The following is a 57,671-nucleotide window of genomic DNA, read 5'->3' as shown; positions in this document are numbered from 1 at the left end:
TCAATTGATTCAGCCGGCAATTGACTTAGCAGAACAGGGATTTGCGATTACTGAGCGGGAGGCCAATCTTTTGAATTCTTTGCGGGATGAATTTCTGAAACACAACATCAGCAAAACAGCTTTCGTAAAGAATGAGAAATGGAAAGCCGGTGATCTTCTGGTTCAAAAGGAACTCGCGGAAACGCTGAAACGCATCCAAAAAGACGGTATGAAAGGTTTCTACGAAGGTAAAACCGCTGAACTGATCGTTGCCGAAATGAAACGGGGGAACGGAATTATTTCTTTAAAAGACCTAAAAAACTACAAAGTCGCTGAAAGAAAACCGATGAAGTTTGATTATAAAGGCCATGAAATTGTAACAATGCCTCTACCTTCTTCCGGAGGGATTATTCTGGCTCAAATGTTGAAAATGAGCAGCTTTGAGAATATTGAAAAATACCAGCACAATTCCGCAAAAGCCGTCCAAATCATGATTGAGGCGGAAAGACGCGCTTTTGCAGACCGTGCAGAATACATGGGCGATCCGGCATTCATCAATGATAAAACGGCTATGCTGATTTCTGATGACTACCTGAAAAACCGCTGGAAATCCTACAGTCCAACTCAGGCCACAAGAAGCGGCGATGTAGGAAAAATCATCAATCCTGCAAAAGAAAGTACAGAAACGACCCACATTTCTGTGGTTGACAAGGCCGGCAATGCTGCGGCAGTTACCACCACTCTCAACGGGCTGTACGGCAGCAAGGTTGTTGTTTCCGGCGCTGGATTCTTCCTTAATAATGAAATGGACGATTTCTCCATAAAGCCAGGGGTGCCGAATATGTTTGGCGCAGTAGGCGGCGAAGCGAATAAAATTGAGCCGGGAAAAAGGATGCTTTCGTCGATGACACCAACGATCGTTCTGAAAAAAGGAAAACCCTATATCATTGTGGGAACTCCCGGTGGAACGACGATTCCGACTTCGGTTTACCAGTCCATCGTGAACACGATAGATTTTAAATTATCACCAAATATGGCAGTTAACGCGCCTAAATTCCATCACCAATGGCTTCCCGAAAGTGTTTCGGTAGAAAAGAACTTCCCCGAAACCACGATTTCTGATCTTGAAAAAATGAATTACAAAATCGAAAGAATTTCCCAAATCGGCAGAACGGAAATGATCGTGATTGATGAAAAGGGAAATATTATCGGCGTGGCGGACGGCAGAGGTGATGATTCTGTAGCTGTGGAAGCTCCTTAAAAAGGATTAAAACAAGATCCTTAAACTTTTCGGCAACACTTTTATAGAGACCGGAGATTTTATTTTATTGAATTCACCGTCGAGATGCCAGTTTTTGGTATTCACTTCAAATTCAATTTCAGAGACCGGAAGATAAGTCACATAGTCGTCGTCCTTCAGTTTTTTGGTGAACATTCTGAAGGCGAATAAAGGTGAATAGGACAGCGGAAATTTCTTTACTAAAACCACATCCACCAAACCGTCGCTTTTGCTCGCGTTGGGTGCAATGTAAGCGTTATTGCCAAACTGACGGGTGTTTGCAATATTCAGCATCAGATATTTGCCGTTGTACTGATGGTATTTTTCATCCGAAAACTTTACTTTAATCGGCTTATAATTAAAAAAAGTCTGAATGGATACTTTAATGTAATTTTTAAAACCGCGGGAAGTTTTCTCGAATTCCTTCACCACTTTTCCGTCGAAACCGGTCCCCGAGACATTAATAGAAAGCCTGCCGTTTACGGTAAAAGTATCGATTTGCCGCGAGTTTTTAGTTTTGATTTTTTCCAGAAGTTCATCCAGGTTCTTGTGAAAATTGGTCTCATTTGAAAAACCGTTACCAGAGCCCGCGGGAAAAATTGCGAGAATTTTTTCGGTATGGATGATATTTTTTGCTACCGTTGAAATGGTACCGTCACCACCAATGGCTACAAAAATTTCGGTATTCTCGAAATTGTCTTTAATGAATTCATCGGTACCTTCAATGGATTCCGAAATATAGAAATTCGGATTTTCAACCTTCTTTTTGAGTTCATTCAAAAAAGGATGGTAATTTTTCCTGGCTGAAAACGGATTGATGATGAAGGCCACCTGCAGCATGTCTGCAAAAATAAAAAATGCCTCCGTTTCTGGAAGCATTTTAATATTAATTTAAATTATTATGCATCAATTCTTGCGTATTTTGCATTTTTCTCGATAAAATCCCTTCTTGGCGGCACCTCATCACCCATCAGCATCGAAAATACATTATCTGCATCTGCAAGGCTATCAATGGTTACCTGTTTCAGGGTTCTGTTATCCGGATTAAGGGTAGTTTCCCAGAGCTGTTCCGCATTCATCTCGCCGAGACCTTTGTAACGCTGCACCTCTACTCCTTTCCCGTCAGGAGACATTTCGAGTGTTTTTTCTTCTCTTTCTTTCTCATTCCAGGCATATACTTTCTTGTTGCCTTTTTTCAACAAATAAAGCGGCGGCGAAGCGATATACACATAACCATGCTCAATCAGTTCTTTCATATAACGGAAGAAGAACGTCAGAATCAAAGTCGCAATGTGCGAACCGTCGATATCGGCATCGGTCATAATCACCACTTTATGATATCTTAATTTGCTTAAATTCAGGGCCTTGCTGTCTTCTTCAGTTCCTACAGAAACACCCAGTGCCGTGTAGATATTTTTGATCTCCTCGTTATCGTAAACCTTGTGAAGCATTGATTTTTCTACGTTCAAAATCTTACCTCTTAAGGGAAGAATGGCCTGGAAATGACGGTCGCGTCCCTGTTTTGCAGTTCCACCCGCGGAATCCCCCTCTACCAGAAAAATCTCAGAAATTTCCGGGTCTTTAGACGAGCAGTCTGCCAGTTTTCCCGGAAGTCCGGAACCGCCCATCGGCGATTTGCGCTGTACCATTTCTCTCGCCTTTTTCGCAGCCTGTCTCGCTTTTGCGGCAAGAACCACTTTCTGTACAATCTGCTTTGCTTCGTTGGGATTTTCCTCAAGGAAATTGGTAAGCATTTCACCAACGATTTTATCCACCGCACCGGAAACTTCGGAATTTCCTAATTTAGTCTTCGTCTGACCTTCGAACTGAGGTTCCATTACTTTTACCGAAATCACAGCGGTCAAACCTTCACGGAAATCATCACCGGTAACCTCCACTTTTTCTTTAGCCGGAAGCCCGAGCTCATCGGCGAATTTTTTCAGAGTTCTTGTCAAAGCCCTTCTGAATCCTGCGAGGTGCGTTCCACCTTCGTGGGTGTTGATATTGTTGACGTAGGAATGTAAATTCTCGTTGAAAGACGTGTTGTAGCGCATGGCTACCTCAACGGGAATATTGTCGCGCTCGCCTTCCATGAAAATCACATTTTCCATAATAGATTCGCGGTTTCCGTCAATATATTCTACAAATTCCTTTAAACCACCTTCCGAATAGAAGGATTCAGATTTGAAAGTTCCGTCTTCCTGGCGCTCTCTTTCATCGGTTAAAGTAATCGTTATACCTTTATTCAGATAAGAAAGTTCGCGAAGCCTGCTCGCCAAAGTATCGTAATTGTAAACGAGCTCCGTGAAGATGGTGTCGTCCGGCTGGAAGAACTGTTTTGTCCCTCTTTGGTCGCTTTTTCCAACTTCTTTTACATCGGTTTGCGCTTTACCTCTGGAATAGGTTTGCTGGTAAACATTACCGTCTCTGTAAACCGTAGTCACCATTTCGGTTGAAAGCGCATTGACACATGAAACTCCCACACCGTGAAGCCCGCCTGATACTTTATAAGAATCTTTATCGAACTTACCACCGGCACCGATTTTTGTCATTACAACTTCAAGGGCGGATTTTTGCTCTTTTTCGTGGTAATCTACCGGGATACCGCGACCGTTGTCGGTCACCTCTATGGCGTTGCTTTCTTTGATGGTTACGGTAATGGTATCGCAATACCCGGCCAATGCTTCGTCAATGGAATTGTCCACCACCTCATAAACCAAATGGTGCAAACCTCTTAGACCCACATCTCCAATGTACATTGACGGACGCATCCTTACATGCTCCATTCCTTCCAGTGCCTGGATACTACTTGCTGTATACTGTTTGTTGCTCATAAACCTGTTGCTTTCGGCGGTTGCCATTTGCTTATCGCCTTAAATTAAAATACTACAAAAATACGAAATTTTAATGGGGTATGAAAGTTAAAAAGTATTAGATTTTGGTGTTAATTTTTTTTTAAACTGATGCTCTGGTAACGGTAGAATTTAAAAAAACTGTAAATTCGCCGTAGACCAATCCGACAAAATTATGGAAAAATTAAAAATTCAGATCAGCGACGAAGAAATTTCAGACTTAAAACAAAGACTTGCCAAAACGCGCTTTGCAAATCTGCCGGAAAGCGATTTTAAAGCAGGAACCGACGAAAGTTACCTGAAAGAAATTTGCAGCTACTGGCAAAATTCCTACGACTGGCGCAAACATGAAACGGAAATCAATCAATTTCCCAACTATATTACACCGATCAGCGGCGAAGCGGTTCATTTTATTTTAATAGAAGGTAAGGGTGATAATAACATTCCGCTGCTGCTGATTCACGGCTGGCCCGACAGCTTTTTAAGGTTTAAAAAAATGATTCCGCTTCTTACGGAAGCCGACGGAAACGGAATGTCCTTCACGCTGGTAATTCCTTCAGTTCCAGGTTTTGGTTTTTCCACAAACCGCAATGAAAACAGCCCTCTGAAAATTGCTAAAATTTTCAATGAGCTGATGCACAATATTTTAAATTATAAAAAGTACTTGGTACACGGCGGCGACTGGGGCACTTCCATCGGTGAGAAAATCGCCCAGTATCACGGAGAAAATCTTGTTGGGCTGCATTTAACCGATGTTCCGTTCAGCCACTCGATGGAGGAGCCTGAGGACGCATCCGAAGCCGAAAAGAAATTTATTAAAAAAGTTGAAAAATGGCAGCAGACCGCAGGTGCCTATGCGATGATCCAGAGTACAAAACCAAATTCCCTTGCTCCGGCAATGAATGATTCGCCGGCAGGTCTTGCCGCATGGCTTTTAGAAAAATTTAAAGTTTGGTCGGATGATTTTGAAAACAGCTTCAGTAAAGACGATTTACTTACAAATGCTTCAATATACTGGTTTACAAATACTTTTGGCTCAGCATCAAGAATTTACCTGAACGCAATGAAAGACATGATGAACGACAAATATAACCCGCTGGAAAAAATAAATCCGGTGAACCATTCTGATGAGAAAGTTACGGTACCCACAGGATTTTCAATTTTCCCGAAAGATATTTCCCACCCGCCGCGCGAATTTGCGGAACGGTTTTTTAATGTTACTTATTGGAACGAACCCAGCAAAGGCGGCCACTTTGCAGCGATGGAAGTTCCGGAAATTCTGGAAAAAGAAATACGCAGTTTTGTGAACGGCCTGTGAATTGGTTATGTCTGACTTTAATTTTATGCGGGGCATTTCCCTCCTTTGGAGGGGTGCCGAAGGTGTGATGGTTTATAAAGAAATTTTTGCACAATAAAATCTTCCAAATCTCGCATGACAACAGAAAGATCAATTTTTATATCGAAATCTGTAATCGGGAAGACCCTTAAACCCAAATTCTCCAAAAATTCCTGCCTTGCGAGATCATAATCTTCTTTCAGATTATGACTTGTTCCGTCGATTTCAATAACTAATCCTAAGGTTTTTACATAAAATTCAACAATGTAATTACCGATGATTCTGTCGGTCAAAATCAATACTATGAAACTGGCGGTTTCTGACTTGCTTCCAAAAAAGAACTTCCGAAAGAATTCCTGCCTTTCTTTTTCCCGGAAGGAGTTTTTTAAGTTCGGGATTATAGGGTAGATTTTCAACAAAATTCCTTTTGGATAGAAATTCCCTTGATATGGGTTTGAATTCTTTGTTCCATTTTGTTGCAGATAGATATTATTGTAAACCACCCGTCAATCGCTATAGGCGATTGCCACCCCTCCAGAGGAGGGGAATTTTCTCTTTTAAATCTTCACCATCACCAGATCCTCGCCTACTTTTTCCACTTTCACAACATTACTTTTGGTTAAATTTTTCGTGGCTTTATCCCATTTCTTGCCGGAAAGCTGGCTTTTTTCTTTTACCTCTGAAAGTTGCATCGGCTGTTCCTGAGCATTCAGAATTTCGATGATTACTTTTTCATCTTCGCCCAAATCTATTTGAGACGTGGTTTTCTCAGGTTTCATTTGCGGGAAGAACAACACTTCCTGGATGGAGGCACTGTTGGTTAAAAACATAATCAGGCGGTCCATTCCGATACCCAATCCGGACGTTGGCGGCATTCCGTATTCCAAAGCACGAAGGAAATCGTTGTCGATAAACATGGCCTCGTCGTCTCCTCTTTCGGAAAGCGCAAGCTGCGCTTCGAAACGTTCTCTCTGGTCTATCGGATCGTTCAACTCGGAATATGCGTTTGCGATTTCTTTACCACAAACCATTAGCTCGAATCGTTCGGTCAGGCCTTCTTTGCTGCGGTGCTTTTTGGTAAGCGGCGACATTTCTATCGGATAATCTGTGATGAAAGTCGGCTGAATGAAATTTCCTTCGCATTTTTCACCGAAAATTTCATCAATGAGTTTTCCTTTGCCCATGGTTTCATCCACTTCAATACCAATTGATTTCGCAAAATCGTACAGTTCCTGCTCTGTTTTTCCGGTGATATCGAAACCTGTATATTTCTGTATGGCCTCCGTCATGGAAATCCGCGGGTAAGGTGCTTTCCAGTTGATTTTATGTTCACCGAATGTTGATTCTGCGGCTCCGTTTACCGAAACAGCCACGAATTCGAGCAGTTTCTCGGTGAAATCCATCATCCAATTGTAATCTTTGTAGGCAACGTAAATTTCCATCGCCGTAAATTCCGGATTGTGGGTTCTGTCCATCCCTTCATTTCTGAAGTTTTTGGAAAATTCATAAACACCATCAAAACCCCCTACGATCAGTCTTTTCAAATACAGTTCATTCGCAATTCGTAAGTATAACGGGATGTCGAGCGCATTGTGATGCGTGATGAACGGCCTTGCAGCAGCACCTCCAGGAATAGACTGCAGAATTGGGGTTTCCACTTCAAAATAACCGGCATCATTGAAAAACGTGCGCATTGCGTTGAACATTTTTGTTCTTTTCACAAAAACTTCTTTCACCTGCGGATTTACCGTTAAATCTACGTAACGCTGTCTGTATCTAAGTTCCGGATCGTTGAATGCATCGTGAACAACGCCGTTTTCATCGGTTTTTGCCTGCGGAAGAGGTCTTAAAGATTTGGTTAATAGCGTAAAATTCTTCACCATTACCGTCATTTCGCCAACCTGAGTTTTGAACAGTTCGCCTTCAATTCCGATGATATCACCAATATCCAAAAGGTGTTTGTAAACCTCGTTGTACAGTTCTTTATCCTCACCCGGGCAAATCTCATCACGGTTGAAATAGACCTGAATTTTGCCTTCAGAGTCCTGCAGCTCTGCAAAACTCGCCTTCCCCTGAATCCTTCTAGACATGAGTCTGCCCGCGATTTTCACGGATTTTCCTTCTTCAAAATTTTCCCTGATGGTTTTAGTGGTATTAGTTACCTTATATTCAGCTGCCGGGAACGCGTCGATTCCTATTGCCGTAAGTTTCTGTAGCTTTTCGCGGCGGATGATTTCCTGTTCGGATAAAGACATTTTATTTAAATTTTTAGACTTGCAAAAATAGTGATTTTTAAAGAAAGGCCAGAAAAGAATAACCTATTGCCTTTCTTTAACCGCAAAAAGTTATTTTAAACAAAAAGTGAAAAGTTCTGTCTCTTAAAGAACATAAAAGTTTTAAAAAATCGCAAAATATGTTTTGCCCTGTGATAATTGGAGATTGCAGCATTATTCTTTTTTCCGACTCAGTCATCACTTTAAAATCATTCTGAATTTTAAAAAGGAGGAATAAAAAACTTTTAATTTTTATTTTTAAAATCCAAAATCATTTTTATATTTGTCCCAATGAAAGCAATCACAAACAATACTTGGTGGTGGCCGCTCAAACTCTCGTCGGGTCTGGCGCACTAACCGTGTATCCTGTTTGCAATAGCATAAGTAAGACTTTGACGATAGCGTTGAAGTCTTTTTTTTATTTAAAATGATATGAAAACTCAAAAAAATATTTCCGTAAAAACCACGGTAAAAGTGGTGATGAGCGACCTCTTCACCCCGGTGGGCATCTACCTCAGACTCCGCGACAAATTCCGCGACACGGTTCTGCTTGAGAGTGCCGGAAACCAAAACAGCGAAAACAATTTCTCCTACATTGCCGTGAATGCCATTGCCGGAATTGAAATCAGCAACCAGAATGAAGCTGAAATAAAATTCCCGCTCGAAAATCCTGAAAAAATTAAGCTAAAAGAGGTGAAACTGACGGATTTACTTTACAGTTTTTCTAAAAATTTCAGCTGTGAAGTTCCAAACCATCCGCTGGGAAAAACTGCGCAGGGGCTTTTCGGTTACACAGCTTATGATGCGGTGCCGTTTTTTGAGAATATCGAATTTAAAGAAAAGACTGACCGAAACCAGATTCCACTGCTGCGCTATAGGCTCTACCAGTACGTGATTGCAATCAACCATTTCAATGATGAGATGTTTCTGATTGAAAACCAAATTCCGGGGCTAAAATCTGACTCCCTCGAACTTCAGAATATTATTTATCAAAAAAATGCGCCCGTTTTTCCCTTCAAAACCATTGAAGAAGAAACTTCAAATCTAAGCGATGCAGAATATAAAAATTTGGTGGAAAAAGCCAAGTACCACTGTTATCGCGGCGATGTGTTCCAGCTGGTTTTGAGCAGGCGTTTCGAACAGAAATTCCGTGGTGACGATTTCAATGTCTACCGTGCACTCAGAAATATCAATCCGTCGCCATACCTTTTTTATTTTGATTACGGCGATTATAAACTGATGGGTTCCAGCCCGGAAAGCCAGCTCATCATCAACAGTTCAAAAGCGGTGATCCACCCAATCGCAGGGACTTTTGCCAGAACCGGCGATACGGAAACCGATCTTGCATCGGCCGAAAATCTAAAAAAAGATGCCAAAGAAAACGCCGAACATACCATGCTTGTAGATCTCGCGCGCAACGACTTAAGCATCTACGGAAAAAATACCACGGTTACGAAACTGAAGGAAATCCATTTCTTTTCTCACGTCATCCATTTGGTCAGTGAAGTGACGGCCGATCTAGCCGAAGAACAGAATCCGTTTGAGGTGATTGCCGCTACATTCCCACAGGGAACCTTAAGCGGTGCGCCAAAATACCGTGCGATGCAGCTGATCGACGAATACGAGAAAAGCCCACGCAGCTACTACGGCGGCTGCATCGGTTTTGTAGGCTTCGATGGGAGCTGCAACCAGGCCATTATGATCCGTACATTTCTCAGCAAAAACAATACGCTTTTTTATCAGGCAGGTGCCGGTATTGTAGCAAAATCTTCTCCGGAAAATGAACTTCAGGAGGTCAATAACAAACTCAACGCCTTAAAATCAGCCATCAGGAAAGCTGAAAAAATTTAATAAAAACAACAATGAAAATACTGGTATTTGATAATTACGACAGTTTCACCTACAACCTCGTTCAGATGATTGAGCAGATTGTCGGGCATAAAGTCGATGTTTACAGGAATGATGAAATTCCGCTTGAAAAAATCGCGGAATACGACAAAATCATCCTGTCTCCCGGTCCGGGAATACCTTCCGAAGCCGGAATTTTACTGGACGTGATAAAAACTTATGCGCCCACGAAATCCATTTTCGGCGTATGCCTTGGTCAGCAGGCAATTGCAGAAGCTTTTGGCGGAAAACTTATCAACTTAAAAGAAATTTACCACGGCGTGGCCACCGAAGCAAAAAAAACAAAAACGGACGTGAAACTGCTGAGTGGTTTGCCTGAGACCATCGAAGTGGGCCGATATCACAGCTGGGCTGTGGATCCTGAGTTCTTCCCCGACGAACTTGAAATCACCTCCGTTGACAGAGAAAATATGATCATGTCGCTGCAGCACAAAAAATTCGATGTGCACGGTGTGCAGTACCATCCTGAAAGCATCCTGACACCGGAAGGAAAAAAAATAATGGAAAACTTCTTACGCCCCTAAAAATGAAGGAAATATTACAATACCTTTTTAATCACCAGACCCTTTCGAAGGCGGAAGCAAAATCGATCATGATTGAAATTGCCAACAGCAAGTTCAACGAAAATGAAGTCACTTCTTTCGTCACGGTATTTCTGATGCGGAGCATCACGCTTGATGAACTCGAGGGTTTCAGCAGCGCGCTTCTGCAGTTGGCTCAGCCCGTAAATCTGGGTACGGATGACCTTGTTGATATCGTAGGAACCGGCGGCGACGGCAAGGATACATTCAATATTTCAACGTTGGCGAGCCTGGTGGTGGCAGGTGCCGGACAAAAAGTTGCGAAACAGGGAAATTACGGTGCTTCCAGCGTAAGCGGCGCTTCCAATGTTCTGGAAAATCTGGGTTATAAATTCAAAAACAACGAAGAAGACCTTAAAAATGATCTGAAAAAGGCTAATTTCTGCTTTCTCCACGCACCGGTTTTTCACACGGCATTGCGCTCTGTGGCGCCTTTGCGAAAAAATCTCGGTTTGAAAACGTTTTTCAATCTCCTCGGACCGTTGATAAATCCCGCCAGGCCGAAATACAGCATGATTGGCGTGGCAAATCCCGAAATCGGGCGTATTTATCAGTATCTTCTTCAAAACCGGAACGCCAATTTTATGATCGTAAACTCATTGGACGGCTACGACGAAATCAGCCTCACTTCCGATACCAAAATTATCGATAAACACGGTGAAAAAATCTATTCAGCAGAAGACCTTCATTTCAAAAACATAGATGCTGAAGAAATTTTCGGGGGAAAGACTCAGCAGGCTGCATCAGACATTTTTGTAAAAATCCTCGAAGGAAAAGGCAGTGAAGCGCAGAACAGCGTCGTACTTGCCAATGCCGCTCTTGCCCTGCAAAACACCGGAAAACACGGCCGTTATACAGATTGTCTGGAAATGGCAAAAGACAGCTTGTTCGGAAAAAAAGCATTAAAAACCCTGCAATCTTTAATTGATTAAAATGAACATCCTCGATAAAATTATTGCAACCAAAAAACAGGAAATTGCAGCCTCGCAAAAGCTGAAAAGCCTTTCTGAACTGAAAGATTCAGAATTTTTTGGGCGAAAAACTTTTTCTTTAAAACAAAATTTAAAAACCAAAAGCGGTATCATCGCTGAGTTTAAAAGAAAATCACCGTCGAAAGGCATCATTAATGCTCATTCTGAAATTAAAGATGTTGTTAGAAGTTACGAAAACAACGGTGCCAGCGCGATCTCGATTTTGACGGACCAAGAATATTTTGGCGGAAGTTCGACAGATATTTTTGCTGTGAGAAATTCTGTTGAAATTCCAATCTTACGAAAGGATTTCATGGTGGATGAATTTCAGTTTTACGAAGCGAAAGCTATGGGAGCAGACGTAGTTTTACTTATCGCGGCTTGCCTCTCGCCGGCTCAGGTTCATGAGTTTACGGAACTTTCACATGAGCTTGGCCTGGAAGTTTTATTGGAAATTCATACCGAAAAAGAACTTAGACATTTCAATCCAATTATAGATTTGGTGGGCATCAACAACCGGAATCTGAAAAATTTTGAAGTTGATTTGCAGCATTCGGTGGATTTAAAAAATTTGCTTCCGGAAAACGTTCTGTCCGTCGCAGAAAGCGGCATTTATTCAAAAGAAAATTTTACATTTTTAAAGGAAAAAGGCTTTGACGGTTTCCTGATGGGCGAATATTTTATGAAAAATGAAAATCCCGGCGATGCGTTTGCCGAATTTGTTAAATCACTTTAAAATGAACCATGCCTCACCAAAAATAAAAGTCTGCGGACTGACGCAAACTTATCAGGCGCACAGTTTAACGGATTCGGGCATTGATTTTCTTGGCTTTATCTTTTATGAGAAATCTCCCCGTTTTGTATTGAACTCTTTAAGCCTAAAGGAAATCGCAGAAATCCCGCATTTGAAAAAAGTTGGTGTTTTCGTCAACGAAGAACTGGACAAGATTGTAGAAATCGCTCATGACGCACAGTTAAATTTAATTCAACTGCATGGTGACGAAGACCGACAGTTTATTATTGATTTAAAAACAAAATCAGGAAAAAATATAGAAATCATTAAAGTCATCAGAATTGGGAATCAAAATCAGGAAGAACTGCAAAATATTATAAGCCATTTTTCAGAAACGCCGGACTATTTCCTTTTCGATACCGATTCTTCCGCATTTGGCGGCACCGGAAAAACCTTCGACTGGCGAATTTTAAACCAAATTGAAATTCCAAAACCTTTTTTCCTGAGCGGCGGAATTTCGTTGGAAAATATTGGGGAAATCAAAACAATTATCCAAAAACCTTTCGCCCTCGACATCAATTCAAAATTCGAAATTGAACCGGGCATTAAAAATTTAGACAAAATAAAATCATTTCAAAATACCTTAAGAAATCATGACCTTTAAAAACCCTGATGAACACGGATATTACGGTGAATTCGGCGGCGCTTTCATACCCGAAATGCTCTATCCGAATGTGAAAGAACTTCAGGAAAATTACCTTGAAATTATCGGTTCCGAAGCGTTCCAAACCGAGTTCCGCGGACTGCTGGAAAACTATGTCGGCCGCGAAACACCTTTATATCTGGCCAAAAATTTAAGTGAAAAATACGGCGCAAAAATCTACCTGAAACGTGAAGACCTGAACCACACCGGCGCGCATAAGATTAACAATGCGCTGGGACAGGCGCTTTTGGCAAAACGCCTTGGTAAAAAAAGAATCATTGCCGAAACCGGCGCCGGCCAACATGGCGTAGCCACCGCCACTGCCTGCGCACTTCTGGGTCTTGAATGCATCGTTTATATGGGCGAGATCGACATCGCACGCCAGGCGCCAAACGTTGCCAGAATGGAAATGCTCGGCGCGAAAGTTGTGCCCGCCACTTCGGGCTCCAGGACTTTAAAAGATGCGGTAAATGAAGCCCTCCGCGACTGGATTAACAATGCCACCACCACACATTATATCATCGGCAGCGTGGTAGGCCCGCACCCGTTTCCGGATTTGGTGGCGAGGTTCCAAAGTGTAATTTCTGAGGAAATTAAGGCGCAACTGAAAGAAATTTCCGGTTCAGAAAATCCGGATTACGTCATTGCCTGCGTTGGCGGCGGAAGCAATGCTGCAGGGGCTTTTTACCATTTTGTGGATGAAGAGAAGGTGAAAATCATCGCAGCCGAAGCCGGCGGGCACGGGCTGCAAAGCGGTCAATCTGCAGCGACTACATTTCTAGGAACAACAGGCGTTCTGCACGGCAGCAAAAGCCTGGTAATGCAGGATGCAGACGGACAGGTTACCGAACCGCATTCTATTTCCGCCGGGCTTGATTATCCGGGAATCGGTCCGTTTCATGCGAATTTATTTGCTAAAAAACGCGCCCAGTTTTTTAGCATTAATGATGATGAGGCTTTGGAAGCCGCTTTCGAGCTCACGCGTGCTGAAGGAATCATTCCCGCGCTTGAAAGTGCTCATGCATTAGCGGTTTTGAACAAGCTGAAATTTGAGAATAACAATACCGTGGTTATTTGCCTCAGCGGGCGCGGCGACAAGGATATGGAAACTTATTTGAAAGCATTAAAGGAAATAACAAAATGAAAAAACTGAATATCTACTTCACCGCCGGAATTCCACAGCTGAATGATACCGGAAAAATTGCCGAACTCATCCAGGACAGCGGTGCTGATTTTATGGAAATCGGGATTCCCTATTCTGATCCGGTTGCCGATGGGCCGGTGATTCAGGAGGCGCATCTAAAAGCGTTGCAGAACGGCATGAATCTGAAAATTCTATTCCAGCAACTTTCAGAAATCAAAGACTCGGTGACCATTCCAAAAATTGTGATGGGTTATCTGAATCCTGTGATGCAGTTTGGCTTCGAAAATTTTTGTGAAAAATGTGCTGAAAACGGCATTTACGGCTTAATTATCCCTGATCTTCCGCCCTATGAATTTGAAACAAAATACAGAGCAATCACCGAAAAATACGGACTTAATTTTATTTTTCTGATTACGCCTGAAACGCCTGATGAGCGCATTTTATACCTCGACAGCCTGAGTTCAGGTTTCCTTTACGCGGTGAGCTCTTCCTCTACGACCGGGAACATTTCAAAAGCCATCAATAATGAAGAATATCTTAACCGCATAGGAAATTTAAAACTGAAAAACCCTGTATTCATCGGCTTTGGAATTAAGGATAAACATGATTTTCAAACGGTGACCCAACGTGCTGCAGGCGGAATAATAGGAACAAGCTTCGTGCAGATCCTTTTGGAGCATGAAAACTGGGAAAAAGCGGCGGAAGGTTTTATTAAAAATCTTCGCGATTGAATTTTCCGTAAATTTACCTGTCAAATACGCAAATTCAATTTAATTAAAAAAATAAAGAGCAGTCGAATAAACAACCGCTCTTTAATGTTGGAATTTTTTCCTCATTTGTGTATGGCAAAGTTAAGAATAAAATGAATAACTCACAAAGATGTGAATACTTTTTGTCAAAAGAAATAGTAAATACAGCATAAAATATGGCAAGAAAAACCGTAAGCGGCCCGGTGAGGAACAAGGAAAGGACAAAAGAGAAACTGCTTAAAAGTGTTGGGAAAATCATCAGCACCAAAGGTTTCCACAGTCTGAAAATAACAAATATTGCAAGAACAGCCTCTGTTGATAAAAAATTAATCTACAACTATTTTGGTTCGGTTGAAAATCTTATCAATCAGTACCTGCGCAATCTGGATTTTGGCAGCAGCATGAACAGTTCTGAATATAAAGAAGAGGGCCTTAAAGACAACGGAAAAACGTTATCGAAAAATCTTTTGAAAGAAATGTACAGCGCCGTATCCGCAAACCCTGAACTTCAAAAGATCATAGTTTGGGAACTGTATGAGTATAACGATATCCTTCGAGAACTTTGCGATCACCGCGAAAGGCTTGGCGATGAAATGTTTCAAAAATTCATGCATCCATACTTCGAGGAAAACCATAAAAAATACCGTGCTATACTGGCTTTACTTATTTCATCAACTTACTATTTGAACATTCATGCAGATTCCAATGGCAGTAAATTCTGTGGTCTTGACATCCACGACAAAGATGATCGTGAGGTTATGGCTTGCGTTATCGACGACGTTATTGATTTTGCTTATGAAAAATACGGCTTAAAATAATCAATATTATGCTATACATTATACTTTTTCTTTCATAAATTTGTTAAAATTTTCAAATGTTAATTACCCAAAATAAAACTTTAGAATTCCGCGACCTGGGTTTGATGGATTATCTCCCTGCCTTTGAATATCAGGAAAATCTGATGAAATCCATCATCGATTTAAAACTGAAAAACCGCGACCGCACCGACGGAATTTATGAGGAAACACCGAATTATTTTTTGTTTGTAGAGCATCCGCACGTTTATACCTTAGGTAAATCCGGCGATGAACATAACATGCTCGCCAACGAGGAAAAACTCAAACAGATCAGCGCAACTTTTGTAAAAACGAACCGCGGCGGCGACATCACCTATCACGGTTTTGGCCAGATTGTGGGCTATCCGATTCTGGATCTGGATAATTTTAAATCGGACATTCATCTTTACATGCGCAATTTGGAGGAGGTGATCATCCGCGTGATTGCCGAATACGGGCTGAAAGGCGAACGCAGCGAAGGCGAAACCGGCGTTTGGCTGGATGTGGGAAAACCTTATGCACGAAAAATCTGCGCCATGGGCGTAAAAACATCAAAATGGGTAACCATGCACGGTTTTGCCCTGAATGTGAATACAGATTTACGTTATTTTGAATACATTATTCCCTGCGGAATTAAGGATAAATCGGTGACATCTTTAGCAAGAGAACTTGAAAGAAAATTTACTGAAACAGAAGTTTTAGAAGTAAAAGAAAAAATCAAAGAGCACTTTAAGGAAGTGTTTGGGGCTGAGTTTGTGTAGCTTTTTGTCGTATTTCTTTTAAGTATTTTAAAATATTGGATTCTTCTGCCAAGTTGTAATTAAAATTTAATGTTTCAGCAATATTTTTTGCAGTTTCGGAAAAAATTTCAATCATTATAGACAGAGATTTCCAAATATTTTCTTTTTCAGAATCAGAATAGGTTTTTAAGAATTTTTGATAATATTCTTCACTCAAATACTTGGGATAAAACTTGCCCGATTTCCCAGTAGAAACCTGAAAATCTTGTTCAATACCTATCTTCCAGTCGAGCATTTGCATCAACATTGGGCGGAGAATTTCCTCCTGATGTTTTATAGCATACGGAATTTCGTTTCTCGCCAAACCTTTTGCGACATAAGTTGAAACCCACCAAAATTCATTGCAAACCTCCTGAAACCACTTCTCGTTCGGCTTTATCACCCAATAATCCTGATCTGAACTTGCAGGTGTATTGGTGTAAAGTCCATCTTTATCGAGCCAAATTTCCCTTAAACTGTCATTAAAATCAGTCCTTTTCTCAATCGGAATGATAGAAAAATCAATTCTAAAACCTTCTTTATAAATAATAAGATAACTGAAAAAATTATCCAGTTTATCACCAAAAGAAAATGTTTCGGGTTGTTGCTCGATGATTTTTTCACCAAAAATATTGGTCCATGAATCATTTGTTATGAAATTTTCGAAATCCTGTACTACAAAAACCACATCATAATCCTGAAATTCATCGGGAGGAAAGTTTGGATTTACCCGTGAACCTTCCAGATAAACCGCCCTGATGCTCGAATTTAATTGAGCAAAATTCAAAATCATGGTTTTAATTTCTTCTGCCGATTTTTTCATTTCAGTTTAGATTTGGGTGTTACATCATATTTAAAAATACGTGCCATAATTTACGAATTATTGAATTCATAATTTTAGTGCCAAAAAATTTATATATTTGTAAAATTCCAAAAAAAGAAAAATGGCAGAATATAAACTATTACTTCCAAGCATGGGAGAAGGCGTGATGGAAGCAACCATCATCAGCTGGTTGTTCAACGAAGGCGATTCCGTAAAAGAAGATGATTCCGTGGTAGAAATTGCCACCGACAAGGTAGATTCCGACGTACCGACACCGGTTTCCGGGAAAATCGTAAAAATCCTGAAACAAAAAGACGAAGTGGCAAAAGTGGGCGAAGCCATTGCCATCCTCGAAATTGCCGGCGAAGGTGAAACCGTTGCCCAACAACCACAGCAGCCGAAAACTGCCGAAGAAGTAAAAACAGAGCTGCCACAGCCAACTGCCGAAGACATCAGAGAACTTGAAAAGCCGCTCCAGAACCAACCAGCAGCAGAGTTTTCGGGAGATTTATACTTATCACCACTCGTAAAATCTATTGCGCAGCAGGAAAACATTTCTGAAACGGAACTGAAATCCATCAAAGGCAGCGGACTGGAAGGCAGAATTACCAAAGAAGATATATTAGCATACGTTTCCAACAGAGGTCAGGTGAAGGCGGAGCCTAAAGTTGATCAAACTCCCGCTGCACAACCGGTTCAGGCTGAAAGCGCTCCCGTGGAGGCGGTTCCTGTGCAGGTAGGCGAAGGCGACGAAATCATCCAGATGGACCGTGTCCGCAAGATTATTGCCGATGCCATGGTGAATTCAAAACGCATTTCGCCCCACGTCACTTCTTTCATCGAAACCGATGTAACGAACGTGGTGAAATGGCGCGCCAAAAACAAAGCGATTTTCGAAAAACGCGAAGGCGAAAAACTCACCTTCATGCCGATTTTCGTTAAAGCCGTGGTGAAGGCCATCCAGGATTATCCGCTCATCAACGTTTCGGTTGACGGCGACAAAATCATCAAAAAGAAAAACATCAATATCGGTATGGCAACCGCTCTGCCGGACGGCAACCTTATCGTTCCGGTTATTAAAAATGCCGACCAGCTCTCACTTTCCGGACTTGCAAAAGCCATCAACGACCTTGCGCACAGAGCCAGAAACAAAAAACTGAAGCCGGAGGATACCCAAGGTGCAACTTACACAATTTCCAACGTGGGAAGTTTCGGAAACCTGATGGGAACGCCGATTATTCCGCAGCCGCAGGTCGCAATTCTGGCGATTGGCGCCATCGTGAAGAAGCCTGCAGTTCTGGAAACTGCGGACGGCGATGTCATTGCGATCCGTCAGTTGATGTTTATGTCTCACTCCTACGATCACCGTGTGGTGGACGGCTCCCTTGGCGGTATGTTCCTGAAACACGTTCACGATTACCTGGAAAACTGGGATCTTAATACAGAAATTTAGAAAGTCCCAGGGCGATAGTCCGCAGACAGAAAGTAAAAACCTTCGATTTTTCGGAGGTTTTTTTATGCAGTACCATGGTAAGGCACGACGCAATCTCAGTAATCTTTTTTGTATTTTTCTTTATTTTTTTCAGGAGCTTTTTCCCGCTTTCCGCTGTATCTTTTGTTCCGCTGCGCTCCACAAAAGGATGCCGCTGCACTCGGGGCTATGGGATTTGTCTATATTTTTCTATTTTTGGGTAAAATAAAAGTTCAATAACATTTATATATGTCCTTCACCATTCGAAAAGCCACCGAAAACGACATCCCGACCATCCTTCATCTCATCACCCAGCTAGCCATTTATGAAAAACTGGAACGCGAAGTCGTGGCAACAGAAGAAACCTTGAAACAAACCATTTTCGTGCAGAATTACGCCGAAGTCATCATCGGTGAAGAAGACGGGCAAACGGTTGGTTTCGCTTTATTTTTCCACAACTATTCTACTTTTCTTTCAAAACCGGGCATTTACCTCGAAGATCTTTTCGTGGAAGTGGAGCACCGCGGCAAAGGCTACGGCAAAAATCTCCTGGCTGAACTCGCCAGAATCGCTAAAGAAAGAAACTGCGGCCGCTTGGAGTGGAGCGTCCTCAACTGGAACACGCCCTCCATCGAGTTTTACAAATCTCTCGGCGCAAAACCAATGGATGAATGGACGGTTTACCGGATGACCGAACAGGAAATCAATGATTTAGCCGCTTTATAATGAAGAGAACGCTGAGGTACTTACGCTATCGGATGAAACACGCATTCGATAACATCCGGAACGAACAGCTGAAGCACAACATGCTTCAGGCGGTTCCGTTTTGGGTAGCCTCATTTCTCACAGGAGTTGCGGCGGTCATGTATGCCAAACTCTTTCAGTGGGCGGAAGACGCCTTGCAGTTCATCATCAGATGGAATGCGCTGGCCATTTTTATTGTCGCGCCGCTTGGTTTCATACTTTCCTGGTGGCTGGTAAAAAAATATGCGCCTTACGCCAAAGGCAGCGGAATTCCGCAGGTGATGGCCTCCGTAGACCTCGCCGGTCCGAGAGACCGGTACAAACTGAAATACCTTTTAAGTTATAAGATTTTAGTCATCAAAATCATTTCGAGTATCGTGCTGGTTCTTGGCGGCGGCGCTGTGGGGCGCGAAGGGCCTACGATTCAGATTGCAGGCTCGATTTTCAGGTTCGTCAATCAACTGCTGCCGAAATGGTGGCCGAAAATTTCAATTCAGAATATGATTATGACCGGTGCTGCGGCCGGGCTTTCAGCGGCATTCAACACACCGCTCGGGGGAATTGTTTTCGCAGTGGAAGAACTGGCAAAGGTTCACCTGAATCATTTTAAAACCGCATTGTTTACCGCCGTCATTGTCGCGGGTCTCACCGCGCAGTGGTTGGCAGGTTCGTATCTGTATTTGGGTTACCCAAAAACGGCCGGTGTTTCAGTCGGTATTATTTTTCCGGTTCTGGCGGTTTCGCTGGCCTGCGGACTTTTAAGCAGCAATCTTTCAATAATTATGCTCAGAATCAACCGCTTGAAAAAAAGACTTAAAAGCGATACCCAAAATATCATTTTCCTGGTCATCAGCGCCTGGATCATTGCATCACTCGCCTATTTCGTGAACTGGGAGACGGTCGGTTCCGGGAAAGGCATTATTGAGCGCGTACTTTTTACCACTAATAAAGAGGAACAATGGTACGTGCCGCTATTACGGATGATTGGGCCTGCCCTTTCGTTCACTTCGGGTGGTGCCGGTGGAATTTTCGCTCCGGCTTTGAGTGCGGGGGCCAGTTTCGGTGCGTTTTTCTCAGGAATTATGGACCTGCAGAGCAATGAAACCAATGTGGTGATTTTGGCGGGAATGGTGGCGTTTCTTACCGGAATTACCCGTGCGCCGTTCACGTCTGCGATTTTGGTACTGGAAATGACGGACAGACATTCCCTCATATTTTATTTGATGGTTGCGGGAATGGCTTCATCGCTGATATCGCTTACCGTGAGCCGACATTCTCTGTACGACAGACTGAAATTAATCTATATGACTGAAATTGAAGAAAAAACCAAAAGGATCAAAATTAAACTGGAAGATCTGGGAAATAAAGCGGACTAATTTCCGTCTTTAGATTTTAATTAAATTTGAAAAAAAACTTTTAAAAATATTCCACGAAGTTAATTTCTTGAAACATTGTGTATTCAATAAAATATTTTTACTTTTGCACCTCGAAATAATTAACAAATATTTATTAACATGAACAATTACGAAACTGTTTTCATTTTAACTCCCGTTCTATCTGACGCACAGGTGGAGGAAGCAGTGAAAAAATTTGAAGACCTTTTAAAAGAAAGAGGTTGCGAAATCGTTGCCAAAGAAAATTGGGGACTAAAAAAACTTGCTTACCCTATCCAACTGAAAAAGAATGGGTTCTACACTTTGATCGAATTCAAAGGTGAAGGTACTGTAGTGGCAGATCTGGAAACTGCTTACAAGCGTGACGAAAGAGTAATCCGTTACCTGACTACAAAACTTGACAAACACGCAGTAGATTACGCCGTAACCAGAAGAGCGAAAAACAAAACTGCAAAAGCTTAATTTTTAATCCCACAAAAAAAAACAAGACAATGGCAATAGACGAAATGGCAAAACAAGCCTCAGCCGGTGGTGAATCCGAAGTAAAATTCCTTACCCCGCTTGATATCAATACAAAATCTGAAAAAAAATACTGCAGATTCAAAAAATACGGAATCAAGCATGTAGATTATAAAGATGCTGATTTCCTTCTTCAGTTCGTAAACGAGCAAGGGAAAATCCTTCCAAGAAGATACACAGGAACTTCTTTGAAATATCAGAGAAAAGTATCTGCAGCGATCAAGAGAGCAAGACATTTGGCTTTGATGCCGTATGTTGCGGATATGCTGAAGTAATAATTCAGACATCAGACATCAGACAAAAAAAATAAACAGGCAATTTTTGTTGCTGAATTAAATAATCAAAATTCTAACTGCTTTTAGAAATCGGAAGATGACGAAGATAAAATCTGAAATCTGAAATCTGAAATCTAGAATCTAAAAAAGGACAACAACAATGGACATTATTCTAAAAAAAGACGTTGAAAACTTAGGGCTTGAGTTTGATACCGTGAACGTAAAGCCGGGTTACGCAAGAAACTTCCTTATTCCACAGGGATATGCAGTTTTGGCAACTCCAAAAAACAGAGCCAACCTTGCTGCAACGCTTGAAGCAAGAAAAGAGGAAGAAGCAAAATTAGTTGCTGATGCACAGGCTAAAGTAGAACAGCTGAAGAAAACTCCGCTTACTATCGCTGCTAAAGTGGGTACTGGTGATAAACTATTCGGTTCTATCAACAATGCTAACCTATCTGAAGAATTGGCGAAAGCTGGTGTTGAAATCGACAGAAAATACATCAAAATTCCTGGTAACAACATCAAGAGAACAGGTAAATTTACTGCTCTTGTAAGATTGCACAGAGATGTGGAATATAACTACGAATTCGATGTAGTATCTGACGCTCCAGTAGAAGCGGCGCCTGCTCCAAAAGCAGAAACCAAGCCAGCTGCTACTGAAGAAGCAAATGCGGAAGAAGCTTAATTTTTTTAAATGGAACGCTGAGCCAGCCGAAGCGTCACCATAAAAAAAAGAAAACCGATTCATGAGAGTCGGTTTTCTTTTTTTATTTAATTATGTTTAAAATCAAGCACTTCGGTGAATATATCTCGATAACTTAATTCCCATATCCGTCCAAACAATTTTTGCGTTGGCGTTACGCTGTAAATGGTAATCGGAATCGGTGATTTCCTGCAGTATGTCTTCGATATTCGCCCCGTGGATATATTCTGAAAATTTTTCCCAATTGAAGTTGCTTACATTGATTTTCTTATAAACCAAATCCGGCGTTCCATAGTTTTGCAGAAGTGCCATACGGAACATTTCTGCACAATAATCAAGGAAACTTTTCTGTTTTTCTCGGCTCCAGCCGGCAATATCTCTGGCCCAGTCAATAATATTCTTTAGCATTTCAGGCTTCTTTTTTACCTGAAACGCTTCGCGAACCCATTGCACAAACAGTTCTTCAAATTCTGTGGAAATCCCTCCGCTTTCTGCCAGTTTTATGGCAACATTTAAATCCCCCTGGGACTGAATGGCAATTTCCGAAATCTTTTCCTGATCAAAACTGTATTTTTCTGAAAGATATTGTTTTACATCTTCATCACCCAGCCTTGGCACTTCCACAATCTGCGTTCGGGAAAGTATGGTTTGCAGAAAATCCTGATCCGAATCGGCGGTGAGGATAATCAATGTATTCTTAGGCGGTTCTTCCAGAAATTTTAAAAATTTGTTGGACGCCGCATCACTCATTTTGTTGGCGCACCACATGATGAGGATTTTTGTACCGCCTTCAAAGCTTTTCAGCAAGAATTTTCCGCCAATATCTTCTATTTCATCTACCGAAATAAAGAACTGTTTGTTTTCCGATTCCAGAATAGTCGTCCAGTCATCAAAGCTTGAATATGGATTTTCGAGAATCATATTTCGGAAGTCCTCGTAAAAACGTTTACTCAGTGATTTACTTTTCTCACTAAAGACCGGAAAACTCAAATGCAGATCCAAATGATTGAGATGCTGGACTTTCGATACTGCGGCTTCGTTTTCATTTTTCAGAATTTCCTGCGCATATGCCAGAGCTAAAGGCAACGTCCCGTAACCTTCTTTCCCGATGAAAAGCTGCGCGTGGCTCACCCTGTTGTTGGCAACGCTGTCTTTCAGCTGCTTTATAAGGTTTTCCTGTCCTGTGATGTCTTCCCAATTCATATTTTCAAAGATAAAAAATTGCGCTCAATAAAATGAGAATACAACCGATATTCAATGTATCTGTACCCAAGAGGAGTTTAAAAGATCAAAGCTTCTCTCTTTTACAACGGCAATAAACACAAGTGGGTTAAAAATATTTTATAATTGTAAGACTTTTATGGTATAAGCAATCTCTACGCTCAAAAGTATTGAACCGGCATAAGCTGGCGGTAAACTGCGATTAATAAAAGTGTGCGTACTTAACAAACTTTAACGGCACTAAATTTTTAGGTTTCAGTAATAATTAGGATATTTGCGAATTCAATTTTTATTAGATGAAAAGAATCTCTTTGATGTCATTTATCGCTTTAGGCGCCCTGCTCAAAGCTCAATCTATCGGTAACTCTCCTTATGCAGCCTACGGAATTGGTGATGTGAAATATGATAACACGGTTGATATTACATCAATGGGAGGTGTTTCTACAGCGTATATCAACGATTTCAACAATAAATTTAATTTCAGCAACCCTGCTGCCAACGCCAATTTAGGGCTTACAACCTTCAATATTGAGGCTAACAACGAAAACAACTTCTACTCTTCTGATTATCAGGATATGAAGTCTACAAAACACTCGAACTATCTGTCGAACATTTCATTGGCCTTCCCTATTTCCCAAAAAGTAAAATTTGGTTTGGGTTACCAGCCTTACAGCTCCAAAACTTATGATATTTTGGTAAGCAAAGATTTGGGCAATGACACCCGCCAGGCCAACAGATTCCACGGCAAAGGAACACTTTCCACAGTTCAGGCGGCAATATCTTATAATTTAACTAAAGATTTTGCACTCGGCCTGCGTTCAAATTTCTATTTCGGGAAACTGTACGACATCGAAGAGCTAACTTACTCTAATGCTGAACTCATCAGCGGCTATGAGACGTCTCATAAGATAAAATCTTTCAATTTTACCGCTGGTACCACGTACCAAAAGAAATTCGAAAATGACCGAAAGCTCACTTTGGGTGCAACCTATACTTTCGGTACAACAGGAAATATGACAACGGCGTATAAAGCCAGTACTTACTACCTTTCCGCAGCCGAAGAGCACCAGAACGAAACCGTTCTCGAAGAAAAGAGTTTCGAGGATAAAAATCTGATTCCACAGGAAGCATCAATTGGTGTAGGTTTCGGCCACGAAGGAAAATGGTTCTACGGATCACAGTTTGACTTTAAAAAAGGTGAAAACAGCGAATTTTTAGGAAAGCCATTCAAATACGAAAATGCGTACCGCGTTTCTGCAGGTGGGTGGTATCTTCCAAATTACAACAACTTCAGAAATTACTTCTCCAGAGTGATTTACCGTTTCGGAGCTTATTATGAGAAAGGAAACGTGAATTTGGCACCGCTGAATTCAACAACATCTACAAATGTTAACCAGTTTGCTATTACCGCCGGGATGACGCTTCCGTTTGCCAATGCCAATATTAACAGAATGAGCGGTATCGATCTTGGGCTTGAACTCGGCAAGAGAGGGACAAAGGAAAACAATATGATAAACCAAAACTTCATCAATGTGAAAATAGGCCTTAACTTTGCCGACAAATGGTTTATGAAACGCCAGTACGACTAAGATTAATGAAGCTTTGCGCTGCAACATACAGATTAAATATAGCCACCCTTTTGGGATGTGCTATATTTTTTGCCTGTACCTCGTGTGAAGAGGACCTTGCGCAGGCGAATGCCAAAAAGAACACCAACTTTGCATCGCAGGTGGTGTACAAGGCCGATATTGTAAGAAGGGATTCCGGTTTTGTGACGCTTCGTTTCAAAGCGCCCATCATCGAAAAGTATGAATTGATTGACTCGCCCTATGTGGAAGCCAAGAAAGGAATTTATATGGAATATTTCGACAAGAAAAAGCCGAAGCTCCCCGGTAAAATCTGGGCAAATTATGCTAGGATGAATGAACTGCGCGAATTTTATACCGCAAAGGGAAATGTGAAAATCCTGACGAACGAAGGCCAGACTTTTGCCACGCAAACCATCTATTGGGACAAAAGAAACAGAAGGATGTTCACCCAGGACACGGTTTATGTGACCGATAAAGACGGCTCCGTCCTGGTTGGCGCTAACGGCATGACTGCCAAAGACGATTTCTCTGAATATATGTTTTACAACAATTCCGGCAGTTTTCCCTCGAAGCAGATTCCTGCAGCAGGAAAATAAATTCGTAACTTAGTTGATCTAAATTTTTAATTCTGGAAAAAATATCTGCCATCGGCCTGATGTCCGGCACCAGCGTGGACGGCCTGGATCTTTGCTATTCTGCATTTACCAAAACAGAACACAATGTTTGGAATTTTGAAATTCTAAAGACTGAAACTTATGCCTATCCTGAGGAGTGGGAAGATAAGCTGCTCAATTCTATCAATGCGACCGCAACGGAATTAATGGAATTAAATTCAGATTACGGATTTTATCTTGGCGAGCAAGTTCAGAAATTTATCAGAGAAAATTCAATCCAACAAGTTGATGTGGTTGCTTCCCAAGGCCACACGGTTTTTCATCAGCCACAAAAGAGATTTACGACCCAGATTGGTGACGGCAGGGCAATAAAAATTGTTACAGACATTCCGGTGGTGTATGACTTCCGCAGCCAAGACGTCCTGTTGGGCGGCAACGGCGCGCCGCTGGTCCCCATTGGCGACCAGTTGCTCTTTCCGGAGTATGATGCCTGTTTGAATATGGGCGGATTTTCAAATATTTCGTTAAGTTTTAAGGGAAAGAGAATTGCGTTTGATATTTGCCCGGTGAATATTGTTCAAAACCATTACGCGGAAAAACTAAACAAAAAATTTGATTCGAACGGTGATTTGGCAAGGTCCGGAAATGTCAATGTTGAGATTTTGGAAACACTGAACAATCTGGAATTCTACAAAATCACAGGTCCCAAATCGCTGGGCAGAGAATGGGTGGTAAAAGAAGTTTTCCCTTTACTGGATCAAATGAAAACTGAGGACGCACTGGCAACGGTTGCCGAACATTCAGCAGAAAAAATTGCAGAAGTTTTCAGGTTCTATCATTTAAAAAACGTTTTGGTGACCGGTGGGGGTGCTTACAACACGCATTTAATTTCAAAAATCAGAGAGAAAACAGAAACAAACGTCATTATACCCGATCCTGTTTTGGTTGATTTTAAAGAAGCTTTAATTTTTGCCTTTATGGGCGTTCTAAGGATTAAAAATGAGATTAATGTGTTGAGCTCAGCGACGGGAAGCTCAACAGATCACTGTACCGGAATTTTGCTTTAAAATCATTTAGAAAATGCATAAAAAAACCTTTCAGACTCAAATCTGAAAGGTTAATTTTTTTGTTTGGGCGACTACAGCTGCTCGATCTTGTCCGTAAGCGAATCGATGAAATTCTTCAAAGGCTTTTCAACCATCATTTTGATGAACGGATTGAATTTCCCGTCGAAAACCAACTGAACTTCTGTCTGATTTTCATTTACGGCATTCATCAAACCTTTCAACTCAAATTCGAGGCTTGAGCTGGCTGATTTCAAAACTACCTGCTGATCCGAAACCTCATCGATTTTAAGAGCGATTTCGGGCATCCCTTTTAAAGCGAATTTGAAACCGTCTTCCCGCGCTTCGAATTTCTGAAGACCCTCCGGCATCAAATGCTCATAATCCTGAGAATTTTTCAGCATTTGCGTCAGTTCACCCACTGATTTATTTACAAGTATTTTTCTTCCTTCTAAATTCATTTTTTATATTTTTGTAATTATTAAATGCCCTGCAAATGTATAAAGTTTTTGTGAACGAGAAAAAATTAACCATCAGTAAATATCCCGCGGATATTGAAAAAAATCTTCGTTACGAAGGCTTTGCTACACTTGAAATTGCCATTGACCTTTTAGAAAATACTTCCTGTCCCCAAATGAATGTGTATGGTGAAGAGATTGAGGAAATTTGGGAAGATTTCACGCATATGTTCCGTGTGGTGGAGGCTGCGGGGGGAATTGTTTCCAACAAAGAAGGTAAAATTCTGTTCATTCACCGGCTCGGGAAATGGGATTTGCCTAAAGGAAAAATTGAAAAAGATGAGTCGCTGGAACAGGCTGCACTGCGCGAGGTTGAAGAAGAAACCGCTTTACAGGAGCTGATTCTGGAAGAATTTGTCAACAACACCTTTCACGTTTACAAAGAGCGTAACGGCGACAGAATTTTGAAGACAACTTACTGGTTTAAAATGTCTTATGTGGGAGAAAAAGATCCAGTTCCACAAACGGAAGAAGGCATTACTGAAGTTTCTTGGAAAAATCAGGACGAAATTCAGCAGGAAGTTTTTCCGAAAACATTTCAGAACATCAAACTGATCCTGAAGACCTCCGGCACTGTGATGCATGGGGAAGATGAAGATTCTAAAGAAAATCAATAATTTTTTCTAAGGCTACTCCGCGAGAGCCTTTCAGCAGGATATTTTTACTTGTTATTTTGTTGGTTTTAAGGTATTCAGTCAGCTCGGCTGTATTCGCAAACGCGCTTTCAGGATGTACTTCTTTAAAGGAATTTCCTACCGTAATAAGATTTTCAAAACCCAGTGATTTTGCCAGTTCCAGTATATTCTGATGTTCAGCTTTGCTTTCTTCGCCCAGCTCCAGCATATCGCCGATAATTATCGTTTTTGTGCCCTCAAAAGCTTTAAAATTCTGAAGCGATGCCGACATGCTGCTCGGATTGGCATTATAAGTATCCAAGACCAAAGTTTTACCGTCTCTTTCCATCACTTGTGACCGCATATTGGTTGGCGTATAACTTTCAAGAGCTGATTTTATTTGTTTAAAATCCAAACCGAAATGAAATCCCAAAGCTGCAGCGGCACAAAGGTTTGTGAAATTGTAATCGCCGGTCAGCCTGGTTTGCACCCGTTCACCTTGATAAATTAATCCAACAAAATTATCTTCAGAAAACTTTTCAAAATTATAGTCTGCATCACTGCTGCCAAACGTGATTGTCTTCTCATAATTCTTGGTTTTCTCAACCTGCAACCCGTCATTTTTATTCACCAAAACCGTCTGCTGATTCGCGATAAGATAATCATAAAGTTCAGATTTTCCCTTAACGACACCTTCAAAACCACCAAAACCTTCAAGGTGCGCCTTTCCAAAATTGGTGATATAGCCAAAATTTGGTCGGGCCACTGAACAAAGAAATTCTATTTCTTTCTGATGGTTTGCCCCCATTTCCACGACGGCAATATCGTGCTCAGGTTTTATTGAAAGTAATGTCAAAGGAACGCCGATATGATTATTAAGATTGCCATAAGTGTACTGAACATTATATTTTTCAGAAAGTACAGCACTGATGAGCTCCTTGGTCGTTGTTTTACCGTTGCTGCCTGTAAGGCCAATAACCGGCACAGCAATCTTGCTGCGGTGGTATCTCGACAGGTCCTGAAGGAATTCTAATGTGGATGGAACGCAGAAAATATTTTTGTCAGGATTTTCAAACTCCTTCTGCTCTACAATAACTGCTGAAGCACCATCTTCAACCGCTTTCTCAGCTAAAGTTGCAGCATTAAAATTTTCTCCGGAAAACGCAAAGAATATATCGCCTTTCTCTATTTTTCGGTTATCGATCACTACTTTGCCTGCATTTTGATAAATGCTGTAAAAATCCTGTACATTCATAGGTCAAAAATAAAAAAATCCTTCCGAAGTACTGGAAGGATTTATGAATATAAAGAAAGAATTCTATCTTTTTGATCTGCCTTTGCCCTGTGATTTGGCATCCTGTGCAACACGGAAACCGACCCAACCGTAGGCTTTAGACTCATCTTTGAACCTTCTTTGTCCCGGATCCAGCCAATAAGCTGTGTCTAACCAGGAACCACCCTTAATTACTCTAACTTCGTTAGAAATTTGAGATGTTCTCTGCCTAGTATCTTTTTGAATTCTAACACGGCCTCTATCGTCAACCACAAACTGTTTTACCGGCGAATTGTACATGGAATAATTTAAAGTAGAACTGTCTGCATCCCTGCCGTAGCCAGCCTCAAGAGATGACATAAAATCACCGTCTCTGTAATTGCTGTTATCCTCAACAGTTTCTCTCTGGTACTGCCCAGGCAATCCTCTGTAAACCAACCTTCCGTCAGCAAGTGTGTCGTATTTAATATTTGTTCCGTCTATAATCTGATACTTGCCATCTGCACCTTTAACCTTTTGCTGAGCTTTATTTCCTCTGTAGTAATTAAAGTCATTTCCTTCCTGATCGATGATTGGTCTGTAAACATCTGCGGTCCACTCAGCCACATTACCAAACATACCATAAATTCCTAAGTCATTGGAAGGATATTGCCTTACATCCGCAGTGATCGCGGCGCCGTCATTCTTCCAGCCGGAAGTCCCGGAATAGTCACCTCTTCCAAACTTGAAGTTTTCCAGGAACATCCCCCTGTTTCTGCCTTTTTTCCCTCGCAGTTCTTCAATAGCAGGTTTTTTCTCGGTATAGTTGTTATACTCCCTTTTCTTTTGTAACCCAAGTGCGGCAAACTCCCACTCCACTTCTGTAGGAAGTCTGAATTTTTCTACAACACCGGAAGTAGCGTTTCTGTTTGCAGCAAGGATTCTCTGGTTGGTGGTCTTAATTCCGGTTGCCCGTTGTGCTCTCTGCTGGTTAATATAATCCTGCATTGCAGGGTCATTGCCTTTGTATTTATCCAGTGTAAAGGAGCTTTGTCCCTGATTGTTGGCATCGTTTACATAAAGATCTTTTGAAATCACGCCTTTATCCATCAAAGCTTTTTCGTTGGCACGGTCAGTTAGCCATTCACAATATCTTGAGGCCTGAAGCCATGAAACCCCTACTACCGGGTAAAAATCGTATTCAGGAGAACGGAAATATGTTTCTGCAAAATCGTTTCTTGAAAGTTTATTGTTCCAAACCAGCGTATCTGGCAAAGCCCCCGTATACACATCCTTCAAACTAGGATCTGATGGTGGAAACACATACTTAAGCCAGGTGACATATTCTCTGTACTCATAATTTGTGATCTCGGTTTCGCCTATGAAGAATGAGCTTACCTGCATTCTTCTCGGGGTATTGTTCCAGTCGTGCATCACGTCATCCTTCACCAAACCCATGGTAAAGGTACCACCTTCCACATAAACCATCCCTGGCCAACCCTTCTGTTTTTCTTGTTTTCCGGTAAAAAACCAACCTTTGGAATCGTTTGGTTTCCAGCCTGTTTTGCTAACGAAGCGTTTTGTTCCGCCGCCGCTTTTGGTATTGCCTCCGCCACAGCTTATCAGCATTACTGCTGAACTCATAGCCAACATGGAAAACAGTTTAAATCTTTTCATATTTATAAAAAAAATTTCAATGCACAAAGAAAATATAAATTCTATATAAAATCAAACAAGTTTTAACTTTTTTAGGAAACGTTGTTTACTTAATTTTATTTTGTTTCATATTAAATTTTTAAAAATTTCGTTTAATTTGCAATCGATTAGAAATGATGAGAAAAAGCTTACTGTTTTTGTTTTTCAGCCTGCTCTGCATACATCTTCACTCCCAAACCATATCACTTAACTGGGAAGGCAGCGAAACGGTCGATTACGGGCTTGAAAAAATCACCTATCCGAAATTCAGCAACAGCAGTTACGAAGCTGGCGACAACACGGTTTACATCAATTATAAAGCAAAAGCAAACAGCACGAATTACAGAATTACCAATTTGCTTTGGGAGAAAGTTTCACGAAAGGAAATCTACGGTTTAATTGATGCGAAACTTCCAGAATATGACCGTACAGGCATTTCCTATTTTTATGACACAAAAGAAAACAGTTACTTTTTTAATGCTAAAATTTCAGCACTGAAATTTGAGAATAATCAGATTTACAGGCTGGTTTCTTTTGATATCGTGTCAGACGGGACAACAGCACGAACTGCATCAGTTACTGAAAGAATAGGCACTTCAGAAAATCCTTTGAAATCCGGGACATTCTACAAAATTAAAGTTGATAAGAGCGGCGTTTTTAAAATCACCAAAAAATTCCTGACTGATAACGGCATCAATACAGCTGCTATAAATCCAAAAAATTTCAGAATTTACGGTAACGGTGGGACAACTTTGCCGGAATTTAATAAGGACACAAAGTATGCAGCGTTGCAGGAAAATGCGATACAGGTTATTGGTGAAGAAGACGGCGTGTGGAATGATGATGACTACGCACTTTTTTATGCGCAGGGTCCCCATGGTTTCAACCTTTACAGCAGCGGATACAAAGGCTACAACCGAAACGGCAGAACAGAAACGCGCAACGACAGAAGTAATAATCATATTAATATTTATGATGATTTTGCTTATTACTTCATTAATTTCGATCTGGGACCCGGCAAAAGAATTTTAACTAAAGACACCGCCTTTCCGGAAACCCCGCCGGAGACCCGGTTTGATGATTATAAATTCATCAACGAAGAAAAAAGCAATTTGCTTAAGCTGGGACGCATTTGGGTAGGTGATCCAATAACCAAAGATTTAGCAGTAAAATTCACCAAACGTTCCCCTGCAAGAGCCGAGGATGAAATTTATTACCGTGCTTCCGTAGTTGCGTACAAGGCGCAGAACAATAACATAAAATTTAATATTAACGATCAAAATGATTTTACCCAAACTGTACCCAATAATCCAGATGCTGTTTTTTTAAAATATAACAATTACAGCGGCACAGCAACCAACATAACAGGAAATGACATCACCATAAACATCGCTCCAAATACTTCCGCAAATCCCAACGGAATTTTCTATTTTGATTATGCCGAAGTGATTTACAAGGAAGATTTAACGTTCAACGATTCCCAGATGAATTTCAGGTTTTATGACTGGGTTGAAAACACTGGAAGCACGTACGGTTTTTCACTTGCAAACAGCTCTACAGCTGAGCAGGTCTGGGATGTTTCTGATATTGCGAATGTCTCCAGAAAGGTTAATAAATCTGGCAACAGTGCCGTCTTTAGTGCCGCATATACTGCAGATTCACCAACTTTCAATAATGAATTTGTAGCTTTCAAAAATTCTGCGGCCTATTCCCCAGCATTTGTTTCAAAAATTGAAAACCAGGATTTAAGCGGGCTGCAAAATATCGATTACTTAATCATCACCAACAGGAACTTCTTGGGTGAAGCGCAAAGACTTGCAGATTATCACAGCAAAAATAACGGTTTCAGCACAGCGGTCGTGGACGTGGAAAAAATTTATAACGAATTCAGCAGTGGCGGGAAAGACATTACTGCCATCCGCGATTTCGTGAGCAAACTTAAAAACGAAAATGGCGCTGCTTTAAAATACGTCCTACTGCTTGGCGACACCAGCTTTGATTACAAAGACAAAACTTCGGGAAATGATAATATTGTACCTTCATATCAAAGCGAGGACAGCAGTAATGTCACCAGCAGCTATGTGACGGATGATTACTTTGTAATGACTGCGCCACAAACGAACTCCTTTCTTATCTCTATGCTTCCCGATTTACCAATTGGGAGACTGCCCGCATCCAACCTTGCAGAAGCTAAACTTTTAACTGATAAAACTTTGGCCTATAACAATGCGCTTCCGGGCCAGTCTTCACCTTTCGGAGAGTGGCGGATGAACCTTGATTTTGTAGCGGATGATGATTATGAAGGCGGCGGGCCGTTCCATAACATCATGGATGAAACGATTGCTGGTAATTTCGAATCCACCACAGAAAGAAAAGAATATCACATCAGAAAACTCTACCTTGATGCCTTTGAAGCGCAGACCACGGCCGGCGGACAAAGATATCCACAGGTAAACCAAGCCATTTCAAACGATGTGGGAAACAGCCTTTATCTGTTCTATTTTGGACACGGAGGTATAAACGGCTGGGCACAGGAACGGGTTCTAACTTTAGATGAAATAAGAAATTTCAACAATTTTAGCAGCGTTTACAGCAGATTTCCTTTGATTTCAACCATCACCTGCGAGTTTACATTATGGGACAATCCGGAAGTGAGTTCTGCCGGTGAGCAGGTTATAAAGATTAAAAGTGGCGGCGCATCCGTAATGATCACGTCCAGCCGCGCTATTGGTGTACCCTATGGAAGGGAGTTTACCAAACTGTTCACCAAGTTTATTTTTGAACTGAATTCAAACAATGACTTTTACAGATTGGGTGATGCACACCTGAGGGCGAAACGGGAAAAAGGTTTCGACAGTAATCACCTTAAAGTTAATTTTCTGGGCGATCCTGCCACGAAACTGAGTCGCCCGAAAGAATTAATTACATCTGAAATAAAAACTCCGGTTGACGGGCAAATCAGGGCACTTGATTTTGTTAAAATCTCGGGCACAATCCTGAAAGAAGACGGTTCTGTCGATACCGGATTCAATGGTCGCGTTGTAGCGAATATTTTTGACAAGAGGCTTAACAAAACCACACTTAACAACGACAAAGCCGGTGGTATGCTGCCACTTTTAAAATATACAGAAGAAGGCAGCGCCATCGTAAAAGCAGCGGGGAAAGCGGTAAACGGTCTATATACAGTAGAGTTTTATGTGCCTAAAGACATTAATTACGAAGTTGGGGACGGGAGGATACTTCTTTACGCTGATAACTTTGCAACAGCAAAATCAAATGCACATGACGTTTACAGCAATCAGCCCTATAAGGTTGGCGGCATCAATGAAAATGGAATTGATGATAACGAACCACCTAAGGTTAGCCTTTTCATGAACAATACCAACTTTGCTGACGGCGGTATTACCGACCAGAACCCAACGCTTCTGGCCTGCATTACAGATAATACCGGAATCAATTCCACAGGTTCGGGCGTTGGCCACGACATCACGGTGATCCTCGACGGACAGATCGTCAATACGGTGGTTTTGAATGATTTCTTTGCTGCCGGTGAAGGAAACGGATGTGTAAACCTCTCATTGGCAGAATATCAGAAAGGCACTGTAAGCTATCCTTTCCGCAATCTGGCGCCGGGGCCGCACCAGCTTACCTTTAAAGTTTGGGACATAAACAATAATTCAACCACCGCAACGTTAAACTTTGTAGTAAAGGACGAAAGCGAGCAAAAACTGAGTATTAATAAATTGCTAAATTGGCCGAATCCTTTCACGGATAAAACTTACATCCATTTTGAGCATAACTGCGATGATGTGCTCGAGGTGAATGTGCAGATCTACACCATAACCGGAAAACTGGTAAGGACGATTTCTCTGCCGGTAAGTTCGGAGCCTTTCATGCAGGGTTACAGAACGCCGCGACAGGCCATTGAATGGGACGGAAAGGATGATTTTGGCGATACCGCAGGCAAGGGAACCTACATTTACAAAGTTTTCGTGAAAAGCCAAAATCAGGACAAATGCAAGGGAACCGCTTCTTCAGTTGAAAAAATGGTACTTTTAAAGTAAAAATAATAAAACTAGTATATGAAATTAAAATCAAAACTTTTTTTAGGCCTTTCGCTGGGCATCGCCGTAAATCTTACAGCACAGGAAGTACCGCCAGTGCTTACAGGAGCTCCATTTTTAAGAATTGGACCGGACGCAAGAGCAGGAGCAATGGGAGATCAGGGTGTTTCTACCTCTACAGATGCTTTTTCACAGTTTTGGAATGCCGCCAAATACCCGTTCAGCAAAACAACGTCGGCAATCGGTGTAAACTATACACCTTATATGGGCAAGCTTACGAACGATGTTTTCCTTCTATACGGGGCATACCATCAGTTTCTGGGGCAGGAAGAGCGTGCGACCATTTCAGCCAGCATCTATTATTTCAATATGGGTGATGTAGACCTTACTAAAATTGTTGGAAGCGAAGTAGTATCTGAAGGTACTGCAAAACCAAATGAATTTGCAATCGACGTTGCATACGGACTGAAACTGGCTGATACTTACTCCATGGCGGTTACAGGACGTTTCATCCGTTCAGATTTGTCCGGCGGTTTTAATTCGGACAATACTTTAAAGGCCGCGAATACTTTTGCTGTGGATGTTGCCGGATATTATCAAAGTGAAAAACACCAGTCATTCGGTGAGTACGAAGGACAGGCGCGCGCAGGTTGGGCTATTCAGAACCTGGGGCCCAGACTGGATTATACGGGTGATGAGGAATCCCGCTCTTATCTGCCTACCATGGCAAGACTGGGTGCCGGTTATGACCTCTATATTGATGATCTGAATAAAATTGGTGTTTCTGCTGAAGCCTCCAAGCTTTTGGTGCCGGGGCCTGAAGTATCCGGAACTGATACCAACGGAAATCCTATTTACGATGTCCCAAATGTTGGTGTGATTGAAGGTATCGGCAAATCATTCAACAACCCGAAAAGTGTAATGTTGAGCGGTGCGATGGAATATTCTTACGACAATGCTTTTGCGGTGCGTGCCGGTTACTTTCATGAGAGTGCGCAACAAGGGGCAAGACAGTATGCAACCGTTGGTGTTGGGCTAAAATACCAGTCATTTGGTTTGGATCTTTCTTACCTGATCAACACTTCAAAGGTAAATACCGCTTTGGATAATACCTTAAGATTTGGTTTGACCTGGAATATTGGTGAAGAATCTTCAAACGCGGATTACTAAGCGAACAGGTAAATAAAACTTCAAAGTCCCACCGGAATTCTGGCGGGATTTTTTTGTTTTAAAGACGGGTTTAAAAATCGGCTGATGAAGGACCGAAACGTTTTTATAGACCCGATTGCAGCAACTGTTTGAGCTCTTTTTTGGTGGCTGAGCTCGCGAAGACAGCAAAAAAAGCGAGTGCGGAAAGCGGGCCCGTTCGTAAAATCAGAGGTCTAAACTTTCTGCTTCTTATTTTTAACAAAATTTTAATAGTTGGGCGCTGTAGTTGGCACGTATTTTACATTAACAGAGACATCAGATAAATTTATAAAAACAAATTATTAATTAAAAAACAGAAATTATGGGCAATAAAACAAATGGCTTATTAGCTTTATTAGGACTAGGTGCACTGGCTTTTTGGAAATACAAAAACTCTACTCCAGAGCAGCAACAGGCAGTAAAAGACAAGATCAACGCAGCTAAGGACAACCTTACTAAGTATGGCAACGAACTGAAAGACAAGGCTAACAACGTCGCTTCTCAGGTTCAGGACAAAGCGAATGAGTTCGCAAAGAAAGCTGAAAACAAAGCTGAAGACGTAGCTACAGACGCTAAACAGTCTTTCAACTAATCTAAATCTAAAGGATTAATTTTCACATTCATATTACAGTAAATCCGGCAGGTAATTAATTTATCTGCCGGATTTTTTTGTTTTCGAAATGAAAATTTTTAAATATTTTGTGCTGTAAAATTACTTCCAGATTAAAAAAAGTGTTCCAACGATGATTAATCCAGCACCGACAGCGGATTTCCAGGTAAGAGTTTCACCAAGGAAGGTCACTGCGAAAATTACTGTCAGTGCAAGACTGAGTTTGTCGATACCGGCAACTGTGGACACCTCTCCCATTTGCAATGCTTTGAAATAAAAAATCCAGGAAAGTCCCGTGGCTACCCCGGAAATCCCAAGGAAAATCCAGTTTCTGGTCGATAGTTCAGAAACTGCTTTGGCTTCGCCCCTTGTGAATACAATAAGCCAGATGATTACCAAAACCACAACCGTACGGATTGCCGTGGCGAGATTGGAATTAACATTCTCAACCCCGATTTTAGCAAAGACCGCCGTCAGTGCAGCAAACAGTGCTGAAAGTAATGCGAAAATCCACCACATGTTCAAGTACCTAATTTAAAAATTCGGAAAGCGGAACCGTTTGCTGGTCGCCCTTCTCCAGATTCTTGAACGTGATATTGCCATCTGCTATTTCCTGTTCACCATAGAAAACGAGATTTGGGATTCCTTTTTTCTCGGCGTACGTAAACTGTTTTTTCAGTTTCGCATTATCAGGATAAAGTTCTGCGGAAATTCCTTTTTCCCTAAGTTTTGCAATGACTTTTGTAGCTTCGAGAGCTTCTTTTTCTCCGTAGTTAGCAAAAAGAAACTGCACGCCATTTCCTGAGTTTTGCGGAAATAGATTCAGTTCTTCCATCACGAGGTAAATCCTGTCGAGCCCGAAAGAAATACCAATTCCCGGAACGTTCTTCACACCGAAAACTTCGGTGAGGTTATCATATCTTCCGCCGCCGCCTACGGAACCCATTTCTACGCCTTCCGCTTTAACTTCGAAGATTGCTCCTGTGTAATAATCCAGCCCGCGGGCCAGGGTGATATCGAAAACCAACTGGTTTTCAATGCCGATTTCCTTACATTTTTGAACCACGAACTCCAGATCTTCAACGCCTTTTCTACCGGTTTCAGTATCCGCAAAGTTTTCTTTCAAAATATTGAGGACTTCACCGGTTTTTAAGTCCCGGTTGAAAAGGAAGTCCACTTTTGCAATCGCTTCTTCTGAAATTCCTTTTTGGTACATTTCTTTTACTACGCCTTCTTTCCCGATTTTATCAAGTTTATCCAGCGCAACAGTGAAATCAATCAGTTTATCCGGGATTCCTGCAAATTCGGCAAGCCCGGAAAGTATTTTACGGTTATTAATATGCAGTTTCACAGGAACTTTTAAATCCTGAAATGATGTTAAATAAAGCTGCACCAACTCTACTTCCTGCCAAAAGCTTTCGCTGCCTACGACATCGGCATCGCACTGATAAAATTCCCTGAAACGCCCTTTCTGCGGGCGGTCCGCACGCCAAACCGGCTGAATTTGATATCTTTTAAAAGGAAAGTTCAACTGGCCGTGGTTCATCGCAACGAAACGTGCAAATGGCACCGTAAGGTCATAACGAAGTGCTTTTTCTGATATTTGTGAAGTAAGTTTCTGCGAATCTTTATTCTGCCAGTTTTCGTTATTGGTTTTAGCTGCAAAATCACCTGAATTTAAAATCTTGAAAATCAGCCTGTCGCCTTCTTCACCGTATTTTCCGGTGAGGGTTGAGAGGTTTTCAAAACTAGGCGTTTCCAGTGGCTGGTAACCGAAGAGTTCAAAATTTTTCTGTAACGTATTGATGATAAAACGGCGTTTCACCACCTCATCGGCGGTAAAATCGCGGGTTCCTTTCGCTAAACTTGGCTTCATTGGATATGGTAAAAGGTAATTAATGGTGAGCAACGCTCATCAAGACGACAAAAATAAGGATTTTTTAAGTTGTGTTTTCCGGGAATTGGCTGCTGTTATTCTGCAATATCTTTCAGCATCCAAATATTGCAGCCGGTGTGGCAGGAATTGACCAAAGGTTTTTCCAAAAGCTTAAATCCCTGTTTCTCATACATAGAAAGCGCTTTGGTGAATTCCGGGAGGCTTTCGATATATATTTTTCTGTAGCCCATTTTTCTGGCTGTTTCCAGTGCTGTTTCCATCAGTGCGCGCCCGGTTCCCTTTCCGCGTGAATTTTTAGTCAAATAAAATTTTACCATTTCAGCAGTATCTTCAGGAAGATTTTCGGTTGGGTAGATACCGCAAGAGCCCACAATTTCTCCGTTTTCCTCAGCGATGTAGAGTACTGATTTTTCCTTTTTAAAGACGTTGTAAAGATCATCGGTCGTAGGATCCTCGAAGACCGTTCCTTTCGTCGGCGCATTGAAATCTGCAAAACAGCTGCGGATTACGGTAGCGATATCAGCATTGTCTCTCTCCTCTATTTTTCTGATAAGCATTGTAAAACTTTTAAAACAAAGATAAAAAAAGAAAACGTCTCATAGCCAAATGATGAAGGTTGAGAAACGGCTAAAGGACGACGTCTTTCCATCAGGAATTGATGAAAAACGCAAAAAAGCCGTTCTCACCAGCAGTGAGACGGCTTCAAAACGGAGTTCTTTGCTCACGAAACTCAGACGGTTTCCAGAATTTCGATAATTTCCTCTCCGTAGTTTTCAATCTTGTGTTTTCCGAATCCCTTAATCTCTTTTAGTTCTTCGACTTTTACCGGTTTGAATTTTGCGATGGAAACCAACTCCTTGTTCGTTGCAATGAAATACGACGGCAGGTTTTGCTCTTTTGCTTTTTCGTTCCGCCAAAGCCGCAGGCAATCGAGAATCTTCACTTCATCAGAACTCAATTCTGTATCCGCATCTGCGGAATATTTTGAAGATTTGCTCTCTTTGAGATGCTGTTTTGCCTCTTCGAAATATACCATGACGGACCAGTAATTTTCCGTGCCTGCAACCAGGCTTGAAGCCATTTTTACAACTTCATGGTTTTGCAGGAAATCATTTACAAATTTTTCATCATCAGCCTGAAAGTCTTCAGACAGGCGTATTTTTAGAACCTTAATTTTCATAGTTTGTGATTTTTAGGAGTCTGGTAAATGTGGAGTCTACCAAAACTTTACATTAAAATATCTAATTAAGCAGTACCACTTCATTCACGCGGATTTCGGTGACATAGCGCTTTTGGCCGTCATTTCCTTCATAGCTTCTGTAGGTCAGTTTGCCTTCAATGGCGATCTCTTTGCCTTTGGTGACATACTTCTGCAAAATTTCGGCAGTTTTACCAAACGCAATGATGTTGTGCCATTGGGTTTCTTCGATTTTTTCGCCCATTGCGTTGGTGTAATAATCATTTGTAGCGAGTGATAAAGTTGCCTTCATCCCTTTTTCGAAATTAAAAACTTCTACATCGCCACCTGCTCTACCAATAAGGTTAACACTGTTTCTGATTGACATAATAATTAAATTTTAAATTGTTGTACTTCGTCCGAGCCGTTCGTTGGAGCTCAAATCTCTGATGCAAAGATTCGGCGGTGATGAAAATTTATTCGGTTTTAAATCATTTATTTTCATTTGTAGTCGTTTGCAATTGGATAATTAATTATATTTGAATTAAATAAACTGCTATGAACTGTCTTGAATGTGGTGATGAAATCCACGGAAGAAGCGATAAAAAGTTCTGCAGCGACGGCTGCCGCAACGCTTTTAACAATAAAAACAACCGTGATACTACCAATCTGATGCGCAACATCAACAACAAGTTGCGCAAAAATCACCGGATACTGTCCGAACAAAATTATATTGAGGGAAAAGCCAAAACCACGAAAAACAAGCTCACTTCCGAAGGTTTCAATTTCGATTACTTCACCAATTTACGGGTTTACAAAAACGGCGCAGAATACCGTTTCGTCTATGATATCGGTTATAAATATTTGGAAGATGACTGGATTTTGCTGGTTCGAAAAGATTAGTCTGCAGGCTTTCAGAATTTTCGGAAAATTCTTATTTTTGCAGTTCCAAGCGGGATGTAGCGCAGCCCGGTAGCGTACTTGCATGGGGTGCAAGTGGTCGCTGGTTCGAATCCAGTCATCCCGACAAAAAAAAAGAGCAGTTTAAACCGCTCTTTAATTTTTTATAATAATCTTATTTTGTCATCCAAAATCTCAATCTTTTTATCCTTGTAAAGTCCTCCGATTGCCTTCTTGAAATTCTTCTTACTCATCTGCAGTTCATCCTTTATTTCCTCGGGTGAAGAATTGTCGGAAAGATAGAGCAGCCCGTAATTTTCTTCCAGTTTTTCAAGAATAATTTTTTGAAACTCGTCAATATGCGCGTAACCTTCAGGCTGAAGTGTGACATCAATTTTCCCGTCTTCGCGAATGGCTTTTATATAGCCGGTTTCTTCGGACAGGGGATAGAGTTTTTTGTAAACATCGGAAGCATAAATCAGTCCGATATATTTTTTGTTGATAATCACATTCCAGCCGAGTTCGCTCTCGCCCATCAAAATCAAATCTACCTTATCGCCATTTCCGAACGGCAAATTTTCGTACTGCGGATTTCTCTTAAATTTTGTGGTTCCGGTGATGAGTCCGGTAGGCTCATCAATATAAACATAAACCAAATAGCGCTTTCCTTCCACAATTTTGGCTTTTTGCTGTTTGTAAGGAATGAATAAATCTTTAATGATTCCCCAATCCATAAACGCGCCGCTCGGAAGGCTTTGAACACAGCTCATCACGGCAAATTCTCCCACCTCGGCAAGCGGAGTTTCTGTCGTTGCTTTCAGTTTGTTATCGTCCTGATAAACAAAAACCTCGATTTCATCACCTTCTTCCAGTTCTTCACGCACGAATATTTTGGGAAGGAACGCCTTCCAGTCCATATCATTAGTGAGCATATAACCTGATGAATTTTTCTCTGAAACCTTTAAAGCCTGTGTTTTACCAATATTCATGGTGCAAAGGTAAGACAATTGCGCGGAACGGAAATTGCAGAAATGTCTTTATGCCTTCCACCGTCATCAAAAAATACGAATACCATCCTGAGAGAAAGGTTCTAACGATAGAATATTTATCGGGATTTATATATGATTATCTGGATGTTCCGAAAATGGTTTATGATGAATTTCGAGGCGCTTTTTCCAAAGGCACATTTTTAAATAAACATATCAAGGGGAAATTTGAGTTTGTGAGGAGAAAGTAAAAAAAAAGAGAAGCCGAGACTTCTCTTTTATCTTTTACCGCGGGTTTCGCCTACGGATATTCAAATTGAATCCTGCGGATTCTACATGTGTATCGCAATTTTCCCGGTAGCATCCAATGCGGCCTCCTTGATTGCTTCAGCGAAAGTTGGGTGAGCGTGCGACATTCTTGCGATGTCTTCGGCAGAAGCACGGAACTCCATTGCAGTTACGGCAGCGGCAATCATGTCTGCAGCTCTTGCTCCGATCATGTGTACGCCCAATACTTCGTCGGTTTTTTCATCAGCAATAATTTTGATGAAACCGTCGATATCGCCTGAAGCACGGCTTCTTCCCAAAGCTCTCATTGGGAAATTCCCTACTTTTATCGCTGTGCCTTCTGCTTTCAGCTGCTCTTCCGTTTTACCAACTCCTGCAACTTCAGGCCAAGTATAAACCACACCCGGAATTAAATTATAATTGATGTGAGGTTTTTGCCCGGCCAGTTGTTCTGCTACCAAAACTCCTTCTTCAGACGCTTTGTGCGCCAACATTGCACCCTGGATTACATCACCGATGGCATAAATATTCTGAACATTTGTCTGCAGATGCTCATTCACTTTTACTCTTCCTCTTTCGTCAAGGTCAACGCCCGCTTTTTCAAGGCCAAGCCCGTCTGTGTAAGGTTTTCTGCCCACAGAAACCAGTACATAATCGCCTTCAAAAGAAACTTCCTCGCCTTTTTTGTTTTTAGCGGTAACTTTGACGGTATCGCCGTTTCTTTCCACTGCGGAAACCGCGGTAGAAAGTTCGAATGTCATTCCCTGTTTTTTAAGTACTTTTTGAAGCTCTTTCGACAAAGCACCGTCCATTCCCGGGATGATTTTGTCCATATATTCAATCACCGTCACTTCGGAGCCCAGTCTCAGCATCACCGAACCCAGTTCAAGGCCGATCACACCACCGCCGATCACTAAAAATTTCTTTGGAATTTCTTTTAAATTCAAAGCCTCTGTCGAAGTGATGATTCTTTCTTTATCGATGTTGATGAACGGCAGCGAAGAAGGTTTGGAACCCGTCGCGATGATAACATATTTGGATTCTAAAACTTCGGAGGAGCCGTCTTCTTTCGTCACTTTTACGTGCGTGGCGTCCTCGAAACTTCCCACGCCCTGGTAAACGGTGATCTTGTTTTTGTCCATCAGGAACTGGATTCCCGTAGTAATTTGGTCTACCACTTCGTTTTTGCGTTCCACCATTCTGGCGATGTCGGCTTTTGGCGCATCCACCAAAATTCCGTGGTTTGCGAAACTGTGCACCGCGTTGTGGTAATGCTCCGAACTGTCCAGAAGCGCTTTGGAAGGGATGCAGCCTACATTGAGGCAAGTACCGCCCATCGTAGGATATTTCTCAATAATTGCAGTTTTGAAACCCAACTGTGCCGCACGGATCGCCGCCACATAACCACCGGGACCGGAACCGATAACTGTAACATCGAATTGACTCATTATAATTTTTGTTTAAAGTTTAAGGTTTAAATATCCAGGTTTTTTCCCGGAAATTGAATCGCACAAAATTACGGATTTTTGCGTAGAGAAACCACGTTTTTTAACTGATTTTAAAAAGACACCAGCAAATCTTCATATTTTTTTAAAATAATATCTTTTGAAAATCTCGTTTTAATCGAGTTTTTAATCGCTTCCGAATGGTGAGGAGCCTGTAAAACCTCAATGATTTTACCGGCAAATTTTTTGTGATTTTCAATATCTGAAATTTCACCGTTGATATTGTGCTGAATGATTTCATCAATTCCGCCCGGACAACTGTTCGCCAATGCGTACACGCCGCACGCGCCGGCTTCCAGCAAAACGTTCGGGAAACCTTCGTAGCGCGAGGAAAGGACGAATAAATCCGCAAATTTCAGAAACTGATACGGATTTTTCTGCTGTCCGTGGAAGATGACATTTTCCAATGCCAAATCAGATTTCATTTGATACAGCATTTCTTTATCGCGGCCATCGCCCAAAATATGCAGCAGAATTTTTTCATTTTTCACGTGCGAAAAAACCTTCATTAAATTGTCGAAACCTTTTCTTTGAGACAGGTTCCCGATGGCCACGACGTTTTTAAAATCACTTTTAAAAGATTTTGGTTTTTCAGAATCAGCCAGTTTGCTTTCAATAAAATCAAAATCAACCGGATTGTTAATTTTAACGATTTTTTCTTTTTTAATTTTAAAATTTTCGAGCAGGTCATTCATCATATCATCGCTCTGACAAATGATTTTATCGTAACTGTTGTAAAATTTATAGAAAAAACGGATTTCCCTTCTGGTAACGTGTTTGGAAACAACATTGGTTTCGCGAGCGACGAATTTTGTTTTCGGAAACAACTTTAAAAACATAGAGAGGTATGCATTGACCTCACCAAAACCGCTGAAAACAATATCAGGTTTCCGTCTGCGGATTTCACTTAAAATCGGTTTCAGGCCATTGCGGATCCTTTCCGTCTTTAAATCAATAACTTCCACATCGTCTTTTAAAATTTCCAGATAACCGCCTTCTTTGCGCAAGAGCATGATTTTGGGGTCAAACTTTTCGCGGGGAAGATGATTGGCGATCGTGGTAACAATGCGCTCTGCGCCGCCGGCATTGAGATCGGGAAGAATAAAAATGATGGAGATTTTTTCAATGTTTCCCACAGATAGCACAGAATTTCACAGATTCAATTTAAAAATTTGAGGAAAATTTTCATTGAATAAATCAGAATATGAAAACATTAATTGGCAACATCCGAAATGAATTTTATCCGAAGCATCCGCAGTTCCTCATCGCTCAGCTCGTCGCCAAATTCTGAAGTCAGAACTTTCATACTGTCGCTTTCACTTTCTCCCATGAATTCCATGAATTCTTCTACAATATCCTCATCAAAATTATCTTCAATATAATAATCGATATTCAGTTTAGTTCCCTGATAAACAATGCGTTCCATTTCTTTGAGCAGTTCTTCCATCGAAAGATTTTTTGCTTTGGCAATATCTTCCAGGTCAATTTTTTTGTCTGTACTCTGGATGATGAAAACCTTGTGGCTAGATTTGTTGGCTACCTGTTTCAGCACCATATCCTGTGTACGCTCGATATTGTTTTCCGCTACGTATTTCGAAATAAAATCCGCAAATTCCTTTCCGTATTTTTTTGCTTTTCCTTCACCAACGCCATAAACCTTTCCAATTTCTTCCACCGTGATGGGGTACTGCGTGGTCATATCTTCCAGACTGGGATCCATAAACACTGTGTAAGGCGGTATTCCGTGTTTTTTTGCCACTTTCTTTCGCAGTTCTTTCAGTTGGTTAAACAGAGTTTGGTCGAGACCGCCACCGGACTGTATTTCAACTTTTTCAGAATCAGATTTTATCTGCTCAAGGTCATATTCTTTGTCTTCAGCAATGAGGAAGGATTCTTTATAATTTCCGTCAATAACTTTCTGCCCTTTTTCTGAAATTTTCAGAACGCCATAGGTTTCAATGTCTTTTGTAAGGAAATCCTGCACGGTGGCCTGACGGATAATTGATTTCCAGTAATTGTCGGATTCATTTTTACCGATTCCGAAAAACTCTGTGGTTTCCAGTTTATAAGACTTGGTCACAGAGGTTTCCTTGCCCATTACGACGCTGATCAGGTCTTTGGATTTAAATTTTTCATCCAAGGTTTTTACCATTTTAAGGACTGATTTCAAATCAGCGGTAGCATCGCGAAGCTTTGGCGGATTAACGGAATTGTCGTCCATTTTGGCGCCATCGCCATTCAGGGGATCGAATTCCTCACCAAAATAATATAAAAGATACTGGCGGCGGCTCATCGAAGTTTCGGCATAACCAACCACTTCATTCAGCAACTGAAGGCCGATTTCCCGTTCTGAGACCGGTTTTTGAGCCAGGAATTTTTCGAGTTTTTCAATATCTTTCGGATCGTAAAAAGCCAGACAATAGCCTTCGCCGCCGTCTCTGCCGGCGCGACCCGTTTCCTGATAATAACTTTCGAGGGATTTTGGGAAATCGTAATGAATCACAAAGCGCACATCCGGTTTATCGATTCCCATTCCAAAAGCGATTGTTGCAACAATCACATCGCATTCTTCCATCAAAAATTTATCCTGATTTGCGACGCGCGTTTTTTGGTCGAGGCCGGCGTGATAAGGCAGGGCATTGATTCCGTTCACCTGCAGCAGCTGGGCAAATTCTTCCACTTTTCTGCGGCTCAGGCAATACACAATTCCCGATTTCCCTTTTCTTTGGTTGATGAATTTTACAATTTCTTTATCGATGTTTATTTTCGGGCGGATTTCGTAGTAGAGATTCGGCCTGTTGAAACTGGACTTGAAAACCTGTGCATTATTCATTCCCAAAGTTTTCTGGATATCGTCCTGAACTTTAGGTGTTGCGGTGGCTGTAAGTGCAATGACCGGAACTTCGGCAATTTTATCGATGATCAGTTTGAGGTTTCTGTATTCCGGGCGAAAATCGTGTCCCCACTCCGAAATACAGTGTGCTTCATCTATCGCAACAAAGGAAATTTTAACCTCCTTAAGAAAATCCAGATATTCTTCCTTAATTAACGATTCCGGTGCCACGTAAAGCAGCTTGGTTTTACCACTTTTTATATCACTGAAAACCTGATTGGTCTGTGTTTTATTGAGAGACGAATTGAGGACGTGTGCCACACCTTCATCGGATGAAAGCCCGTTGACGGCATCCACCTGATTTTTCATCAGGGCAATAAGCGGCGACACCACAATCGCTGTACCTTCCGAAATAAGTGCCGGAAGCTGGTAGCAAAGAGATTTTCCGCCCCCGGTGGGCATCAGCACAAAAACATCGTTGCCTTCCAGCAAAGTCTGTATAATCTCTTGCTGCTGGCCTTTGAACGTAGAAAAACCGAAATATTTTTTTAATTGATCTGATAAATCGGCGTTTTTAGTCTTCATTTATACTTCTTCTTATTATGTTTGCTAAATTTGCATATCAACCAAAGTTAATAAATTAATCAGTATAAGTCAATCAATTCTTTGGTTAAATTTCTTTAAAATTAAAAACGTTTTGGAAAAATCTGCTCTCATAAGCCTTGCAAAACAGTCCCTGGAAATCGAAATCGCAGAACTTAATCACCTGAAAAACAGAATCGGAGAAGATTTTGCAAAGGCTGTAGAAATTATAAACAATGCTGTAGGAAAGCTGATCGTAGTCGGAATCGGCAAATCTGCGCACGTTGGAAATAAAATTGTGGCTACGCTGAATTCTACCGGAACGCCGGCGCAGTTCCTACATGCTGCGGAAGCCATTCACGGAGATTTGGGCGTGATCCAGAAACAGGATGTGGTTCTGTGTATTTCAAATTCGGGGAACTCGCCGGAGATCGTGAATTTGGTTCCGTTTCTGAAAGATTATTCTTCTGCATTAATCGGGATGACGGGGAATTTAAATTCAAAACTGGCAGAATTTTCAGATGTGGTCTTAAACACTTTTGTTGAAAAAGAAGCCTGCCCCAACAAACTGGCGCCGACAAGCTCAACGACGGTACAAATGGCTTTGGGCGATGCTATGGCGGTTTGCCTGATGGAAATGAAAGGCTTTAGAGACCGTGATTTTGCAAAATTTCATCCGGGCGGAACGCTGGGGAAAAATCTTACAGCCAAAGTGGAACAGTTTCTTTCTTCACAAAAACCGCAGGTTTCTGAAAATTCTCCCGTTAAAGATGTGATTATTTCGGTAAGCAGCTCCACACACGGTGTTACGGTAGTTACTGAAAATGATAAAATCCTCGGCGTAATTACCGATGGTGATTTGCGTCGAATGTTGATGAATACTGAAAATATTTCGGGAATTTTAGCTAAAGACATTATGAGCAGAAAACCGAAAAGCATCGAGAAAAATGAGCTTGCTAAAGACGCCATGAAAATTCTGAAAGAAAAAAACATCGGCCAGCTGATTGTAACCGACGAAGGCAAATATTTTGGGATTATCGATCTGCACAGGCTTTTGGATGAAGGCATCATTTGAGTTTATTAATTCCTGCAATTCAAACTTTGATGCAAATTTTTCTTAATTTCGCAAACTCAAAAAACAACAGCAAAAATTGTGAATGACGATAAAGAAATGTCCCTCATCGGACACATTGGCGAACTGCGCGCGCATCTGATCCGCTGCATTATTGCGGTTATTATCTGTGGCTTTATCGTGGGGTACAATATTGAGTGGATTATGGATAAAATCTTCTTTGGGCCCGTTCGCAATGATTTTCCAACGTTTAAGCTGATCAATAATCTTTCTCAGGAGTTTTTTCAGACCAATGCGATCGATATCCCGAAGGATTTTCCGGTGCGTACACAGAAACTGATGCAGCAGTTTAACGTGATGATGTCGGTTTCTGTGATTGGGGGAATTGTTTTGGCATTTCCGTACATCATTTGGGAACTTTGGCGTTTCGTCTCTCCCGCCCTGCATCCAAAAGAAAAGAAAAATTCTGCGATGCTGATCAATTCTGTCTGGATTTTGTTTTTGCTGGGAATTTTAAGCGGTTATTTTCTTATTCTCCCTTTTGCCATCAACTTTGGGGTGATGTTTAAAATTTCAGACGTCATCGAGCCGCTTTATGATTTATCGGATTATACCGCACTATTCTTTCAGGTCGTCTTAGGGATGGGAATCGTATTCCTTTTTCCGATTATTGTTTATTTCCTTACAACGATTGGCATCCTCACGCCGCAATTCCTGAAAACCTACCGCCGCCACTCCATTGTCCTTATCGCAGTGATCGCCGCGGTAATTACGCCGGCTGATGTTTTAAGTATGATGATGGCTGCCATTCCGCTGGTGGTGCTTTACGAATTCAGTGTGGCTTTGTGTGGCAGAACCTACAAGAGAATTCAGAAGGAAGAAGCAGCCGCACTTGTGAAAACTTCCTGATCTTTTAAATGCAAATTTATTTAATGTTGAGCTTCATTTAAGAGATGAGCCTCAACATCCGAAAGCGTCACAAGAAAAATTTCCCATACAAAATCGCTGCATTTTCTAGTAGCTTCATTGTGTTCATGTTTTAAAACACAATAAAATTTTTCGACTCCTTTGGCGCTCGCTGCGCTCGCGCCGCTAATTTCCCTAAAGTTATTTTTTCTAAATTTGGCATTATGAAAATAATTGCCGCACTTTTTCTTGCTTCGTCCGGACTGGCTTTCGGGCAGAATTTTACGAAAATTGATACCCTAAGAGGTTCCGATACAGAATTCAGGAACTACTGGGACGTAAAAAAATACGAACTTTCCGTAGAGCCGGATTTTGATAAAAAATCAGTATCAGGAAGCAATAAAATTTCCTTCGAAATCACCAAAGATATCCTGAACCCCGTGTTTCAGATTGATTTTCATCAGCCAATGAACATCGTTGCGCTGAAAACCTCGTTCCCGAAAATTGACAACTATAAACGCGACGGCGACTTCATTTTCATCCAATCCAAAAAGCATTTTAAAAAAGGTGAAAAATACAGCATAGACATCACTTTCGCCGGGAATCCGCAAATCGCTAAAAATGCACCCTGGGACGGCGGCTGGGTGTTCAAGAAAGATGATAACGGCAATCCGTTCATGAGCGTTGCCCAGGAAGGGCTTGGCGTTTCACACTGGCTACCGACCAAGGATATTTGGTATGACGAGCCTGACAACGGCATTACCATGAAAATCATCACTTCAAAAGATATGGTGGGAGTTGGCAACGGAAGGCTGATTGCGAAAAAAGAAGAAAACGGAAAACTGGCGTGGACATGGCAGGTAAAAAACCCCATCAACGGCTACTCCATCGTGCCAAGCGTTGGGAAATATGTGAATTTTAAGGATACCTACAATGGCGAGAAAGGAAAACTCGACCTTGATTACTGGGTTTTGGACTATAACATTGACAAAGCCAAAAAACAGTTCGAACAGGTAAAACCAATGATGAAAGCCTTTGAATACTGGTTCGGCCCTTACCCATTTTACGAAGATTCCTATAAGCTCGTGGAAACGCCTTATTTGGGAATGGAACACCAGAGCAACGTTGCATACGGTAACGGCTACAAAAACGGATACCTCGGCAGGGATCTTTCCGGAACCGGCGTTGGATTAAAGTGGGATTTCATCATCATCCACGAAACCGGCCACGAATGGTTTGCCAACAATATTACTGCCGCCGATAAAGCAGATATGTGGATTCATGAGAGTTTCACGGCATATTCCGAGACGCTGTTTACAGAAAATTACCTGGACAGAAATTCGGCAGACACGTACGTCATCGGAACCAGAAAAGCGGTCAGCAACGACATCCCGATCATCGGGACCTACGGCGTGGCAAAATCCGGCAGCGGTGACATGTACTACAAAGGCGCAAATATGTTGCATACGATCAGAACTGTGATGAATGATGATGAAAAATTCAGACAGATTCTGCGCGGGCTCAATAAAGATTTCTATCACCAGACCGTGACCACAAAACAGGTTGAAGATTATATTTCCCAAAAATCGGGCATTGATTTTTCGTCTGTGTTTAACCAATATTTAAGGACAACAAAAATCCCGGTTCTGGAATACTCTCAGGATGGTAACATTTTGAAATTCAGATATACGGAAACTGTTAAAGATTTGAATTTACCTTTAAGAATCAATGACAGTCAAACCATTGCCCCAACACAGGAATGGCAAACCGTTGCCCTGAACAGTTCAGAACCGGTAAGGTTTAACAAAAATTATTATGTTGAATATCGCCAGATTTCTATGAAGAAAGCGTTGCCGGAGGAAAAATTTGTTAGCGACAAGCTAATTTTATTTTACGATAAAGGCAAAAAAGAAGCGGTGAAAAAAGCCATTTTGAAATACGGCCTTGAGATCTCAAGCGAATACAATGCGTTAGGTGGCTTCGCCGTCAAGATCCCTTCAGGCAAAAACATTAATGATGCTATGACCTATCTCAGAAAGCAAAAGGGTGTGACTTCTGTGAGCCGTGACCAAATCATAAAACTTGATGACCCGGTAAAATCCGCTAATCAGATTTCAAAATAATCCTGAACGTACTTCCTTTTCCGACTTCGGTCTGCGCAATTCGGATATCACCTTTGTGATATTCACTGATTACTCTTTTGGCTAGAGACAAACCCAACCCCCAGCCTCTTTTCTTGGTCGAAAATCCTGGTTTGAAGGCGCGAGCAGCATTGCGGGAGGTCATGCCGCTGCCGGTATCTTTGAAATCAATAAAAATATTTGCGTTTTTCTCATAAACGGAAATATCAAGTTTTCCGCTGCCCTTCATTGCGTCTACGGCATTTTTCACCAAATTTTCAATCACCCAGCTCATCAGGATTCTGTTATGTGGAATTAAAATTTCCCCGGTTGGAAGGGAAAGTTTAAAATCAACTTTTCTGGAAATTCTGGATCTGAGGTAATCGTAATTCTGCTGCACGGTTTCATTTAAATTCAAATCATTAAGCTCCGGAACCGAACCGATTTTGGAGAACCGTTCCGATATGGTTTTCAGCCGTTTAATGTCTTTTTCTATTTCGGCAACGCCAACGCTGTTTTCGTTTTCCATCCGCAGAATTTCAACCCAGCCGATCATTGATGACAAAGGAGTTCCGATCTGGTGCGCTGTTTCTTTTGCCAAACCTGCCCACAGGAAGCCTTCATCTGTTTTTTTAATCGTTCGTAAAAACCAAAAAGAAAAAATAATATAGGCCAAAACCAAAAGTCCCAAAAACAAAGGCGAATATCTTAAATCATTCAGCAACTGAGAGTTATTAAAGTAAACGTACTGATTACCACCGGGAAGTTTTATTTCAAACGGTTGGTAGGCCGATTTCATTTCGCCCAGCGTTCTCTGCAGCTTTTCAGGACTTTTCATCACCTCTTCGGGAATATTCCGCATAAATTCCGGACCGATAATTCGGCCTTTGGAATCTGTGATAATGACCGGCACCGAAGTATTACTTTCCGAAATCTGCAAAATAAGGTCCAGTGCCACAGGATCTTCGATAAAGGTTTCCTGCTGGTATTTCATGGCAGTGGCGAAAAGCTCGATCCGTTTGATTTCTTCCTTCCTCAAATAATCGATCAGGAAATAGGAAGCGGCTACCACGCCGCCGATAACGAGGGTAAACAGAATGAAAATAATCCAGTTGTTGAGTTTCGACAAAAGGTTTTTCTGAAGCATTATTTCAGTACATTAAGGACTTTGTACAGCGCGCTGCTCACATCAGAACCCTGATAATTGTTGATAATGATTGAGAAAACATATTTTCTCCCGGTGGATGAAGTGTGATAGCCCGCAAAGGACTTGGTATCCCTCATCGTACCGCTTTTCATCACCATCTGGTTACCCTGTGTAGGAAATCCTTCAAAAAACTCATTGAACCAGGGCTGCTTTCTTGCCCAAAGCAATGCCTGCACTTCTGCCCTCGCCGACACGTAATTTTGAGGTGAAAGCCCGCTGCCATCGGCAAAATTAATCATATACTGATTGATGCCTTTTCCTCTCCAGAAATCCTGCATATAACTTACACCAGCTTTGAAACTGCCTTCGCCTTTCTTCTCCTTACCGATGGTTTTCACCAGGGTTTCGCCGTATAGATTGACACTTTTTTTCAAAAACCAATAAACCACTTTGTCAAGAGTTGGAGATTTGTACTCAAAAAAAGTATTGTTTTTTGGGTATTGTGCCACCGATTCACCATTTATTCTTTGTGCGGAAGCGGTAATAATTTTACCGTTAAAGGCAATTCCGCTGTCTTTCAGCCATTTTTTGATCTCCGCTCCAAGTTGTACCGGTGGGTTTGGCGTTGCTCCCGAAACGGTCATATTTTTTGCCGGCAAAGTTCCTGTGATATGCGCCACTTCGGAATGCGGCGCGGTGAAAATCAGGCTTTGGTCTGATGATCCGGCCGTTTTCAGATCGTTAACCCATTTTACATTTTGAAGTTCGATGTTGAAGTTTTTGATGTCTTTTCCGGTAGTATGGATGTCGAACTGATTTTCCCGCCAGTTGACGCTCCACACACCCGCACCGTAATAATTCCCCATATCATCCCAGGGCCAGCCGCCCGGAACCGTTTGAAAATCGAAGTAAGAATCATCAATCACCAGATCGCCAGAAATTTTTGAAATCCCTTTCGTTTTAAGTGCAGCAATAAGTTTATCCCTGAAGTTTTCTGGTTTATAACCTTCATAGCGCCAGCTACCTAAAGTGGGGTCACCGTTCGAACTGATGAAAAGATTCCCGTTCAGGTTTCCATCTGAGATATTTCCGGAATGCGACGCTGTGGTGGTCCACTGATAATTTTTTCCTAAAGCTTCCAAAGCTGTCGCCGCAGTAAAAATTTTCTGGGTTGAAGCAGTAGACAGCCCTTTGTTCCCCTGATATTCGTAGACAAAATTCCCGGCTTCATCCGCTACATAAAATGAAAGATTTGCGGAATACGCCGGTGCAGAATTCAGTAAATCCTTGGTTGCTGCCTCGAGTTTTTGAGCGATATTCTGAGCAAAAAATAATTGTGAAGATAATATGAGAACTGAAAAAGTACTTTTCATTATGATGCTTTTTATTTCAAATATAACGAATTTACGCTAAGGGAAAGTGCGCAGCAGATTCCTAAAAAATCAATCTTTCATAGAATACACCGCAAAACTGGCCAGCCAGTGATCGCCACCATAGTTACCCTGAAACAGAAGCGGTAAAGCATTGGATATAAATTTATTAGCAGTGTGTTCAAAATCTTTTTTCAGCCTGTGATTTTTTGGCAGTGCTTTGGCAATTCCTTTCATATCCCAAGCCCGGTTGAAGGACAGGCCAACCAAATGAACGGTCTGGTAATCAGATAAATCACTCACGACGGGGATTTGTTTAATGTTGTTCAGGCTACGCTTATCATAGAAATTATTCAGCCAAATCACAAATTCTTTTTGTGGGAGAATCCTGCTCATAAGGTAAGATATATTCAGGCTTGGTGAAAAGAAATCTGAACCGTCGGGCTCCATATAAGCCGGTGCCTTTTTGTCTTTCAGGTAGAAATACTTTGATTTTTCAATTATTTGATTTTCAAAATCTTTATCGTTAGCGGCACGAGCCCAATCGAGTGCAAAAGCCATTGCAAAAGCCGTGTTAGGGTGCACTCCGGTTCTGTTAGGGTAAGTTTGTTTTGGTAAATAAAGTTTCCATTTGTTTATGATTTCTTGAGTGAGCGGTTTTAAATTTTCGTGCCAGCGTTTTGCTCTTGCATCGTCCCAGGTGATGAGCTCCTCGTTCAATTTCAGCAGCCAGGCCCAGCCATAAGTGCGTTCAAAAGTTCCCGCTAACTGGTATTTTGAAAAATAGAGCGCCTCTTCCTTCAGTTTTTCTTTCTGAAAAGAATTTTCTAAAACAGCTTCAATTTCCTGCGCATTTTCGAGATGCGGCTTGGTTTTAAGCAGCCGAACCAGCATCCAGTGTCCGTGCACAGAGCTGTGCCAATCTAAACATCCATAAAAACTTGGATGCAGCTGTTTCGGCGTCATTACCGCATCTTTTTCGTTGTTGATGATATGGCCGGTTTTGTTCGGATATTCGGTATTGATGCAATGAAGCGGCATTTTTGAGAGTTTCACCGCCATTTCATCCGACAGTGTCGGCATGGTTTGAGCGGACAGAACCACCGAAAATAAAACGGAAAGGATTGTGAGCTTTTTCATTTTCTAAAATTAGTAAATCCTAACAAAAAATCCCTTCAGAAACTGAAAGGATTTAATTTGATTCCTGAGCGAATCTTAAAGTCCAAAATGTGAATTTACAGCGTCCAGCAATTGGTTTTCACCCATTTGCTGTGCGGTATCCAGACTGATTTTCAGATTTTTGAACTGTGCGGTATCCAAAAGATAGGATTTCAATTCTTCCTGAACAGTACCCGGACCTGTAATATAAAGTTCCTCGGTGTTTTCGAGCATTTTATCGATTTCTTTGAAAAACTTTGTCTTGGTCGTAATTTCAGAATTGTTGGCCGTATTTTCGCTGGAATTGCCGTGTTGCTTTTCGTGTTTTGCGGTTCCGCAAACGGTAAATTCTGAAGTTTCCTGTCCGTCGTGGTTCTTAGCGATAATCGCTTTTTCCGTGTCAAGCCAAATGCCTGCAAGTTTCTTGTTTGTCATAACTTATTTTTTAGTTGGATGACAAACTTCAATAATGGTGCAAACGGCGTGTTAATGGATGTTAAACTTTAATGTGTGTGTACTACAGCGCACTATTTTCCCAGAACAAAAACCGCCGGAATCTTATGCAACTCGGGCTTGTTTTTTTGCCAGTCTTTAATGCTTAAAGTTTTGATGAATTCATCAGTAGGATGATTGATATTTGCGGCGATACACAGTCTTGTATTGGGTGAAAGCGACTTCAGCAAATCTTCAAAAAGCTGGTTGTTGCGATAGGGCGTTTCCATAAAAATCTGTGAATATCCCGTTTTCTGAACCTGAGTTTCCAAAAATTTAATCTTTTGAGATTTCTGGGATTTATCGATCGGCAAGTAACCATGAAAAGTAAATTCCTGACCATTAAAACCACTGGAAACCAATGCTAAAATGATGGAACTTGGTCCGTTAACCGGCACAACTTGGATGTCGTTTTCGTGGCACCATTTCACTATGATGTTTCCCGGATCAGCAATGCACGGAAGTCCGGCTTCTGAAAGTAAACCAAAGTCCTGGCCGGCTTTCATCAGATTTTGTGCCTCTTTCAGATCAGAATTTTCGGAATATTTATCAAGAATAAAAAGCTTCAAATCCGGCTGTTTCTTTTCTGGGCAGAAAAATTTGATGACTTTCCGTGCTGTCTTTTCATTTTCCACAAAAAAATAATCGGTCTTCAAAATATATTCTTTGACAGCTGGCGCAAAATATTCTGAAGGCGAATCTTCAGAGAGGTAAGCAGGAATAAGGAAAAGCATTTTAATTACTAATAATACTGAAAAATATAATTATTTGGATGTCAAATTTTTGGCGATGCTGTCACAGGCTGCATCCAGCATTTTGTAAACATTGTCGAAGGCGTCCATCTCACTCCAGTACGGATCCGGTACTTCGATTTGGTCGCCATGATTTCCGGCTTCATTTAAAATCAACCCTATTTTTTGCCACTGCTCTTCAGTACTCGCCATCGAAACTGCATCCTTATAGTTTTCCAGATCCATACAGAAAATCCTGTCGTAATCCTCCAAATCTTTTGGCGTTATAATTCTGGCTCGGTGATTACTGATGTCGATGCCGTACTGCTGGGCAATTTTTATGGAGCGGTGATCAGCTTTCTTGCCTTCGTGGTATGAAATAGTGCCGGCGCTGTCGATTTCAAAATCTTCAGGCAGTTTGGAGCGCAGAATACCTTCAGCAAGCGGGCTTCTACAAATGTTTCCGAGGCAGAGCATCAAAATTTTCATAGCTTTTTTTGGAATTTCAGTGATTAAATATAAACAAAAAATGAAGAATATTTCTACTCTTCACTTTCAAATTATGTAGGTGATATTATTACTGTTTCATCCTTTCAGAAAGGTCTTTTACGTACTTCTTGATTTCTTTATCAATTTTAGAAACGTCTTTAATGGTTTCCACGGCGTACATTACTGTCGAGTGGTCTTTACCGCCCATTTCCTCTCCAATTTTAGAGAAGGTTGCGTTGGTTAATTCCTTGGAGAAGTACATCGCCAACTGACGCGGAAGTGCGATATCTCTTTTTCTTGATTTTGAAAGCAGCTGCTCACGGTTCAGTCCGAAATACTCGCAAACCACTTCCTGAATATAAGGAATATTGATGACCTTTTTCTGTGTAGAAGCGATCTTGTTGATGGTATCTTTCAGAAGTTCAAGGCTCAGTTCAGACTTGTAAATCGTTGAGTATGCGATAACCGAATTGATGACACCAATCAGTTCACGAACGTTTGATTTCACTTCACCGGCAAGGTAATCTACCATATCATCGGTAAGCACAATGCCGTCGCGGCTCAGTTTGTCTACAATAATTTTTCTCCTGGTATCGAAATCCGGCGACTTCACTTCTGCAGAAAGCCCCCATTTGAAACGGGAAACAATACGCTCCTGAATATCCTGGATATCCACCGGCGCCTTATCAGAGGTCAAAACGATCTGCTTGCCGTTTTGGTGCAGGTAATCGAAAATGTGGAAGAATGAATCCTGGGTCGCCGCTTTACCGGAAAGGAACTGAATATCATCAATCACCAAAACATCCACCATTTGGTAGTAGTTCTGGAAATCGGTCTTGTTCTGCGCCTTGGCTGCAGATACAAACTGCTGTATGAATTTTTCTGACGAAAGGTAAAGAACAACTTTTTCGGGGAAGTTATTTTTTACTTCAAGACCGATTGCGTGCGCAAGATGTGTCTTCCCGACACCAACACCACCGTGAATGAACAGCGGGTTGAAAGCAGTAGCTCCCGGCCTTTTCGCAATGGATTTTGCAACGGTAGAGGCAAACTTGTTGCTTTCGCCTTCCACAAAATTATCAAAAGACAGGTGCGGGATCAGGTTCGACTCAATATTTACTTTTCTGATGCCCGGGGCAACAAGCGGATTCACAAGGTTTTTGGCTTTCGGCATCGCCTCCTGAATTTTTGGAGCAGGCGTGGAAATACCTTTCACTTTTTGGGTAATAGGTTTTTCTTTTCCGGCAGGTTTGTTTTCCATAACCGAATACCAAAGCTTAACGCCCTTGCCAATATTTTTTCTTAAGGCAGCTGAAAGCAGTGACAGGTAATTGTCCTCGATATATTCTTTGTAGAAATCACTGGGAACCAGCAACGTAAGGTTATGGTTTACCAATGATAAAGGCTGTACCTTGTCGAACAAAAGATCAAATGATTTCTCCAGCTTCTTAAGATCATCATTGTCTTCTGCAGCATTAAGGTTGTCCCTCATGAAGAGGAGACACTTTTCCCATATCAATGATAAATCTTGATCCAT

The 57,671-nt window shown here is 41.5% G+C and carries 54 protein-coding genes and 1 tRNA gene (1 of these 55 running past the window's edge); 30 read left to right on the top strand and 25 right to left on the bottom strand.

Translation table 11 applies throughout. The features are described from left to right. Window positions 1-1,240, top strand: partial view of a gamma-glutamyltransferase gene (ggt, locus tag CKV81_RS00280; protein ID WP_095069280.1) — the 3' portion only. 452 nt of this gene lie to the left of the window's left edge; the window shows 1,240 of its 1,692 coding nt (coding positions 453-1,692); the start codon falls outside the window, past its left edge; its stop codon occupies window positions 1,238-1,240. 6 nt (window positions 1,241-1,246) lie between these two features. Here ggt and CKV81_RS00275 read toward each other — a convergent pair whose 3' ends face one another. Both CKV81_RS00275 and gyrB read right to left on the bottom strand, forming a co-directional pair. Continuing rightward, window positions 1,247-2,098, bottom strand: a complete 852-nt coding sequence (locus CKV81_RS00275) for a diacylglycerol/lipid kinase family protein (RefSeq protein WP_095074093.1) — start codon at window positions 2,096-2,098, stop codon at window positions 1,247-1,249. A gap of 59 nt (window positions 2,099-2,157) precedes the next feature. Next, window positions 2,158-4,092 (bottom strand): DNA topoisomerase (ATP-hydrolyzing) subunit B, encoded by a 1,935-nt coding sequence (gyrB, locus tag CKV81_RS00270; protein WP_095074091.1) that lies wholly within the window; start codon window positions 4,090-4,092, stop codon window positions 2,158-2,160. Window positions 4,093-4,285: 193 nt separating this feature from the next. Here gyrB and CKV81_RS00265 point away from each other — a divergent pair, with 193 nt between their 5' ends. Continuing rightward, a complete protein-coding gene (locus CKV81_RS00265) occupies window positions 4,286-5,428 on the top strand; it encodes an epoxide hydrolase (RefSeq protein WP_095069278.1) in 1,143 nt (380 codons plus the stop codon). Window positions 5,429-5,451: 23 nt separating this feature from the next. Here the strand turns inward: CKV81_RS00265 and CKV81_RS00260 are convergent, their stop codons facing one another. Together CKV81_RS00260 and lysS are read right to left on the bottom strand one after the other, a co-directional pair. After that, on the bottom strand, window positions 5,452-5,862 hold the full coding sequence (locus CKV81_RS00260) for an endonuclease domain-containing protein (RefSeq protein WP_258454406.1): 411 nt from the start codon (window positions 5,860-5,862) through the stop codon (window positions 5,452-5,454). Between the two features lie 141 nt (window positions 5,863-6,003). Then, window positions 6,004-7,701, bottom strand: coding sequence for a lysine--tRNA ligase (lysS, locus tag CKV81_RS00255; RefSeq protein WP_095069277.1), 1,698 nt, complete (start codon window positions 7,699-7,701; stop codon window positions 6,004-6,006). Between the two features lie 450 nt (window positions 7,702-8,151). On the opposite strand from lysS, the gene CKV81_RS00250 reads away from it, so the two are divergent. The 9 genes from CKV81_RS00250 (at window position 8,152) to lipB (ending at window position 16,105) form a co-directional block, all read left to right on the top strand. After that, a complete protein-coding gene (locus tag CKV81_RS00250) occupies window positions 8,152-9,570 on the top strand; it encodes an anthranilate synthase component I family protein (RefSeq protein ID WP_095069275.1) in 1,419 nt (472 codons plus the stop codon). An 11-nt stretch (window positions 9,571-9,581) separates the two neighbouring features. Beyond that, the gene (locus tag CKV81_RS00245; RefSeq protein ID WP_095069273.1) at window positions 9,582-10,151 is read left to right on the top strand and encodes an anthranilate synthase component II; all 570 of its coding nucleotides are present in this window, start codon (window positions 9,582-9,584) and stop codon (window positions 10,149-10,151) included. 2 nt (window positions 10,152-10,153) lie between these two features. After that, window positions 10,154-11,140: an anthranilate phosphoribosyltransferase gene (trpD, locus tag CKV81_RS00240; protein WP_095069270.1), complete on the top strand. Its 987-nt coding sequence runs from the start codon at window positions 10,154-10,156 to the stop codon at window positions 11,138-11,140. Between the two features lies 1 nt (window position 11,141). Beyond that, the gene (trpC, locus tag CKV81_RS00235) at window positions 11,142-11,915 is read left to right on the top strand and encodes an indole-3-glycerol phosphate synthase TrpC (RefSeq protein WP_095069267.1); all 774 of its coding nucleotides are present in this window, start codon (window positions 11,142-11,144) and stop codon (window positions 11,913-11,915) included. Between the two features lies 1 nt (window position 11,916). After that, window positions 11,917-12,576 (top strand): phosphoribosylanthranilate isomerase, encoded by a 660-nt coding sequence (locus CKV81_RS00230; RefSeq protein WP_095069263.1) that lies wholly within the window; start codon window positions 11,917-11,919, stop codon window positions 12,574-12,576. After that, entirely contained in the window at window positions 12,566-13,759 is a 1,194-nt protein-coding gene (gene trpB / locus CKV81_RS00225) for a tryptophan synthase subunit beta (protein ID WP_095069260.1), read from the top strand. The genes CKV81_RS00230 and trpB overlap by 11 nt, the downstream gene beginning before the upstream one ends. Further along, the gene (gene trpA / locus CKV81_RS00220; RefSeq protein WP_095069257.1) at window positions 13,756-14,490 is read left to right on the top strand and encodes a tryptophan synthase subunit alpha; all 735 of its coding nucleotides are present in this window, start codon (window positions 13,756-13,758) and stop codon (window positions 14,488-14,490) included. The genes trpB and trpA overlap by 4 nt, the downstream gene beginning before the upstream one ends. A 194-nt stretch (window positions 14,491-14,684) precedes the next feature. After that, window positions 14,685-15,326 (top strand): TetR/AcrR family transcriptional regulator, encoded by a 642-nt coding sequence (locus tag CKV81_RS00215; protein ID WP_095069255.1) that lies wholly within the window; start codon window positions 14,685-14,687, stop codon window positions 15,324-15,326. A gap of 56 nt (window positions 15,327-15,382) precedes the next feature. Next, the gene (gene lipB / locus CKV81_RS00210; RefSeq protein WP_095069253.1) at window positions 15,383-16,105 is read left to right on the top strand and encodes a lipoyl(octanoyl) transferase LipB; all 723 of its coding nucleotides are present in this window, start codon (window positions 15,383-15,385) and stop codon (window positions 16,103-16,105) included. Here the strand turns inward: lipB and CKV81_RS00205 are convergent. Further along, window positions 16,074-16,946, bottom strand: coding sequence for an aminoglycoside 6-adenylyltransferase (locus tag CKV81_RS00205; protein ID WP_095069251.1), 873 nt, complete (start codon window positions 16,944-16,946; stop codon window positions 16,074-16,076). The genes lipB and CKV81_RS00205 overlap by 32 nt on opposite strands. Before the next feature lie 121 nt (window positions 16,947-17,067). Between CKV81_RS00205 and CKV81_RS00200 the strand changes: the two genes are divergently transcribed. The 6 genes from CKV81_RS00200 to rplI all read left to right on the top strand — a co-directional run bounded on the left by CKV81_RS00200 (window position 17,068) and on the right by rplI (window position 22,034). Further along, window positions 17,068-18,399 carry a dihydrolipoamide acetyltransferase family protein gene (locus tag CKV81_RS00200; RefSeq protein WP_095069249.1) on the top strand — a complete coding sequence of 444 codons (1,332 nt, stop codon included), beginning with the start codon at window positions 17,068-17,070 and terminating at the stop codon, window positions 18,397-18,399. 267 nt (window positions 18,400-18,666) lie between these two features. Continuing rightward, the gene (locus CKV81_RS00190; RefSeq protein WP_095069245.1) at window positions 18,667-19,143 is read left to right on the top strand and encodes a GNAT family N-acetyltransferase; all 477 of its coding nucleotides are present in this window, start codon (window positions 18,667-18,669) and stop codon (window positions 19,141-19,143) included. Next, window positions 19,143-20,537 carry a chloride channel protein gene (locus CKV81_RS00185; protein ID WP_095069243.1) on the top strand — a complete coding sequence of 465 codons (1,395 nt, stop codon included), beginning with the start codon at window positions 19,143-19,145 and terminating at the stop codon, window positions 20,535-20,537. Before CKV81_RS00190 ends, CKV81_RS00185 begins: the two co-directional genes overlap by 1 nt. A gap of 138 nt (window positions 20,538-20,675) precedes the next feature. Next, window positions 20,676-21,017, top strand: a complete 342-nt coding sequence (rpsF, locus tag CKV81_RS00180) for a 30S ribosomal protein S6 (RefSeq protein WP_095069241.1) — start codon at window positions 20,676-20,678, stop codon at window positions 21,015-21,017. 29 nt (window positions 21,018-21,046) lie between these two features. Further along, window positions 21,047-21,349, top strand: coding sequence for a 30S ribosomal protein S18 (rpsR, locus tag CKV81_RS00175; RefSeq protein WP_095069239.1), 303 nt, complete (start codon window positions 21,047-21,049; stop codon window positions 21,347-21,349). Between the two features lie 160 nt (window positions 21,350-21,509). Next, window positions 21,510-22,034 carry a 50S ribosomal protein L9 gene (gene rplI, locus CKV81_RS00170; RefSeq protein WP_095069237.1) on the top strand — a complete coding sequence of 175 codons (525 nt, stop codon included), beginning with the start codon at window positions 21,510-21,512 and terminating at the stop codon, window positions 22,032-22,034. A 102-nt stretch (window positions 22,035-22,136) separates the two neighbouring features. Here rplI and CKV81_RS00165 read toward each other — a convergent pair whose 3' ends face one another. Beyond that, window positions 22,137-23,255, bottom strand: a complete 1,119-nt coding sequence (locus CKV81_RS00165; RefSeq protein WP_095069235.1) for a DNA polymerase III subunit — start codon at window positions 23,253-23,255, stop codon at window positions 22,137-22,139. A gap of 314 nt (window positions 23,256-23,569) precedes the next feature. On the opposite strand from CKV81_RS00165, the gene CKV81_RS00160 reads away from it, so the two are divergent. The 3 genes from CKV81_RS00160 to CKV81_RS00150 are packed head-to-tail and all read left to right on the top strand — an operon-like array spanning window position 23,570 to window position 26,543. Then, window positions 23,570-24,862, top strand: a complete 1,293-nt coding sequence (locus CKV81_RS00160; RefSeq protein ID WP_095069232.1) for a hypothetical protein — start codon at window positions 23,570-23,572, stop codon at window positions 24,860-24,862. A 5-nt stretch (window positions 24,863-24,867) separates the two neighbouring features. Further along, complete coding sequence (locus tag CKV81_RS00155) at window positions 24,868-25,458, top strand: LptA/OstA family protein (RefSeq protein ID WP_095069230.1); 591 nt, start codon at window positions 24,868-24,870, stop codon at window positions 25,456-25,458. Between the two features lie 59 nt (window positions 25,459-25,517). Further along, window positions 25,518-26,543 carry an anhydro-N-acetylmuramic acid kinase gene (locus CKV81_RS00150; RefSeq protein ID WP_258454403.1) on the top strand — a complete coding sequence of 342 codons (1,026 nt, stop codon included), beginning with the start codon at window positions 25,518-25,520 and terminating at the stop codon, window positions 26,541-26,543. A 71-nt stretch (window positions 26,544-26,614) separates the two neighbouring features. Here the strand turns inward: CKV81_RS00150 and CKV81_RS00145 are convergent, their stop codons facing one another. Beyond that, complete coding sequence (locus CKV81_RS00145) at window positions 26,615-27,001, bottom strand: orotate phosphoribosyltransferase (RefSeq protein ID WP_095069228.1); 387 nt, start codon at window positions 26,999-27,001, stop codon at window positions 26,615-26,617. A gap of 35 nt (window positions 27,002-27,036) precedes the next feature. Here CKV81_RS00145 and CKV81_RS00140 point away from each other — a divergent pair, with 35 nt between their 5' ends. Continuing rightward, on the top strand, window positions 27,037-27,675 hold the full coding sequence (locus CKV81_RS00140; protein ID WP_095069223.1) for an NUDIX hydrolase: 639 nt from the start codon (window positions 27,037-27,039) through the stop codon (window positions 27,673-27,675). Here the strand turns inward: CKV81_RS00140 and CKV81_RS00135 are convergent. Continuing rightward, complete coding sequence (locus CKV81_RS00135) at window positions 27,659-28,927, bottom strand: UDP-N-acetylmuramoyl-tripeptide--D-alanyl-D-alanine ligase (RefSeq protein ID WP_095069222.1); 1,269 nt, start codon at window positions 28,925-28,927, stop codon at window positions 27,659-27,661. The two genes, CKV81_RS00140 and CKV81_RS00135, sit on opposite strands and share 17 nt — an antisense overlap. Before the next feature lie 63 nt (window positions 28,928-28,990). Further along, on the bottom strand, window positions 28,991-30,601 hold the full coding sequence (gene gldJ / locus CKV81_RS00130; protein ID WP_095069221.1) for a gliding motility lipoprotein GldJ: 1,611 nt from the start codon (window positions 30,599-30,601) through the stop codon (window positions 28,991-28,993). Between the two features lie 152 nt (window positions 30,602-30,753). On the opposite strand from gldJ, the gene porU reads away from it, so the two are divergent. The 3 genes from porU to CKV81_RS00115 all read left to right on the top strand — a co-directional run bounded on the left by porU (window position 30,754) and on the right by CKV81_RS00115 (window position 36,463). Further along, on the top strand, window positions 30,754-34,683 hold the full coding sequence (gene porU, locus CKV81_RS00125; RefSeq protein ID WP_258454402.1) for a type IX secretion system sortase PorU: 3,930 nt from the start codon (window positions 30,754-30,756) through the stop codon (window positions 34,681-34,683). 18 nt (window positions 34,684-34,701) lie between these two features. Next, window positions 34,702-35,853, top strand: coding sequence for a type IX secretion system outer membrane channel protein PorV (porV, locus tag CKV81_RS00120; RefSeq protein ID WP_095069220.1), 1,152 nt, complete (start codon window positions 34,702-34,704; stop codon window positions 35,851-35,853). A 340-nt stretch (window positions 35,854-36,193) separates the two neighbouring features. Further along, window positions 36,194-36,463: a YtxH domain-containing protein gene (locus CKV81_RS00115; protein WP_095069219.1), complete on the top strand. Its 270-nt coding sequence runs from the start codon at window positions 36,194-36,196 to the stop codon at window positions 36,461-36,463. A gap of 120 nt (window positions 36,464-36,583) precedes the next feature. Here CKV81_RS00115 and CKV81_RS00110 read toward each other — a convergent pair whose 3' ends face one another. From CKV81_RS00110 to CKV81_RS00090, 5 genes are all read right to left on the bottom strand, one after another. Further along, window positions 36,584-37,000 (bottom strand): EamA family transporter, encoded by a 417-nt coding sequence (locus CKV81_RS00110; protein WP_095069218.1) that lies wholly within the window; start codon window positions 36,998-37,000, stop codon window positions 36,584-36,586. A gap of 10 nt (window positions 37,001-37,010) precedes the next feature. Continuing rightward, the gene (hisS, locus tag CKV81_RS00105; protein ID WP_095069217.1) at window positions 37,011-38,357 is read right to left on the bottom strand and encodes a histidine--tRNA ligase; all 1,347 of its coding nucleotides are present in this window, start codon (window positions 38,355-38,357) and stop codon (window positions 37,011-37,013) included. A 95-nt stretch (window positions 38,358-38,452) separates the two neighbouring features. Continuing rightward, window positions 38,453-38,935: a GNAT family N-acetyltransferase gene (locus CKV81_RS00100; protein ID WP_095069216.1), complete on the bottom strand. Its 483-nt coding sequence runs from the start codon at window positions 38,933-38,935 to the stop codon at window positions 38,453-38,455. Window positions 38,936-39,108: 173 nt separating this feature from the next. Further along, the gene (locus tag CKV81_RS00095; protein WP_095069215.1) at window positions 39,109-39,558 is read right to left on the bottom strand and encodes an HRDC domain-containing protein; all 450 of its coding nucleotides are present in this window, start codon (window positions 39,556-39,558) and stop codon (window positions 39,109-39,111) included. Window positions 39,559-39,619: 61 nt separating this feature from the next. Then, window positions 39,620-39,943 carry a single-stranded DNA-binding protein gene (locus tag CKV81_RS00090; RefSeq protein WP_095069214.1) on the bottom strand — a complete coding sequence of 108 codons (324 nt, stop codon included), beginning with the start codon at window positions 39,941-39,943 and terminating at the stop codon, window positions 39,620-39,622. A gap of 170 nt (window positions 39,944-40,113) precedes the next feature. Here CKV81_RS00090 and CKV81_RS00085 point away from each other — a divergent pair, with 170 nt between their 5' ends. Then, on the top strand, window positions 40,114-40,458 hold the full coding sequence (locus CKV81_RS00085; RefSeq protein ID WP_095069213.1) for a hypothetical protein: 345 nt from the start codon (window positions 40,114-40,116) through the stop codon (window positions 40,456-40,458). A gap of 50 nt (window positions 40,459-40,508) precedes the next feature. Beyond that, window positions 40,509-40,582 (top strand) — tRNA-Pro (locus tag CKV81_RS00080). A gap of 37 nt (window positions 40,583-40,619) precedes the next feature. Here CKV81_RS00080 and CKV81_RS00075 read toward each other — a convergent pair. Further along, complete coding sequence (locus CKV81_RS00075) at window positions 40,620-41,444, bottom strand: CvfB family protein (RefSeq protein WP_095069206.1); 825 nt, start codon at window positions 41,442-41,444, stop codon at window positions 40,620-40,622. A 50-nt stretch (window positions 41,445-41,494) separates the two neighbouring features. Here CKV81_RS00075 and CKV81_RS00070 point away from each other — a divergent pair, with 50 nt between their 5' ends. Beyond that, window positions 41,495-41,692, top strand: coding sequence for a KTSC domain-containing protein (locus CKV81_RS00070; protein WP_095069204.1), 198 nt, complete (start codon window positions 41,495-41,497; stop codon window positions 41,690-41,692). Window positions 41,693-41,773: 81 nt separating this feature from the next. Here the strand turns inward: CKV81_RS00070 and lpdA are convergent, their stop codons facing one another. From lpdA to recQ, 3 genes are all read right to left on the bottom strand, one after another. Continuing rightward, complete coding sequence (gene lpdA / locus CKV81_RS00065; protein ID WP_095069202.1) at window positions 41,774-43,177, bottom strand: dihydrolipoyl dehydrogenase; 1,404 nt, start codon at window positions 43,175-43,177, stop codon at window positions 41,774-41,776. Window positions 43,178-43,287: 110 nt separating this feature from the next. Next, the gene (locus CKV81_RS00060; protein WP_095074087.1) at window positions 43,288-44,361 is read right to left on the bottom strand and encodes a glycosyltransferase; all 1,074 of its coding nucleotides are present in this window, start codon (window positions 44,359-44,361) and stop codon (window positions 43,288-43,290) included. A gap of 86 nt (window positions 44,362-44,447) precedes the next feature. Next, window positions 44,448-46,652: a DNA helicase RecQ gene (gene recQ / locus CKV81_RS00055; protein ID WP_095069200.1), complete on the bottom strand. Its 2,205-nt coding sequence runs from the start codon at window positions 46,650-46,652 to the stop codon at window positions 44,448-44,450. A gap of 112 nt (window positions 46,653-46,764) precedes the next feature. Here recQ and CKV81_RS00050 point away from each other — a divergent pair, with 112 nt between their 5' ends. The 3 genes from CKV81_RS00050 to CKV81_RS00040 all read left to right on the top strand — a co-directional run bounded on the left by CKV81_RS00050 (window position 46,765) and on the right by CKV81_RS00040 (window position 50,750). Then, the gene (locus CKV81_RS00050) at window positions 46,765-47,724 is read left to right on the top strand and encodes a KpsF/GutQ family sugar-phosphate isomerase (protein WP_095069198.1); all 960 of its coding nucleotides are present in this window, start codon (window positions 46,765-46,767) and stop codon (window positions 47,722-47,724) included. A gap of 78 nt (window positions 47,725-47,802) precedes the next feature. Further along, window positions 47,803-48,630 (top strand): twin-arginine translocase subunit TatC, encoded by an 828-nt coding sequence (gene tatC, locus CKV81_RS00045; protein WP_185116902.1) that lies wholly within the window; start codon window positions 47,803-47,805, stop codon window positions 48,628-48,630. Between the two features lie 221 nt (window positions 48,631-48,851). Further along, window positions 48,852-50,750, top strand: a complete 1,899-nt coding sequence (locus CKV81_RS00040) for a M1 family metallopeptidase (protein WP_095069194.1) — start codon at window positions 48,852-48,854, stop codon at window positions 50,748-50,750. On the opposite strand, the gene CKV81_RS00035 is transcribed toward CKV81_RS00040, so the two are convergent. The 7 genes from CKV81_RS00035 to dnaA all read right to left on the bottom strand — a co-directional run bounded on the left by CKV81_RS00035 (window position 50,731) and on the right by dnaA (window position 57,671). Continuing rightward, window positions 50,731-51,894 (bottom strand): sensor histidine kinase, encoded by a 1,164-nt coding sequence (locus CKV81_RS00035; protein WP_095069192.1) that lies wholly within the window; start codon window positions 51,892-51,894, stop codon window positions 50,731-50,733. The genes CKV81_RS00040 and CKV81_RS00035 overlap by 20 nt on opposite strands. Further along, on the bottom strand, window positions 51,894-53,267 hold the full coding sequence (dacB, locus tag CKV81_RS00030; protein ID WP_095069190.1) for a D-alanyl-D-alanine carboxypeptidase/D-alanyl-D-alanine endopeptidase: 1,374 nt from the start codon (window positions 53,265-53,267) through the stop codon (window positions 51,894-51,896). Before dacB ends, CKV81_RS00035 begins: the two co-directional genes overlap by 1 nt. Before the next feature lie 69 nt (window positions 53,268-53,336). Continuing rightward, on the bottom strand, window positions 53,337-54,404 hold the full coding sequence (locus CKV81_RS00025; protein WP_095069188.1) for a DUF2891 domain-containing protein: 1,068 nt from the start codon (window positions 54,402-54,404) through the stop codon (window positions 53,337-53,339). Between the two features lie 75 nt (window positions 54,405-54,479). After that, window positions 54,480-54,857: a hypothetical protein gene (locus tag CKV81_RS00020; protein ID WP_095069186.1), complete on the bottom strand. Its 378-nt coding sequence runs from the start codon at window positions 54,855-54,857 to the stop codon at window positions 54,480-54,482. Between the two features lie 92 nt (window positions 54,858-54,949). Then, window positions 54,950-55,648, bottom strand: coding sequence for an SAM-dependent methyltransferase (locus CKV81_RS00015; protein ID WP_095069184.1), 699 nt, complete (start codon window positions 55,646-55,648; stop codon window positions 54,950-54,952). A gap of 30 nt (window positions 55,649-55,678) precedes the next feature. Further along, on the bottom strand, window positions 55,679-56,134 hold the full coding sequence (locus CKV81_RS00010) for a low molecular weight protein-tyrosine-phosphatase (protein WP_095069182.1): 456 nt from the start codon (window positions 56,132-56,134) through the stop codon (window positions 55,679-55,681). Window positions 56,135-56,222: 88 nt separating this feature from the next. Then, window positions 56,223-57,671: a chromosomal replication initiator protein DnaA gene (gene dnaA / locus CKV81_RS00005; protein ID WP_095069180.1), complete on the bottom strand. Its 1,449-nt coding sequence runs from the start codon at window positions 57,669-57,671 to the stop codon at window positions 56,223-56,225.

It is taken from the genome of Chryseobacterium taklimakanense (genome assembly GCF_900187185.1).
GTDB classification, from domain to species: Bacteria; Bacteroidota; Bacteroidia; order Flavobacteriales; family Weeksellaceae; genus Planobacterium; species Planobacterium taklimakanense.
This window is presented reverse-complemented; position numbering and strand designations above follow the sequence as displayed.

Coding starts and splice junctions, on each gene's coding strand:
- lysS (WP_095069277.1), bottom strand. CDS start 7,701: ATGTCTTTATCCGAACAGGAAATCATCCGCCGCGAAAAGCTACAGAAA.
- CKV81_RS00070 (WP_095069204.1), top strand. CDS start 41,495: ATGCCTTCCACCGTCATCAAAAAATACGAATACCATCCTGAGAGAAAG.
- CKV81_RS00015 (WP_095069184.1), bottom strand. CDS start 55,648: ATGCTTTTCCTTATTCCTGCTTACCTCTCTGAAGATTCGCCTTCAGAA.
- gldJ (WP_095069221.1), bottom strand. CDS start 30,601: ATGAAAAGATTTAAACTGTTTTCCATGTTGGCTATGAGTTCAGCAGTA.
- CKV81_RS00190 (WP_095069245.1), top strand. CDS start 18,667: ATGTCCTTCACCATTCGAAAAGCCACCGAAAACGACATCCCGACCATC.
- CKV81_RS00185 (WP_095069243.1), top strand. CDS start 19,143: ATGAAGAGAACGCTGAGGTACTTACGCTATCGGATGAAACACGCATTC.
- CKV81_RS00115 (WP_095069219.1), top strand. CDS start 36,194: ATGGGCAATAAAACAAATGGCTTATTAGCTTTATTAGGACTAGGTGCA.
- trpA (WP_095069257.1), top strand. CDS start 13,756: ATGAAAAAACTGAATATCTACTTCACCGCCGGAATTCCACAGCTGAAT.
- hisS (WP_095069217.1), bottom strand. CDS start 38,357: ATGAAGCCAAGTTTAGCGAAAGGAACCCGCGATTTTACCGCCGATGAG.
- CKV81_RS00250 (WP_095069275.1), top strand. CDS start 8,152: ATGAAAACTCAAAAAAATATTTCCGTAAAAACCACGGTAAAAGTGGTG.
- rpsR (WP_095069239.1), top strand. CDS start 21,047: ATGGCAATAGACGAAATGGCAAAACAAGCCTCAGCCGGTGGTGAATCC.
- CKV81_RS00160 (WP_095069232.1), top strand. CDS start 23,570: ATGAAAAGAATCTCTTTGATGTCATTTATCGCTTTAGGCGCCCTGCTC.
- lpdA (WP_095069202.1), bottom strand. CDS start 43,177: ATGAGTCAATTCGATGTTACAGTTATCGGTTCCGGTCCCGGTGGTTAT.
- trpB (WP_095069260.1), top strand. CDS start 12,566: ATGACCTTTAAAAACCCTGATGAACACGGATATTACGGTGAATTCGGC.
- dacB (WP_095069190.1), bottom strand. CDS start 53,267: ATGAAAAGTACTTTTTCAGTTCTCATATTATCTTCACAATTATTTTTT.
- CKV81_RS00245 (WP_095069273.1), top strand. CDS start 9,582: ATGAAAATACTGGTATTTGATAATTACGACAGTTTCACCTACAACCTC.
- CKV81_RS00110 (WP_095069218.1), bottom strand. CDS start 37,000: ATGTGGTGGATTTTCGCATTACTTTCAGCACTGTTTGCTGCACTGACG.
- CKV81_RS00095 (WP_095069215.1), bottom strand. CDS start 39,558: ATGAAAATTAAGGTTCTAAAAATACGCCTGTCTGAAGACTTTCAGGCT.
- dnaA (WP_095069180.1), bottom strand. CDS start 57,671: ATGGATCAAGATTTATCATTGATATGGGAAAAGTGTCTCCTCTTCATG.
- porV (WP_095069220.1), top strand. CDS start 34,702: ATGAAATTAAAATCAAAACTTTTTTTAGGCCTTTCGCTGGGCATCGCC.
- CKV81_RS00075 (WP_095069206.1), bottom strand. CDS start 41,444: ATGAATATTGGTAAAACACAGGCTTTAAAGGTTTCAGAGAAAAATTCA.
- CKV81_RS00135 (WP_095069222.1), bottom strand. CDS start 28,927: ATGAATGTACAGGATTTTTACAGCATTTATCAAAATGCAGGCAAAGTA.
- rpsF (WP_095069241.1), top strand. CDS start 20,676: ATGAACAATTACGAAACTGTTTTCATTTTAACTCCCGTTCTATCTGAC.
- recQ (WP_095069200.1), bottom strand. CDS start 46,652: ATGAAGACTAAAAACGCCGATTTATCAGATCAATTAAAAAAATATTTC.
- CKV81_RS00140 (WP_095069223.1), top strand. CDS start 27,037: ATGTATAAAGTTTTTGTGAACGAGAAAAAATTAACCATCAGTAAATAT.
- CKV81_RS00275 (WP_095074093.1), bottom strand. CDS start 2,098: ATGCTGCAGGTGGCCTTCATCATCAATCCGTTTTCAGCCAGGAAAAAT.
- CKV81_RS00150 (WP_258454403.1), top strand. CDS start 25,518: ATGTCCGGCACCAGCGTGGACGGCCTGGATCTTTGCTATTCTGCATTT.
- CKV81_RS00010 (WP_095069182.1), bottom strand. CDS start 56,134: ATGAAAATTTTGATGCTCTGCCTCGGAAACATTTGTAGAAGCCCGCTT.
- CKV81_RS00100 (WP_095069216.1), bottom strand. CDS start 38,935: ATGCTTATCAGAAAAATAGAGGAGAGAGACAATGCTGATATCGCTACC.
- CKV81_RS00265 (WP_095069278.1), top strand. CDS start 4,286: ATGGAAAAATTAAAAATTCAGATCAGCGACGAAGAAATTTCAGACTTA.
- trpC (WP_095069267.1), top strand. CDS start 11,142: ATGAACATCCTCGATAAAATTATTGCAACCAAAAAACAGGAAATTGCA.
- CKV81_RS00040 (WP_095069194.1), top strand. CDS start 48,852: ATGAAAATAATTGCCGCACTTTTTCTTGCTTCGTCCGGACTGGCTTTC.
- CKV81_RS00020 (WP_095069186.1), bottom strand. CDS start 54,857: ATGACAAACAAGAAACTTGCAGGCATTTGGCTTGACACGGAAAAAGCG.
- CKV81_RS00205 (WP_095069251.1), bottom strand. CDS start 16,946: ATGAAAAAATCGGCAGAAGAAATTAAAACCATGATTTTGAATTTTGCT.
- CKV81_RS00085 (WP_095069213.1), top strand. CDS start 40,114: ATGAACTGTCTTGAATGTGGTGATGAAATCCACGGAAGAAGCGATAAA.
- CKV81_RS00215 (WP_095069255.1), top strand. CDS start 14,685: ATGGCAAGAAAAACCGTAAGCGGCCCGGTGAGGAACAAGGAAAGGACA.
- trpD (WP_095069270.1), top strand. CDS start 10,154: ATGAAGGAAATATTACAATACCTTTTTAATCACCAGACCCTTTCGAAG.
- porU (WP_258454402.1), top strand. CDS start 30,754: ATGATGAGAAAAAGCTTACTGTTTTTGTTTTTCAGCCTGCTCTGCATA.
- CKV81_RS00145 (WP_095069228.1), bottom strand. CDS start 27,001: ATGAATTTAGAAGGAAGAAAAATACTTGTAAATAAATCAGTGGGTGAA.
- rplI (WP_095069237.1), top strand. CDS start 21,510: ATGGACATTATTCTAAAAAAAGACGTTGAAAACTTAGGGCTTGAGTTT.
- CKV81_RS00025 (WP_095069188.1), bottom strand. CDS start 54,404: ATGAAAAAGCTCACAATCCTTTCCGTTTTATTTTCGGTGGTTCTGTCC.
- CKV81_RS00035 (WP_095069192.1), bottom strand. CDS start 51,894: ATGCTTCAGAAAAACCTTTTGTCGAAACTCAACAACTGGATTATTTTC.
- lipB (WP_095069253.1), top strand. CDS start 15,383: ATGTTAATTACCCAAAATAAAACTTTAGAATTCCGCGACCTGGGTTTG.
- CKV81_RS00200 (WP_095069249.1), top strand. CDS start 17,068: ATGGCAGAATATAAACTATTACTTCCAAGCATGGGAGAAGGCGTGATG.
- CKV81_RS00090 (WP_095069214.1), bottom strand. CDS start 39,943: ATGTCAATCAGAAACAGTGTTAACCTTATTGGTAGAGCAGGTGGCGAT.
- CKV81_RS00165 (WP_095069235.1), bottom strand. CDS start 23,255: ATGAATTGGGAAGACATCACAGGACAGGAAAACCTTATAAAGCAGCTG.
- CKV81_RS00155 (WP_095069230.1), top strand. CDS start 24,868: ATGAAGCTTTGCGCTGCAACATACAGATTAAATATAGCCACCCTTTTG.
- gyrB (WP_095074091.1), bottom strand. CDS start 4,092: ATGAGCAACAAACAGTATACAGCAAGTAGTATCCAGGCACTGGAAGGA.
- CKV81_RS00230 (WP_095069263.1), top strand. CDS start 11,917: ATGAACCATGCCTCACCAAAAATAAAAGTCTGCGGACTGACGCAAACT.